We start from the raw sequence: 57,671 nt of genomic DNA, 5'->3' as shown, positions 1-57,671 counted from the left end.
CGGACTATCGCGCTGGCAATCATTATGGCGGATTGAGCTGCCGATGGCTTTGCCTGCCATGATTTCAGGCATTCGCACGGCGGCGGTGCTGATTGTCGGCACGGCAACTCTGGCGGCGTTAATTGGTGCAGGCGGTTTGGGTAACCTGATTCTGCTCGGCATTGACCGCAACAACATGACAATGACGTTTACTGGCGCATTGCTCTCCGCGTTATTGGCTGTCGGTGTAAGCGGCATTATCGGGCTGTTGCAGAAATCGCGACGCAAGTTGCCGATTATTCTTGCATTGGCGGTGGGCTTCGGCGCACTCGGTCTGTCGCAGATTTCATTTATGCCTGCCACAAAAAACGTGGTGATTGCCGGCAAAATGGGGAGTGAGCCGGATATTCTGATTAACATGTATAAATTATTGATTGAACGTGAGAATTCGAACGTGAAAGTCACAGTCAAACCTAATTTTGGCAAAACTACTTTCCTGTTTAGCGCACTGAATAGTGGCGAAATCGATATTTATCCTGAATTCACCGGCACAGTGCTGGAAGCCTTAGTACAAGTACCAACTGAACAGAAGAACCGCCATCTGTCGACAGATGAAACCTATCAACGGGGCAAACAATTATTGGCGGAACAATATCAGCTAGAGTTTCTACCACCGATGTCTTATCAGAACACTTACGCGTTGGCGGTCAAAGAAAGCTACGGTGCATCGCACCAACTGAAGACAATCAGCGACTTGAAGCAGGTAGCGCCCGATATCCGAGCAGGTTTCTCACTGGAATTTATCGACCGAGCGGATGGCTATAAAGGCATGCAGGCAGCCGGTATCACGCTAAAACATATTGTTAGCTTGGAACCTGCCTTACGCTATACGGCATTGTTGAATGACAAAATCGACCTAGTGGAAGCCTTTTCCACCGATGCAGAATTGAAACAATATCAATTGCTCCTGTTGAAAGATGATATTTCCCTGTTTCCTGCTTATCAGGGTGCACCATTGATGAAAGCAGAATTTGCCGAGAAAAATCCGCAAATTGTGACCGCACTTAATCGACTGGAGGGAAAAATTAGCGAAGAGGAAATGAGCGAGATGAACTACCGCGTGAAAGTGCAAGGCGAAAGCGCGGAAAACGTGGCTCGGAATTATTTAGAGAAAAATGGGTTGTTAGGAAAGTAAAATGGGCAGTAGGCTACCTGAAAGCATCAGATTCTTAGGGAGGTATTATGAAAGCCGTAAAAATCTACCAAGCCGGCGGAGCGGAACAACTAATTTATCAAGACGTGCCAACACCTGATATCAAAGAGGGTTGATCACTAGTAAAAATCAAAGGCTTCGGCATCAACCATTCTGAGATTTTCACGCGTGAAGGCAAATCGCCATCCGTGCAGTTTCCACGCATTTTGGGCATTGAATGTGTAGGCGAAGTGACGCAAAGTTCCACACCTGCGCTGGCGGTCGGACAAAAGGTTGTCTTCTATTATGGGAGAAATGGGGCGCGCCTTTGACGGCAGCTACGCCGAATATGTGTTGCTGCCAAACGAGCAAATTTACCCCATTCATACCGATTTAGATTGAACAACCCTTGCCGCAATTCCCGAAACTTACTACACCGCGTTCGGCTCATTACAACAGCTTCGTATCGCACCGCAAGATCGTGTGTGTTGGTGCGTGGTGCCGGCAGCAGTATAGCCTTTGCACAGCTTCTTAAAGTACGGTTTCTGCATATCGTATTTGATTGATAAGGCCGACTAAGCGGTGGGCTTTATCGTAATGGTAGCCGAAGGTATGACCCAGCGCATTGGTGCGTTGGGTCGGCAAACCGTCTTGGCCGTATTCGTAAGCAGTTTTGGCTTAGATTGTTATGGAAGAAATATTTCAGACGGCCTCGAAAAAGGATTGAGATCGTCTGAAAAGCAGAAACCACGTGTGTGCGTATCGCACACGCTCTACGTTGGGATTAAAGGTTTCATGTAGGCTACGGCTTGCTTAATCCTCATACAGAAGTTTTAGGTTTGTAACGATAATCTGCACAGCCTTATTAATTGATATTTATTAGTATTTTTAATTCGTCTGGTAGCTTGGCACCATTTCTATATGCCTTTTTAGCCCAAAATATGGCTTTTTCTTTATTGCCTTGTGTGAAAAATAAATCAGCTAAATTGGATTGGGCAATTGGATGTCCATTTTTTGCCGCTATCTCTAGCCATGTAAATTCCAAATCTTTATCTAAAGATACAAACATATGGTATTGATATAATTTGAATGCTGAGTTTTTATCTCCATTAGTGGCGTTCTCTTCGAGAATATAAATTTCTTCATCTGAAATCCAATAAGTACTACCTGTTGATATAAGGTTAGTCATTTTCTCGTTTCTTTCTAGATGTTGTTTACATGATATTAAAGGGGTTGATAACAAAAATAAAATTAAGAAATTTTTCAGTATTTCCATTGTTAGCACGTTCCTTACTTATTTTTACTTTGAGGAGTAAAGCTCCTCATGCGGATGATGCGTTGGCAGCCCGGTACGCTCCAACCCTCACCGATCCAGCCGGTACCTTCTTGGTCGGAATTATAGCTGCGGCTCCATACCAGCGACAGAATGCATTCAAAGGCAAAGACGGTTTTGTTTGTCAGAAACTTCAAACCATGTATCGGATTGACCGGCTGACCAACGCCCACTGCACCCTTACAGGATAGACAGGTTTTTTACTGAATTTGCCGTTCATATAGAACGTATCGCCAGTGCGCACGATATAGCGTTTGAGAATTTTAACCGAGGAAGAATGACGCATCGGCCAGGCCGGTTTGGTAGTGGTACGGCTTTTACCCCTTTGCGGCCGGGAAGGGCGATTTCGTCGCCATAAGTCTTGTCCGTCTTACTGGCTTTAAAGACAAAAGCAGACTTACGGTTGCGGCGTATATCTTTGGCAACGCTCTTGGCACCTCCGAAATCGGCAAAGAGTGGAAATGGAATGGGCGGAACAGAAGGAGGAGTTGGTGGAGGCGGCCAACAGAAATTAGGGAAGGTGAAGACAACGCGGAACTTGCTGCTTTTACAGGCGATTTTATTGACGGCCATGGGATGCTTTACTCCAGAGCTTGGATGGATTGATATCCGTTGACTGAATCTTACTTTATTGGGATATGAAAAGAAAAGTGTAGTGAGAAAAAAAGAGGATAGCTGAGTTGAAATAATATCAATTGCGCTTACTGAAATGTGAAACACAAAAAGGTCATCTGAGATTTTTCAAATGACCTTTTTGTGTAAGTAATTGTAACAACTAGGAGAAACAGGAATTAATAGACTTAAATACTAACATTATTAATTTGACATAATATAAATTAATTTCCTTTTCCCTATTCTTCTACAAATTCCGCTGTTTTGTTCCTATATGTCAAATGAGAATTAATGATACTCTAGAGAGTGTGCTCATAGTACTCCAATTTTTAGTATCAAATCAATATTAATAGAAATTTGGCTGGTTAATTTTACTGTAACCTTATCATTAATTGTAGCCTGGCGAAATAGAGTAGGGTAAAGATAGTGAATTGTGCCAACTTTGTTTGAACTTATTCAAAACTGTTCAGATGGTCTTATTTCATTAATCCTAGCTTTTTTCTCTCCACAAAATGCAAAAACCATTGTTGATTAGTTATTATCACTTATAACTACTGTCAATCCCTGCATTTTAGTTTCCACCGTTTCTCCTACTTTCTTTCAATCTTTCCTTAATCATGTGTGAACCTTTTCTTTTTCAGTCAATGACGTTATTTATTGGAGAAAAGTTTTCACTATCAGCCTTAACAATCACTATTAAAATATGCTCCGATGTTCTGTTTCCGCCTGTATGCGGCTTGGGCGACGGCGAGGCTGCATTCGAGTAGGTTGCGGTTTTCGTATTCAGACGTGGTGTGCGGCTCGCTTTGGTTTTGCTTCCAAAACCGCAGTTGGGCGATGGCGCAGCATAGGCCGGTATCGTTGCGGAGAATGCCTAGATGGTGTTGGTTGAACGCTTGCAGGGTGGGGCGGCTGAATGTGTTTTGGAGGTCGTCTGGAAAGATGCCTGCTTCGGCGGATGGACGCTCAGACGGCCTTTTGGACAATACGGCTTGGAATGCTTGTTCGTCTGTGATGGTTTGGGCGGCAAGTCTAGCGGTAACTAAGCATTCGAGCAGGGAGTTGCTGGCGAGGCGGTTGGCTCCGTGCAAGCAGTCGGCTACGAGTCCCCCAGCCAGTTCAGCCGTGAATACAAACGCTATTACGGGCATGCGCCGAAGGGGGATATTAAATAGATGAGTTTTAAAGACAGGTGGCAAAAACGCCTGAAAATTTGACCGCACTTTGATGTCTAAAACGAAACTTTGTACTATTATTTCAATTTGCGATACATGTTAGGGAGTGATTTATGAAATCCAAACTATCCGCGCTCGTCGCTACAGCCCTTCTCGCTGCCTGTTCTACCGTTCCGCAACATAATGAGCAGGCGAAAGCCCTGTTGGACAAAGGCATCGCCTTGTATCAAAAACAGGATTACCAACATGCCAAGCCTTACTTTGAGCAGGCACAACAGGCGGGGCATATGAAAGCGCCGCGTTATCTGGGACTGATGTATCTAAACGGCGAAGGTGTCGCCAAAAATGCGAAAACCGCTTTTGCCTACTTCATGCAAGCAGCAGAAGTGGGCGACATCACCGGGCAATACTGGCTCGGCCATTGCTACGAAAACGGCATCGGCACATCAAAAGACATGACCAAAGCCGTTCATTGGTATCAAGAGTCTGCTAAACGTGGTGATCATATTTCCCAACCTGCCATTGATGCCTTAAACCGTTTAGGCATCAAAACACATTGACGATTTCTCACAAAATTTAAGGAGTTTTCATGATGAAGAAAACCGTAACAATTATCGCCGCAAGTTTGTTGCTTGCCGCTTGCAATGCCACTCAAAATGCGACTGAAACAGCAATGACGGCTCAAAACACGCAAAATGCAGCTTGGGACAAACAATACGGCGGCGCAGATAAATCCTACGATAGTCGCTTGCTTGCCTTGCGTGAACAAATTGCACCACGTTTTGAAGTGTTAACGTTTAAAGATCCCAAAACAGGCAAAGAAATGCAGTACAACCTGTACACCCCGAAAAATCTTGAGCCTGGTCGCAAATATCCGTTAGTCATGTTTATCGCAGATGCCAGCACAGCAGGAAAAGGCGTAAAAGCCCCACTAATGCAAGGCTACGGCGGCATCATCTGGGCAACCGATGAAGCGCAGGCGAAATACCCAGCCTTTGTCCTTGTACCGTCTTACACCGAAACGGCAGTCAACGATAAATGGGAAACAACTGAAGAAGTCCCCATGACCTTACGCCTTGTCAAAAATCTGATCGCCGAAAAAGCGATTGATGCCAATCGTGTTTATACCACGGGTCAATCCATGGGCGGTATGATTTCATTCTACCTAAATAGTATCGAGCCTAACTTCTTTGCGGCGTCTATGTTTGTCGGCAGTCAATGGGATATCAATGTTTTAAAACCATTGGAGAAAGCGAAGTTTATTTATACCGTTTCGGCTGCCGATCCAAAAGCCTCTGCAGGCATGGCTCAAGTTGGAAAAATGCTGAAACAAGATAAAGTCAGCTACGCCGAAACTGAGTTCTCTGCCAAACTGCCACAGGCAAAACAAGACGCAAAAGTCCAACAAATGCTTGCCCAAGGCAAACGTATTAACTTCATCCGTTTCACACCAAATACCGTAATTCCGGAAAACTCAACCCACAAAGGTGCAGAGCATATGTACTCATTTGATTACGCCTATTTACTCGAACCTGCCCGTGATTGGTTGATGAATCAGAAGAAAGGAAAATAATCTTAAAAATACAAGCGGTCAGATTTCGAAGATGATTTACAAAATACGGTATTATGTAGCAGTTGCACAAAGACCAAAATTTAAACAAAACTATACAAAAATGCCCTTATTTCGATAAGGGCATTATTTTTTATAAATGTATTTTACAGAATTCTACTTATTTTTCCATTACTCACTTTTCCGTTTTCTTCTAAACAATTTTTCACGTTGCTCCTCTAGCAGTATTTGTTCCATCATTGCAGGATAAGCCTGTTCGCAGAGAGCAACGTATTCAGGTTGGGTTAGGTGTTCTCTAATTTTAGTCGGGCAACGTAGATAGATTTTATCTTCCGCAAAACTACTAATAATAGAAAGCATCTGATAAGGTTTCCCATCTTCGGTTTCAAACACTTCAGCGGTAAATTGCATTTCAAATATCGCCACGACTACCTGATTATTAGCGATTTCATAGGCTCCATAAAATATCAATAGATTACGGGGTAAAGTACTGACTTCTTTCGCAAGGTCTCGCAAATTGTGATAGAACAACAGATAGGCATCATCTTTTACGTTTGAATACATCTGAGCCAGTTCACGCATAAAAGTTTTGAAGGTTTCATAGTCCATCTTTTTTAAATCCACATTAAGTGGCGTGTGTGTCATGGTTTCCATTATTGCTCCTTGTGTTGCTTTAAATTGTTTAGGCTACGGCTAAATATTGGTTATCGTTTGAGGCTTCCAAACATAAACTTTCCAATTCGAATTTTGCTGCAGGTTTCTTATTTCCCTACCAGTAGCCAGTTAAATCTCGTGAAGGTCTAGCTTTCAAACAGCATTTTAGTACGTTGTCGAATTTGTCTTTATCTGACTGGTAACGAAAATCCTCACACCATGCGGTTTCATTCGCATAGTGCATCATGTAATTATTTCCCATCTTATGATACACACCCATAATCATTCTTCTAAATCTTGCAAAGAAGGATTCTGCTAGGTTATTGGTGGTGCCATCAATCGAGCAATATTCTTGCGAATGATTTACACGACATAAGTCATAGTGAAATGCCAAGCCATCATAAGCAGGATTTTCATCAGCACAAATTGTAGATTTTGGTGCGACTAAGCGATGTGTTAAAGCAAACATATCATCAGCATTTTCCTCTTTAACTAACGCAACGAGTGTGCGGTCTACTCCTTTTATTATTTCCTGATTTGCAGCTTGTTGACGGAAAACCATAACGCAGGATTTGTCTTTACGTTGGTGACATCTCTTACGTCTATTAATTCGCTTATGTTTAAAATTTTTTGGTCGAAGGTAGTTATTCACATAACAACCATCAATATGAATAATGCCCGTGAGTGGTGTGTAATCTTGCGTTTTTTCGACTGCTTCACGGAATTTATGTAGTAATGCCCATGACGTTTTATATTGCACGCCAATAGTTTTATATTGCACGCCAATATGACGAGATAAGTTAAGCGCAGAAATACCTTTACTATTGATAGTGAAATAATAAACCGATAACAGTAGCTTTTTTAGGGAAAGTTTAGTGTGCTGAAAATTTTACAGAAAAACGATGTTGGCAATGCTTGCACTGCCATTGCTTACGAGAAGAAATAAAATAGGCTTTATGCTCAATCTGACAACGAGGACATTGAACAGTATGAAAACAATGAGAATTTCCCCAACGAGCATTTTTAAGAAGAATGAGTATTTCGGTATCAGATAAATCGTAAATAGCGAATGCGGAGAGATTGCGAAGTGCAGAAAGTAAAAGTGGTGATGTTTTCTTGTTGTTTTTCATTTTTTTCGTTCAACGTGCATAATCAACTTTCAACTTATTGTTTTGTAGCCAATAAGTCATGTTTCTCTTGCTAAATTGGTTGAACGAATTAAATATAAAAAAAGCAAACGAGAAGATTTGCCTAAAGTGGGCGGTATTTTAGATCAAAATTTGATCGATTTACAATAGATAAAGTAACTATATAGACCTTTCTATTTTAGATATGGCTTTTAAAGCAAATTATTACTAGATAATGAACCAGCACATGAAACCATGAATGTTGAGTAATTAAGAATTTCTTTGTGTGGTACAAGGCATTCAAGATTTGCTAAACGCTAGACACAAAAAATCGTCAACTTGGAAATCTCAAGTCGGCTCAAAGCGTTTATGCCTCGAATACCGTACCGCCACAAGAAACTTGTGGACTTAACGCCTAGATAAACACATAGCGATATCACCCCGTATGTGGCGAGATGCACCATTTTTGCGGTTTATCTATCTTTCCTTAAAAGAAAAGCTAAAGGCAAAATAATTGGTTTGTTGGCTTATGGGGAGGTGAGCAAGATAATTCATAAATTATATAAAATCTTAAATTTCCTTTTGAATAGATGCCTCATCATCTTATATTAAATTCAATTTTAATAGAATTATCGTTTATGATATTTCGATAGTTTGATCTAATATGCTTTGTAATATTTTAGCTGTTTTATCTAATTCATAGATGCCTGCTTGATTATTAAATTCATCATCTAATGTAAGAAAATTATCCAGAGTGGCATTTTTTACATCATAATTAATGGGGTTATGGTATAGCTTAGCTATTTCTTCTTGCTTTTCTGTTGGAAAATTTGGGAAAGGAATCATACTCCAGTATTTTTGGGCCAAACTTCCACCATTACCACCAACGGCATAAAGATCGATTATTCCTTTGATTCTAAAGTAATCTAATATACATTTTATAAATATTGCTTTATTAGCATTATGTTCTTCTTGCTGTATTGTAATGCCATGAATATTTGTAATGACTCTATCCTGTTCTTCAATAACTACTATGGATCGTCCTTTTTCAAACCCTTCAGCCCCAAAAATTAGATCCCCTTTCTTAAGGGTTTTCAAAGAATTTGGATTACCCAAATATTCTATATTATCTACGGTTCCATATTTTGAGATAAATTTAGGTAATATTAAAGTGTAAAAGTTTTTATATTTCTTTTTGCTATAAATACTATTTCCTATATTTGACACTTGTAAATTCTGCCCGCGAGAAAGCGAAAATCCAAATTCGTGAATAGTTTTATAACCATTTATGTAATTTTCTATTGTGAAAACTATATTTTTAAACTCTTTACGATAAATATTAGTATCTAATCTACCTATATTTTCAATTTCTTTTATCGTTGGTAAACTATAAGAAAACACAATATTACCTTGATTATCTAATAACTCTTTTTCAACTAAATCTAAAATAGTTTGATGACGTTCTTTAATCAAGCGTTGTTTATTCACAATTGCCAGAGTCAAAATTTCCACAAATTTAATGACATTATCAGCATTATCATTAGGCATAGGAATTCTGCAATCTAAAAATAATGTTTTAGCATGACGAATTGTTGCTCCTTTGGGTACAATAAAATCCAGTTGCTCACGGAAAATAGGGTGTTTTATCATTGCAAGAAGATAATATTTATGCTTATTAACAGGTAGTTTATATAATGCCCCAGACAACATATAATTTGAATAATCTTTATCCAAAATGATAATTTCACCAATATTGCTATCTTTGGAAATAATCAAGTCTCCAGCCTTTAAATTCATTTCCACAAAACTACTTGGCATAATAGGTAATGCAGTTTCGGAACTGATTTCTGGCAAGTAAGAATGATCTTGCAAGGCTTTGGTGCGTAAAAAATAATGACTAGATTGACTTATATAATTCGCAGAGCCAACTTCTTCCCCTAAATCTCTGCGGGTTAAATCACGAGCTAAAAAATCTCTCACTAATTTACAGTTTTGATTAGTAATTTCAAATCTTTTATGTTGCGATGACGATAAACTAAAGCCATTTTCTACAATATCATTGTAGCTAATTGTTTTAGGAGTATGAATATAATTGCTCATAATTATTTCGCCTTAATAAACATATCTTGCAATACCTGTTCTTGTGATATACACCACTGTTTAAAATCAGAAATTGTTTGGGTAAAATCTTCATCTAACATTGGATTACCGCCATTATCAATTTGTACTTCAAAAGTTTTATAATCAATCTTATAAGTTGGTACAAACTGTTTGACACGTTTATTGGTTTTAACTTCATAACCCACTCTTTGAATATCTTTAGCAAATACTTGATAATTTTGCTCTTTTAATTTTTCTAGCTCATCAGCCGTTGGCTTATACGCAACAATAATAGATGTATTTACCCCAGTTTCAGCAAATACATTAGCGGGCAAATCAAAAATTGCCACAATCCGCATTTTATCCATTAACCATTGACGAGCGATTTTATGACTATCAATACTAGCAATAGAATTAGATAGTACAATTCCCATTCTGCCGCCTTCTTTTAAAATATGATAGGCGTTCTCAAGAAAAATAACACCTAAGTCAATTTTTGTAGCTTGCTTTTTAGATAATTTCTTTTTATCAGCAGTATCACTGTTGTTATCACCTTTATTAGAATACAAATTCCATAATTCATAACATTCAATTACAGCTTTATCTGTATTATTATCCTTTTTGGGTGTAAACGCACGATCTTCTCCAAAAGGCGGATTAGTTAATACTACATCAAATTTTTTTAATTTTTTTTCATCTGGGCGGTTATCCCAATTTCCATTTTTGTTCATAGATGGTATTAACTCTAAGATACCTCCATCATTATCAAACTTGGATAATAATGAACCATACCCTGATTTTGCTTCTATTTTGGCATTTCCATCACCATTTAGTAGCATATTTAAAGTAGCAAGCATCACCATTTGTTCATCAATATCCATACCAAAAATATTGCCGTCATCTAGCTTGCTATTCGAATTGACATAAGACACAGATAAAAAATCTGCGATACCAACTGTTGGGTCAATGACGGTTTCACCATTTCTAGGGTTGATAATCTTAACCAAGAAATCAATTAGTGGTAAAGGGGTAACAAATTGAGCATTATTTTCTTTAGAAAATGGTGTGGCAAACTTATAAAAAACAAGTTGATAAAGGTCTGTTTTATGTGAACGCACAAATGAATAATTTTGAAATTGACTAATAACTTCAATTAAAACTTTAACGTGATTTTCATTTTTACTATTAAAAACATTATTTTTTAAAATTCGAGTATATGCACCAGATGCATCATCTCTTAGCTTATTGATCCGTTTAATAAGTTTTTGTACATTTTCATCGGCTAGTGACTCATATTTCTTTTCACTAGGGGTAATATAAAAATCAAGATAATGGTTATTATTCTTTTCATTTCGTTTTTCATCAAAGATCTTTAATGATAAAATTTGAATTAAAATTTCAAATCCACGCTGATTAGTTAAACCTACTTTATCCATTGTACGCAAGATATTACTCATTACATCATTAATTTGCGTTGAATGAACGCCCGAAATAATATCCAAATCAAAAATAGTACGAGTCGATAAGTCTTTTTCTTTTAAATTTTCGATATCTAACAGATATTGAAAACTAGGAATGTTTAGATAAGGATCAGTCAAATGCAAACAAAGGTCTTTAGTCTTACTATCTTGGCCTTTTGTATTATATTCATCACTAAAACGTAATAATTTATCATTTTGTTTTTTAAATAAGTACAATCTACCTGTGTCATATAAAATACCTAAACAGAATTTTCGAACACTTTCTCGTAAATAGGCTTTTAATTGCTTATCCCATACTTCAGGAATATTTTTCTTATCTTCTTTCTTAAATTCTATGGCAACAATTAAGTGTTCTCTTAACCATTCTAAACTATCTAGATCACCATTCTGGTGATAGTTCTTGTAATGTTCAAACCACTTTTTATCATCAAAAATTGCTCCATCAATTTTTATTGGTGCAGATGATTTATTTCCTTTTGGGAAATGAACTTCTGTTCCAATATAGTCTTTTGGAACAAGCCCAGAATTTACTAATGAATATAAAAATTGCCATTTGTAAAATTCTTCATTACTTGATCCATCTTTCTTCTTAAAAGTAGACTTTTTATTATATGTCAAATGGACAGGAAGAAAACAATCATATTCAATCGTATTAATGTTTTCTTGATCAAATTTAGTTTTAAATTCAGAAAAGTTCATTTTAAACCTCCAAGTTGTCTTGAAGATTTAAAATAAAATACAACATTAGGCTTGTAGGCTTGTAGGCTTGTAGGCTTGTAGGGACATTTTTTGTTCCTTATTGAGTTAATGTCAAATTAATATTTATTGTTTTTTGCTATTTCTTTAAAAGAAATAGCAAAGGCATCCTTTAAATTTTCAGGCATAGCACGATAGTCTGCAATCAGCTTTTCTTCTTGCTCTGAAATAGTATTTTTTTGTATTACAGATTGAAACATCTCACCTTCACCACTCACGAGCCAATTTAAATTTACTCCCGCTTTAGCAATGCCTGACATTCCTTCTGCATTGGGTTCACGTTCACTACCGATATAACCTTGCATCGTGCGATAAGCTATTCCTGCCTGCTCTGCAAAATCTGTAATTTTCCAATTTTTAGCTTCACAAACCTGTCTTAATCTTTCTGATATACACATTTGAGTGTTCCATTTTCAATTTATAATTAATAAATTACGCAAATAAACGTATATTTGTTTTAAATTTAAACGCATTTTATCACGTTTGAGCATATTTAAAATCTCTATTAACATAAATTTAGGGGCTGACGTAGATTAGCCCTAAATTCCACACCAATCCCGCAGAATTTTAAGCTGCCGGGAGGGTGTGCCGAAGTTAAACCGAAATTCGCATTCTTTCAAGAACAGCGGGAAAGATTTGCGATCGATTCCGTTGTATTTGCGCAAGACGCGTTTTGCCTGATTCCAAAAATTCTCAATGCCGTTAATGTGGTTCTGACGGTCTGCAAATTCCTTGGAATGGTTGATACGGTAATGGATAAAACCGCTTACGTCCAGCTTGTCATAGCTGCTCAGGCTATCCGTGTAAACAATGCTGTCCGGCATGATTTTCTGTTTGATAACAGGCATCAAAGTATCAGACTTGGCATTATCTACGACAATGGGATAGACCCGTCCGTTGCGTTTCAGAATACCAAAGACAACCACCTTTTCCTGCTGCGCCGCGACCACGTCTGCCTTTACGCCGTCCGCCGAAATAGCTTTCGTCCAACTCGACAGGGCCCTCAAAAACCTCATCGGCAACCAAGGCCAGATAATGGCTGATAACCATACGAATTTTGCAGTAGAACAGAATAGCGGAGTTGGGCTGAATGCCCAAAATATCGGCAGCGGAACGGGCGGTAACTTGGAGTACAAAAAATTCAAGTAGTTTCTTTTGAACTCTCTTGCTTAATTTACAATTGGTTATCAGCATTTTCGTAGCCTAGCATAACCGCTAATCTACGTCAGCCCCTATGTATATTGTCTTTTTTCCTTCTTAAGCAAAATTTCTATATTGCAGATTATATTGTAAATGGAGATATGTATAAGCTGTCCGAACTTCAGGGTGAGATAGAGGGAAGTGAAATTGTCGTTAAGTTATTTTTTATTTTAAATAATATTTCTATTTTGCTTTTTTTGCTTAATAGAAAAATACTTGGCACAATCGTCTTTGCTTTATTGGTATATTTTGTCTATCACTTAGTAGAATTGGATCTGTTTTTTATCATTGTCTTCAGTACAATAAAAGCAGGTAATTATGGATTAATCATTATATTTGCTCTATATGCGTTACTTCTGTTAATCAATATTATATTCTTATCTTCGCTCACCTAAATTGAGATAAGTGTGTAGATTAGATAAAACCGAATAAAAAAGGCCGTCTGTAAGATATTCAGACGGCCTTTGCTGTTGTCTTATTTTGCGATTAAGTTGCGCTTTCATGGTGTGAATATGATAATGAACACATATTCCAGATTTTAGAAAGGTCGTTTCTCATGAAAGATTTTGCCCGTTTGCTCAATCATCCCGATATTTCCTTTGTTTCGATTCCAGATGCCATGAGAGTTGATAACCCTGCAACAGGTGAGGCTTTGGCGTTTGTCCGTAAGACTGATTCAGACGGCCTGAAGCTTTTGATTCAAAAGGCAGAGGCGGCACAAAAATTATGGGCAGCAAAAACTGCATTGGAACGTGCCGATGTGTTGTGGCGTTGGTATTTTTTGATTAAAGAAAACAAAGAAGACCTGGCACGGATCATGACGATGGAGCAGGGCAAAAGTCTGACTGAGGCGCGTGGTGAAATTGATTATGCGGCTTCGTTTGTGCGCTGGTTTGCGGAAGAGGCGCGGCGGATTGACGGTGATGTGCTGACGAGTGTGAAAGCGTCGCAAAAACTGGTTGTGTTGAAACAGCCTATCGGTGTTACTGCGGCGATTACACCGTGGAACTTCCCATCTGCGATGATTGCGCGCAAGGCCGCGCCTGCTTTGGCGGTGGGCTGCGCGATGATTGTTAAACCTGCATCGCTCACGCCTTTGAGTGCATATGCGTTGGCTGTCTTGGCTTATGAAGCGGGCGTACCGCAGGATTTATTGCCTGTTGTCAGTGGTAGTGCTTCGGAAATCAGCCATGAATTTGCTACAAACCCGACTGTGCGCAAAATCAGCTTTACCGGCTCAACTGAAGTCGGCGCGAAAATTTTTGCCGACAGCGCGGCGGACATTAAAAAACTTAGTTTGGAACTGGGCGGCAACGCGCCGTTTATCGTGTTTGACGATGCTGATTTGGACAAAGCCGTCGAAGGCGCGCTTGCCAGCAAGTTCCGCAACAGCGGCCAGACCTGCGTCTGCACCAACCGCGTTTACGCTCAATCCGGCATTTACGACGCATTTTGCCGCAAATTAAGTGAAAAAGTAGCCGCGCTCAAATTGGGCAACGGCTTAGATGAAGGTGTCAACCAAGGACCGCTGATTGAGGAAAAAGCGGTGGAGAAAGTCGAGCAGCACATCACCGACGCGCTCTCCAAAGGCGCGGTTTGTCTGACTGGCGGCAAACGTAGCGCGTTGGGCGGAACGTTTTTCGAACCGACCGTTTTAAGCGGCGTTACGGCGCAAATGGCGGTGGCGCGCGAAGAAACCTTCGGGCCGTTGTGCCCCGTGTTCCGCTTTGCAACCGAAGCTGAAGTCATCGCGGCAGCCAACGATACGGAATACGGTTTGGCAGCTTACCTTTTCACCTCCGACACCGCCCGTCAGTGGCGCGTCGGAGAAGCCTTGGAATACGGCATGGTCGGCATCAATACGGGTTTAATCAGTAATGAAGTAGCACCATTTGGCGGCGTAAAACGCAGCGGTTTGGGACGTGAAGGTAGCAAATATGGTGCGGACGAGTATTTAGAACTGAAATATTTGTGCATTGATGTAGCGGAATAAGGCTGCACAGAAAAGGCCGTCTGAAATTTGGTTTTCAGACGGCCTTTGTTTTAGAGTAGATCTTGGATGGCTGAACGCTCTTCTTCCAATTCGGCCAGCGTAGCGGCAATACGTTTTTGGCTGAATTCGTCCGACAAATCCAAGCCTTGGACGATGCGGTAGCTGCCTTCGTCGCAAATGACAGGGAAGCCGAAAATCAAACCTTCGGGAATGCCGTAAGAACCATCTGACGGAACGCCCATTGTTATCCATTTACCGCTGCTGCCGAGCAACCAGTCGCGCAGATGGTAGATGGCGGCATTGGCGGCGGAAGCTGCGGATGATGAACCGCGTGCGGCGATAATGGCAGCACCGCGTCCGGCGATTTTCGGCATGAAGACTTCGGTGTTCCAGTCGGGTTCGGTAATCATGTCTTGGACGGACTCGCCGTTGCTGGTGGCGTAGCGGTAGTCGGCGTACATGGTCGGGCTGTGGTTGCCCCAGACGCACATTTGCTCGATGGAAGTAATCGGGCGGTTGATTTTTTCGGCAATTTGGCTGACGGCACGGTGGTGGTCGAGGCGCATCAGGGCGGTGAAGTTTTCTGGCGGGATATCAGGTGCGGACTTCATGGCGATGTAGGCGTTGGTATTGGCCGGATTGCCGACGACGAGGACTTTAACGTTGCGATGGGCAACTTTGTTCAACGCCTCGCCTTGTACTTTGAAAATTTCGCCATTGGCGTGCAACAAGTCGGCACGTTCCATGCCTTGCGTGCGCGGACGTGCACCAATCAAGAGGGCGATGTCGGCATCTTTGAAGGCGACTTCGGGGTCGTCTGTGGCGAAGATGTCAGCAAGGAGCGGGAAGGCGCAATCCTGCATTTCCATAATCACGCCGCGCAATGCCTGTTGTGCCTGCGGCAAGTCGAGCAGCTGCAGGATAACGGGTTGGTCGCGTCCGAGCATGATGCCGCCGGCGATACGGAAGAGGGTGGCGTAGGCGATTTGGCCTGCCGCGCCGGTAACGGCGATTCGGACGGGTGGCTTGAGGGACATATTTTTCCTTTTGAAGTCTTTGTTTTACTTGATTTTCGGATTATAGCAGTATTATAGGGAGAATGATGTAGAAAGGCCGTCTGAAATTTGATTTTTAGACGGCCTTGAGTGTTTAAAAAGATTATTCGCCGCTTTTCTTTTCAGCTTGTTCTTCGGCAGCTTCATAGGCTTCGACGATTTTTTGCACCAAAGGATGGCGGACGACGTCTTCGCTAGTGAAGGTGTGGAAATACAGGCCTTCTACATCGCGCAGTTTTTCGCGTGCATCTTTCAAGCCGGATTTAATGTTGCGCGGCAGGTCGATTTGGCTGATGTCGCCGGTAATGACTGCTTTGGCACCAAAGCCGATACGGGTCAGGAACATTTTCATTTGTTCGGGCGTGGTGTTTTGCGCTTCATCCAAAATGACATACGCGCCATTTAAGGTGCGGCCGCGCATATAGGCCAGCGGCGCAATTTCAATCAAACCTTTTTCCATCAGTTTGGTTACACGGTCGAAACCCATCAAATCATACAGTGCATCGTAAAGCGGTCGCAGGTAGGGATCGACTTTTTGCGCCAAATCGCCCGGCAGGAAGCCTAATTTTTCTCCGGCTTCGACTGCGGGGCGTACCAACACGATGCGTTCGATTTGGTGTTTTTCCATGGCATCGACTGCGGCGGCAACGGCAAGATAGGTTTTGCCCGTACCGGCAGGGCCTAAGCCGAACACGACATCGTGGTTGAGCAAGGCGCGGATATAGCCGTTTTGGCGCGGGGTGCGGCCGCCGATGCTGCCGCGTTTGGTGCGGAAATAGTATTGTTGGTCGTGGTGTTTTTCTTCGTGTTTTTCATCTGCGGTTTTGGCTTCAACGGCCGCTAGGCTGATGGCGTTGTCGTCTAAGTCGCTTTTTTCTGCGGCTTCGGCAAGCGACAGCAAGGCACGACAGCCGGCGTGTGCCAGTTCGCCTATGAAGGTGAAATGTTCGAAGCGGCGGCTGATTTGGATATCAAGGGCTTTGCCTAAGGCTTCGAGATTGCTGTCGAGCGCGCCGCACAGGCGTTGCAACACGGTATTGTCAATTTCTTCAAACTGCAGATGGACGGTGTGGGTCATATCGGTTTCCGTAAATAAATCTAATTTTTCCGTATTATACCCTTGTTCAGACGGCCTGCTTTATAATACGTCGCTTCTTTTTAATAAACCGTTTCAATCAAAATGAATCACACTGCTTCTCCTCAATCGGAATTTCTGCGCGGTATCAAAGAATGTTCCCCCATGCTGATCGGCTTGTTGCCGTGGGCGCTGATTTTGGGCATGCAGGGTGGGCAGAAAGGCATGAGCTGGCTGGAAATGCTGTTGATGACGGGCATGAACTTTGCCGGGGGTTCGGAATTTGCCGCAGTCAATTTGTGGGCAAATCCTTTGCCGATTCTGCTGATTGCAACGGTAACGTTTATGATTAATTCGCGCCATATTCTGATGGGTGCGGCGATTGCACCGTATATGAGGGATATGCCGCTGAAAAAGGCGATGCCCGCGCTGTTTTTTATGTGTGATGAAAGCTGGGCAATGGCGTTTGCTGAAATTCAAAAACGTAAGGCGGCAGGTTTGCCTGCATTCAATATGCCGTTTTATGCCGGCGTGTGTTTTATTTTGTATGTAACTTGGATTGGTTTTGCGGCGTTTGGCGCGGCAGTTGGCCCGATGTTCGGCGATGTCGCGGCTTGGGGCTTCGGCATGGCGTTTCCTGCGGTGTTTTTAGTGTTGCTGCGCGGGATGTGGAAGAGCTTTGCGGCTTCACGCCCTTGGTTTGTCAGTCTGATTGTGGCATGCGCAACCTATTTGACCGTGGATGGCGCATGGTATGTTCCAGCCGGAACGTTGTCGGGCTTGTTGGCGGCGTATTTGTGGGGAGAGCAAAAATGAAGGATTTGTTGTCGCTGCAATCGTTTCTGCTGTTTTTAAGCATGTTGGCTGTTACCTATTCAACCCGATTAATCGGCTTTTTTGCATTGCGCAACCGTACATTGAGCCGTCGTGCGCAAGTAGTTATGGAGGCTGCGCCGGGCTGCGTGTTGATTTCGGTGATTGCGCCTTATTTTGTGTCGGACAAACCGCATGAGCTGATTGCCATTGCTTTGACGGTATTGGCGGCCAGCCGGTTTTCGATGTTGGTGACGGTATTAATCGGCGTTGGTACTTCGGGCATACTCGGTTATTTGATGAAATAAAAAATTTTCAGACGGCCTTACTTGTTATAATGGCCGTCTGAATTTTTCGATAAAGCAAAAACATGGCAAACCAACGACTCATCTATGGCTTTCACGCCGTCAATGCCCGTTTGTGGCAAAACCCGAAATCGATTACCGAACTCTATATCCAAGAGGGCAAATCCGATGCGCGCACCCGCGATGTATTGGATAAAGCAGCCTCTGAAAACGTACGCGTGCATTTCGCCGATGCCGACCGCCTGAATGCCATCAGCAAAGGGGCGCGTCATCAGGGCGTGGTCGGATTTATCGATGCTTCCAAAAACCATGTTCATTTGGAAGATGTGTTGGAAAACCTGAGCGAACCGCCGTTTTTGCTGGTATTGGACGGCATTACCGACCCGCACAACCTCGGCGCGTGCCTGCGTACTGCCGATGCGATGGGTGTACATGCCGTGATTGCGCCCAAAGACAAAAGCGCCGGCCTAAATGCGACCGTCAGCAAAGTTGCCTGTGGCGCGGCGGAAACCGTGCCGTATATTACCGTAACCAATCTTGCCCGTACTTTGCGTGAGCTGAAAGAATACGGCATTTGGATTGTCGGCACGGACATGGGTGGCGACTCCGACCTTTACCACTGCGACTTGCCCGACAGTGTGGCTTGGGTAATGGGCAACGAAGGCGAAGGCATGCGCCGCCTGACGCGCGAACATTGCGATATGCTGGTATCGATTCCGATGTTTGGCACTGTAGAAAGTATGAACGTTTCCGTCAGCGCGGGCATGGTATTGAGCGAAACCCGCCGTCAACGGGTGTTGAAATCGGAAAAATAAAAAGTTTAATTAAAAGGCCGTCTGAATGTTCTTCAGACGGCCTTTTTCAGGTTTTATTCTTTAACCAAAGGACCTGATTTCTTTTCGCTACCGGCGGCAATGCGTACCAATTGGAGAAACTCCGATTTCAGTTCAAATGGATCATTGCCTTGGACTTGCTGCGCCATTTTTTCGATGTCGCTCCAGCCCAGTTTGCCGTTGTATTCGCCGCCGCGCAGGGCTTGCGCGTAAGAGGCTGCGGCAAGAGCGAGCAGGGTGTCTTTATTGGCTTGCTCCAGCGGTTTGCTGCCAACGGGGATTGCTTGTTCCATCAGCTTGCTGTCTTTTTCCCCAGGCAGCTTATAGCGGACTTTGACAAAGGCGTATTCGTTTTTACTGCCTTTAGCGGCAGGGGCTTTTTGATAGCGTGATTTGTTCAGCCAGCCGTTTTTGCCTGCCGGAATGATTTCATAGATGGCGGTCACGCTGTGGCCTGAGCCTATATCGCCCGCATCTACTTTGTCATTGTTGAAGTCTTCATTGCGTAGAGTGCGGTTGGTGTAGCCGACCAAGCGGTATTCTTTGACAGTGGCAGGATTGAATTCGACTTGGATTTTGACATCTTGCGCAACGGTGGCAAGCGTGGAAGTCAGTTGCTGCTGCAGAACTTTTTTCGCTTCTTTTTCGTTGTCGATATAGCTGTAATTGCCGTCGCCTGCATCGGCAATTTGTTCCATCATGTCTTCGTTGTAATTGTCCGTACCGAAGCCTAGCGTGCTGAGTGAAACGCCGGTTTTACGTTTTTCGGCAACCATGGATTTGAGCGTCTCGGTATCAGATACACCAACATTAAAGTCGCCATCGGTCGCCAAAAGGATACGGTTGATGCCGTTGGGTACGAAGGCTTTTTGCGCTTGCTCATAAGCCATTTGCAGTGCGGATTCGCCGTCTGTTGCGCCGCCTGCTCGCAGCTTGTCGATGGCGTTCAGGATGGTTTCTTTATTTGCACCTGATGTGGGCGGGAGTACCAGATCTTCACCTGACGCATAGGTAATCAAGGTCACTTTGTCTTGCGGGCGCAGTTGTCGGGTTAGGATGCGCAGGGTTTCTTGAACCAGCGGAAGTTTGTTTTCTGCATTCATACTGCCGGATACGTCCACAAGGAAAACGAGGTTGGCAGGCAGCAGGTCTTTCTTTGCCGTGTCTTGTGCTTGGATACCGATTTTGATCAGCTTGGCTTCCGGTTGCCATGGAGAATCAATGGTTTCAGTATGAACGGCAAATGGACGGCTGTCAGTAGGCAGCGGATAGTTATAAGGGAAGTAATTGACGATTTCCTCAATCCGTACAGCATCTTTAGGCGGCTGTTTGCCGCTGTTCAGAAATCGGCGGACGTTGGCGTAGCTGCCGGTATCGACATCGATGCTGAATGTGGAAACAGGCTCTTGGGCAACGGATTTAACCGGTTGGTCAGGTTGTTCTTGGTAGCGTTCAGTGTTTTCTGTAAGAGACAGATTTTCTTCAGCAACGGCAGCAGCAGGCAATGCTGAGTCCGGTGCGCCCTGAAGATTTTCGGTTGATGAGTCTGATCGGTCGAGAGGACCGGAACACGCAGTCAAAGCCGCTAAAGTGAGTATGGAAACGGTTTTCAGGAAGAAACGGGGCATGATTTAAGCTCCTGGGAAATATCACATGCTGATTGTTAAAAGTGTTGTTGGCAGTGTATTGGAGATTCAACGCTGACGCTGAGTCACTTTTTTTGAATTTTAATATGTGAATAGTGGGTTAAGTTTAAATCAGGACAAGGCGGAGCAATGCAGTACTGGTCTAAACTTAACCCACTATGTTTATGACTTAGGCAAGATTTTGTCGGGCTGAGACGATTTTGTAAAGGTCTCAGCCCCGATTTATCTTACATTAACTTTTCTTCCGGCGACGTTCGCCCGGCAGCAGCATATCTGCCCATTTGATGATGTTGGCAACTTCTGCCGGATTGAGTTCGTAGAACTGGCCGCGTTTGAGGCGGTTTGGCAGACCGATGGGGCCGAAGCCTACGCGGACGAGGCGGCTGACGGTCAGGCCTTGGCTTTCAAAGATACGGCGTACTTCGCGGTTGCGGCCTTCTTTGATGACGACGTTGTACCATTTGTTTGCGCCTTCGCCGCCTTGTTCGTAGATGCGTTCGACTTTTGCCAAACCGTCTTCGAGCATGACGCCTTCTTCGGTCAGAATGCGCATTTGTTCGGTGGTCAGTTCGCCCAATACGCGTACGGCGTATTCGCGTTCGACTTCAAAGCTGGGGTGGGCAAAGCGTTGAACAAGTTCTCCTGAGGTGGTAAGGATCAAAAGGCCGCTGGTATTGATGTCCAAACGGCCGATAGCCACCCAGCGGCTGCTGGCTGCTTGCGGCAGGCGGTCGAAAATGCTGACGCGGCCTTGCGGGTCGTCGCGGGAAACGATTTCGCCTTCTTGTTTGTAGTAGAGGATGATGCGTGGCAGGCGGTCAGCCCATTTGAGTTTGATGATGCTGCCTTTGACGGTAACATGATCGTCGGGCGTAACTTTTTCGCCTAGTTGCGCTACTCGGCCGTTGACCGTTACCCAGCCGTTGCTGATCCATTCTTCCATTTCGCGACGTGAGCCGACGCCGGAGGCGGCCAGGACTTTTTGCAGGCGCTCGGGTTCAAAGCGGGAAAGGTCGCTGCGGCGTTCTTTCAAATCGCGGGCGTGCTCCATGATTTTTTGGTTGGGGTTGCGGACAACCAGTTTTTTGGCTTTGGCGGCACGTTGTTTTGGGGCGGTATTTTGAGCTTTAGGGCCGTCTGAAACTTTTTGGCCGTAAGGTTTGCCTGATGTTTTGCGTTCGTCGTCTGGACGTTTTTTATTGACAAAGGATTTGGCCGGTTTGGAAGGTTTTTTGGCGGTAGACGATACGCCGTCGCGCCATTGGCGTTTGCTGGAAGGCTGTTTGGACATGATTTTTCCTAACTCGCTTGAAAAGCGGTTCTTCTGCGGCGGTTGCGGCAGGGGTTGGATTGGGGGAAAAGGCCGTCTGAAAATCAGATTCAGACGGCCTGCCGATGAAAGACTGTATTGTAACTCAACCAGTAAATTTTTGTTTGAAAATCCGAAAATTATGGTGAAAGGCGTTCGCGTATCCAGTTGCCGTCAACTAGGCGGTATTGGATGCGGTCGTGCAGGCGGCTGGGGCGGCCTTGCCAGAATTCGATGCGGTCGGGGATGACGAGGTATCCGCCCCAATGCGGCGGACGGGGGACATGTAAGGGATGTTTGACGCCGACAGCTGCGGCTTTGGCCACCAAAACGGCTTTGCTGGAAATCACTTCGCTTTGATCGCTTGCCCATGCGCCGATACGGCTGGTATACGGGCGGCTTTCAAAATATTCGTCCGAAGCGGCGGCGTCGAGTTTTTCAATGCGTCCTTCAACGCGCACTTGGCGTTCGAGTTCCGGCCAGAAAAAAGTCATGGCGGCAAAGGGGTGTGCCGTATAGGAGCGGCCTTTGCGGCTGTGGTAATTGGTAAAGAAAACAAAGCCTTTGGGGTTGACTTCTTTCAGCAGCACCATGCGGCTGTTTGGCCTGCCGTCTTCGCCCACGGCGGCAACGTTGACCGCAGTCGGTTCGTTGACTTCGGCGTGAATGGCTTCGTTCAGCCATTGCTCGAATTGGACAATCGGGTCGGCGTGGCATTCGGCTTCCGATAGCTCGCGTTTGCTGTAATCTTCGCGGATATTGTGCAGATCCATGATTTTTCTCCTTAGGTTTGACTGAATCATACCCCGTTTTTTCAGACGGCCTCAAGGGCATTTGTGTATAATCATAGCCCTTTCCAATATAGAACAATACGGAGTCCTGTCATGCAAACCGAAGTCGAACTGAAAATCTTAAATCCGAAAATGGCCGATTCCCTGCCTGCTTATGCAACGCCCGGTTCTGCCGGTTTGGACTTGCGTGCCTGCCTGGATGAAGCTGTTGTATTGCAGCCGGGCGATGTGTATCTTGTGCCGACCGGTTTGGCGGTGCATTTGGCCAACCCTGCGTATGCAGCCGTTTTGTTACCGCGTTCCGGTTTGGGCCATAAGCACGGTATTGTTTTGGGCAATTTGGTCGGTTTGATTGACTCGGATTATCAAGGCGAATTGAAGGTTTCTCTGTGGAACCGTGGTAAAGAAGCGTTTACCATCGAGCCGATGGAGCGCATCGCGCAAATGGTGATTGTGCCGGTTGTCCAAGCCGCGTTTAAAGTCGTGGACGAGTTTGCCGCCAGCGAGCGCGGTGAAGGCGGATTCGGCAGCACCGGCAAAGCCTGATTCTTTAAAAGGCCGTCTGTAACAGGAAAAATTGAAATATTTGATTTCGGTTTGCCACGGTTCAGACGGCCTTTTTGTTGTGCCAACCTTTGCATAATTACACACAAGATTGCATTTTTATATCTTGCCTGCATGGCCGACGCACCCAATAATACAGGCCGTCTGAAACCTTTACGGAGCGTTGTTATGTCCCGTCCTTCACTTTTTCTGCCTTTGTTTTTGATTATCTTTGGCGCGATTTGGTTTTTACGTGCTACGGATATTTTGCCTGCGACATCGACCATGATTGCCGGCGCATTAATTATTTTGGGCTTTGCCGTGTTGATTATGGACGGCATCAACAAACAGTCCATTGTTTCCGGCCCGATGCTGGTTTATATCGGTACAGCCATTTATCTGCACATGAGCTACTGGATTTACCTCTCGCCTCTGCTGGCCATCGGCATGGTCGTGTTGGGTTGCCTGCTGTTGCTCTCACGCAGCGATATGATTCCTGAGAAACATACAAAATAGAAAGATGAGAGATTTGGGTTTTGCCCTATAAAGGCCGTCTGAACAATGGTATAATCCGCCGTTTCAGACGGCCTTTTTTATTGTGGTTTAAATTTGAAATTTACCCTCTCGGCCGCACCGTTTTCTTACATTTTGCAAAGTTTCCGCCATGACCCAAGACAAAATCCTTATTCTCGACTTCGGCTCGCAAGTTACCCAGCTGATCGCCCGCCGCGTGCGCGAATCCCACGTTTACTGCGAACTGCATTCTTTCGATATGCCTTTGGAAGAAATCAAAGCCTTCAATCCGAAAGGCATCATCCTCTCCGGCGGCCCTAATTCCGTTTACGAATCCGATTATCAAGCCGATACCGGCATTTTTGATTTGGGCATTCCGGTTTTGGGCATTTGCTACGGAATGCAATTTATGGCGCACCACTTGGGCGGCGAAGTTAGCCCGGGCAACCAACGTGAATTCGGTTATGCGCAAGTTAAAACCATCGACAGCGAGCTGACACGCGGCATTCAAGATGATGCACCAAACACGCTCGACGTATGGATGAGCCATGGCGATAAAGTTTCCAAACTGCCTACCGGCTTCTCTGTCATCGGCGACACCCCGTCTTGCCCAATTGCCATGATGGAAAACGCTGAGAAACAATTCTACGGCATCCAATTCCACCCTGAAGTGACCCACACCAAACAAGGCCGCGCGTTGTTAAACCGCTTTGTCTTGGATATTTGCGGCGCACAACCAAGCTGGACCATGCCGAACTACATCGAAGAAGCCGTTGCCAAAATCCGTGAACAAGTCGGCAGCGACGAAGTGATTTTAGGTTTGTCCGGCGGCGTGGACTCTTCCGTAGCGGCCGCGTTGATTCATCGTGCCATCGGCGACCAACTGACCTGCGTGTTTGTTGACCACGGTCTGTTGCGTTTGAACGAAGGCAAAATGGTAATGGACATGTTTGCCCGCAACTTGGGCGTACGCGTGATTCACGTTGATGCCGAAGAGCAGTTTTTAGCGAAACTTGCCGGCGTGACCGACCCAGAGAAAAAACGTAAAATCATCGGTGCGGAATTTATCGAAGTATTTGATGCAGAAGAGAAAAAACTTACCAACGCCAAATGGTTGGCGCAAGGTACGATTTACCCTGACGTAATTGAATCCGCAGGCGCGAAAACCAAAAAAGCCCACGCCATCAAATCCCACCACAACGTCGGCGGCCTGCCTGAAAACATGAAGCTCAAATTGCTTGAACCATTGCGCGACTTGTTCAAGGACGAAGTGCGCGAATTGGGTGTGGCTTTGGGCCTGCCTCGTGAAATGGTGTACCGTCATCCGTTCCCCGGTCCCGGTTTGGGCGTGCGTATCTTGGGCGAAGTGAAAAAAGAATACGCCGACTTGCTCCGTCAGGCAGACGACATTTTCATCCAAGAATTGCGCAACACCACCGACGAAAACGGCACATCTTGGTACGACCTGACCAGCCAAGCCTTTGCCGTATTCCTGCCTGTGAAATCCGTCGGCGTAATGGGCGACGGACGTACTTACGATTACGTCGTAGCCTTGCGTGCTGTGATTACCAGCGACTTTATGACTGCGCACTGGGCAGAGCTGCCATACTCGCTGCTTGGCCGCGTTTCCAACCGCATCATTAACGAAGTCAAAGGCATCAACCGCGTGGTTTATGATGTCAGCGGTAAACCGCCTGCCACAATTGAGTGGGAATAATCCCTAAATAATAAAGGCCGTCTGAACAGATATTGTTCAGACGGCCTTTATTATTTAGGGACTAAGCCCAATTAAAATTGATTTTTCAATTCACGCAAAGCGGCGAAGACTTCGAGTTCGCTGTTTAATTTTCGTCCGCTCAATTCTTCGGCGCGCGCTTGAACTTGGGGCAGGTGTACGCGGAAAAACGGATTGACTTTGCGTTCGTGCGCCAGGCTGACAGGCAGTGTCGGCGTGTGTTCGGCTGCGGCCAAGGCCGTCTGAATGTCGGCGTTGTCCGGCTCGATATGCAGGGCAAAGCGCAGATTGGAGGCGGTGTATTCGTGCGCCGGATAAAACAGCGTTTCTTCGGGCAGCTGGTTGAATCGGTGGAAGCTGTCGTAAAGCTGCTCGATTGTGCCGGTAAATACGCGGCCGCAACCGGCTGAGAATAAGGTATCGCCGCAGAAAACGTGCAGGCCGTCTGAATTTTCCAGCAAATAGCTGATGTGGCGGTCGGTATGACCGGGGGTTGCCCAAACGGTAACCAAGCCTTCGCCAAACGGGAACTGCGTACCTGCGGTGACGGTATGCGTCGCCACGTCGATGTCGCTTTCGCCATAGATTGGGGATTCTAAAAAGCCGTGGAACAGGCTTTTTGCGCCGCCGGTATGGTCGGGGTGCGGATGGGTAATCCATGTTTGCGCCAGCATTAGGCGGTTGTGGACGAGGAATTTCAAAACGGGCGTGGCATCGGACGGATCGACGCAGGCGGCATGGTTGCCTTCTTGAATCATCCAGATGTAGTTGTCGTTTAGGGCTTGGATTGGCGTGATTTTCATATGCTTTCTTCTGGTTAGGGGTTTCAGACGGCCTCTAAATAATCTTTGATATTCGGGCTTTGGCCGAACACGGCTTCATGGGCTTGATGGATGCACAGTCGGTTGAACAGCAATCTTTGGGTTTGGTCGCCGTCGATAATCCGCACTTGACCTTGCAGTTTGGGCGCGTCGTGATGAAAGGTATTCTTAAACGCGTGCCAACGGTCGGTTTGCAGATGGACGATGGCAAACATATCGTGCGAAATATTAACGCCGACGCTGAATAGCTTGGCCGAGGCTTGCAGGCAGAAACTGCTGTCGCCAAACAGGCACAGCCCTGTGTTTTCCGGATAGCGGAACAATTCGATTTTCACGGCTTCGGGTTCGGCAAAGATGTTGCAAAAAAGCCGTTCAAACAACGACGGCTGCGCCACGCCTTCGCTCAACATACCGTAAAGCCCGCCCAGCCAATCGACATAGCCGAGAAAGGTGAAACGGTAGTCCTGCATAATGGCTTCGATGCGCTTGGGGTCGCGTTTGCTGATCAAGCGGACAAATTCAAAACCGACTTCCGGCAGCCGCGCCCGAAGTGTTTGATGCAGGCGGTGGGCAAACAGGTTTTTATGGTTGTGCGGATTGCGCAGAATGCCGAGGAATTTCAGCCTCAATATCCGCCACAAGGCATCCGGTACTTTGACGGTATCGGCATTTGCCGTAGGTGTTTTCAGACAGCCTGCAGGTAAGGTACGCAGATGACTGCAGGCTTCTTCGTAGCCGCTTTCATGACGGTTGAACCAGCTTTCCAGATTGTATTGGTTGGCGGAGTCTTCGACAAAGGTCAGTGTATAGAGGTTTTTCGCCGCCAAGTTGCCGATGATGTTGACGCTTATCGCTTCGGTGCGGTTTTGTTCTTTGCGGCGGGCTTTTTCGCCAGTATGGAACATAGACAAGGGCAAGCGATAAACGTTTTGGTTTTGCGGGCTGACCTGTGGATTATGCGAATGCTGCCGCTGCTCGGTTTGGGCGATGAAGTGGTGTTCCTTCGTCGGATTTGCGGTCAACAGGGCGTAAGGCTTTTCTCCGCATTCGGAAAATTCGCAATCGCTGAGGATAAAGGCTTGTCGAGTCATAATGTCGGGAAAGGCCGTCTGAATATGTCGATTATAGCTGATGGGGAGCTAAGGGGGATTATGATTATACGGAATGATGCTTCTGCTTGCAGAACACGCTAATGGAATGCCGATAATGGGAATCCAAAAAAACACTTCGCCACCGTCATTCCCGCCTACGCGGGAATGACGGTGGTCGGTTTGGTCTTTATATGCAAAAGGACGCAAAAAGGTCGTCTGAAAACAGGTATAGAGTGGTTCGCTAAATCGTTTTCAGACGACCTTAAATCAACAGACTGTTCAACCCATCTATTCTTCTTTTTGGAAGACATGGTTGCGGTGATACTCGAAATATTTTTCGCTTTCCGGTCGAATTTTTAATTTCATATCGCGAGAAATTCCAAGCCGCTTTTGATTTTCTGAATCGATTGTCGGGCTGATTTTTATCGTACCGTCGGTATCAAACGTAATCAGTCCATTATCGAATAATCTGTCGATATTGGGTGCGAGCATCAGACCATTGAAGCGACATAAACGCTCGTTATCATCGCACACGCTCCAAGGTTTAATATGGCTGGCAATGAGTAAAGGCTCGATATCTAGACCGGTCAGCGGGCAGCTTGGATACAGTTTGAGTAGTTTTTGTCGGAAACTGCCTTGCCCTTGACGGGCTTTTATCAAAGTCTCAATTTCGGTTCGTTTTGCTGAATTGGTCTCAGATACTAAACATTCTTCGAGTTCGTCTATATCAGATTTTAAGGACAGGGCAGAAGCCGCCTGAAGATTTTTTATTTCTGCGTACCATGCCACTAATAATCCTCTTTTCTTACAGGTTCTGCATGGAGTTAGTTCTTTGTTGTATGTGTTCAAGCTCCATCGTTCAAGTTCTTCGATTGAGTTTGAGCAAACTTTGAAATATTTTTTAGTTGTGCGCCCCGGCCTTTTATTTAGTTGGCCACAATTAGCAAAATGTATTTTGGGATAATCTTTATAAATCTTAGAAGGGTCTTTAGTTTGATCTATATTTAATACAAATCCATTTGAGTTTTCTTCAATCCATTTAATATATTCATCATCATTCGGCTTGTTTTTAAAAATTACTTTGTCAGACATAAGCTTCTCCAAATCTTTCTATAAATTCAATTAAGTTTTTTTGTATATAGGTTCGGGATAAAAAATCTAGGCCGTCTGAAACAGGTTGGAGCGAAGTCCGATGTGCCTATTTCAGACGACCTTTTCTTTAAAGCCGAATCAAATCAGCCTGCCGGTTAACCCAAAGCTTTTCTTGCGCCGGCAAAGAGGCGGTACCAGCCGGACAATTCCGTCCAGTCTTCCGGTTTCCAGCTCATTTGTGCGGCGCGGTACACGCGTTCCGGATGCGGCATCATGATGGTAACGCGGCCGTCGGCGTTGGTCACACCAGCAATACCTTGAGGCGAGCCGTTAGGGTTGAGCGGATAAGTTTGGGTCACTTGGTTTTGACCGTCTACATATTGCAGCGCAATGCCCAAATCGGCAGAAATATTGCCGCCGTGAAGCGCGAAGTCGGCGCGGCCTTCGCCGTGGCTGACGACGACGGGCAGGCTGGAGCCTTGCATTTCGTTCAGAATCAGCGACGCGGATTTCGGTACATGAACCATGCTCAGGCGCGCTTCAAACTGTTCGCTCAAATTGCGTTTGAATTTCGGCCAGCCTGCCGTGCCGGGGATGATTTCGGCGAGGTTGCTGACCATTTGACAGCCGTTGCACACGCCCAATGTCAGCGTGTTCGGATCGGCAAAGAAGGCGGCAAATTGGTCGCGCAGAGCAGGGTGGAACAGAATCGATTTCGCCCAGCCTTCGCCTGCACCGAGTACGTCGCCGTAGCTGAAGCCGCCACACGCCGCCAGCATTTTGAAGTCGGCAAGGTGGACGCGGCCTGCCATCAGGTCGGACATATGCACGTCGTAGGCATCAAATCCGGCGCGGGTAAAGGCGGCGGCCATTTCGATTTGTCCGTTTACGCCCTGTTCGCGCAAGATGGCGATTTTGGGTTTTGCACCGCTGTTGATAAACGGCGCGGCGATGTCTTCGTTTACATCAAACTTCACGTCGGCAAACAATGCGCTGCGTTCGTTGTCGTCAATCAGGGCAAACTCGTTGTCTGCGCAGGCAGGGTTGTCGCGCAGGCGTTGGATGGCGTGGCTGGTTTCCTGCCATGCGCGTTGCAGGTCGGCGCGGTTTTGTCCCAATACGATGCCTGTCTGATTGCGGATAACGATTCTTTCGTCAGAACCAATGGTGGCAACGGTATGCAGTGCCAAATCAGCTTCTTTAAACAAGGCTTCTACGGCTGCTACATCTTGTTTGGCAATTTGAATCACTGCGCCCAGCTCTTCATTGAACAATGCGCGGATGCTGGCTTCGTTGACATCGGCTTGGTTGGCAACCAGCGAGGTCAAATCCACATTCAAGCCACACCGTGCAGCAAACGCCATTTCTACCAATGTGGCAAACAAGCCGCCGTCGCTGCGGTCATGGTATGCCAAGAGTTTGTCTTCGGCGACAAGCTGTTGAATCACGTTGTAGAAGCCTTTCAGACGACCTGTATCGTCCAAATCGGGTGCTTCGCCGCTCATATTGTTATAGACCTGACCGAACGCCGAGCCGCCCATACGCGCTTTGCCGAAGCCCAAATCGATAAACAGCAATACGCTGTCTTCAACGTTTTTCAATTCGGGCGTAACGGTTTTGCGCACATCTTTCACAGGCGCGAACGCGGAGATAATCAGGCTCAACGGCGAAACGACGGATTTTTTCTCTTCGCCGTCCTGCCAAACGGTTTTCATCGACAGGCTGTCTTTGCCCACGGGAATGCTCAAATCCAATGCCTGACAGGCTTTAGAAACGGCTTCGACGGTGCGGTAGAGTTTTTCGTCTTCGCCTTCGTTGCCGCACGCCGCCATCCAGTTGGCGGAAAGTTTGATGTTGCCGATGTCGCCGATGTTGACCGCCGCGATGTTGGTGATGGCTTCGCCGACGCACATTCTGCCCGAAGCAGGCGCGTCAAACAGGGCGACAGTCGGTTTTTCTCCCATAGACATCGCTTCGCCACGATAGGTATTGAAGCCCATCATGGTAACGGCGCAGTCGGCTACGGGGGTTTGGTATTTGCCGACCATTTGGTCGCGGTGGGTCATGCCGCCGACACTGCGGTCGCCGATGGTAATCAGGAAGTTTTTAGCCGCTACGGTAGGCAGGCGCAGAACGCGGTAGGCGGCTTCGGTAATGTCGATATCGCCAGCGTTAAACGGTTTTTCAGACGGCGTAACCGTTTTGTCGGTGCGCGTGGTTTTGGGCGGTTTGCCGAGCAAGACGTTCAGCGGCAAATCGACGGGATTGTTGGAGAACAAGTCGTCGCGTACTTTCAAATGACCATCGTCAGTCGCCGTACCAACCACGGCAAACGGGCAGCGTTCGCGTTCGCAGATGGCGCGGAAGGTCTCCAAATCTTTTTCCAAAATGGACAACACATAACGTTCTTGCGATTCGTTACACCAAATTTGCAGGGGGTTGAGGCCGTGTTCTTCCAGCGGTACTTCGCGCAGCTTGAATACCGCGCCACGTCCGGCATCATTGACGAGTTCGGGGAAGGCGTTGGACAGGCCGCCCGCGCCGACGTCGTGGATGGAGATAATCGGGTTTTTGTCGCCAAGCTGCCAGCAACGGTCGATGACTTCTTGCGCGCGGCGCTCGATTTCGGGGTTGCCGCGTTGTACGGAGTTGAAGTCCAAAGATGCGTCGTTTGTGCCGGTGTTCATGGAAGAAGCCGCGCCACCGCCCAAGCCGATGAGCATGCCCGGGCCGCCCAGTTGGATCAGCAATGCGCCTTCGGGGATTTCGTCTTTGTGTGTTTGTTGTGCCTGAATGCTGCCTAAGCCGCCGGCAATCATAATCGGTTTGTGGTAGCCTCGGACCTGACCATCAAATTTTTCTTCAAAGGTACGGAAGTAGCCCAAGAGGTTCGGACGGCCGAATTCGTTGTTGAACGCTGCGCCGCCGATCGGGCCTTCAATCATGATGTCTAGAGGAGAAGCAATATGGCCGGGTTTGCCGTAGGCTTGTTCCCAAGGCTGCTCCAAGCCCGGAATATTCAGGTTGGAGACGGTAAAGCCGGTCAAGCCTGCTTTCGGACGTGAGCCTTTACCTGTCGCGCCTTCATCGCGGATTTCACCGCCCGCACCCGTTGCCGCACCCGCAAACGGCGCGATGGCGGTCGGGTGGTTGTGCGTTTCCACTTTCATGATGATATGGGTGTCTTCTTCGTGGAAACGGTAGCCTTGGTTTTCCGCCGCATTCGGATAGAAACGCTCGATTTTCGCGCCTTCAATCACGGACGAGTTGTCTTTATAGGCAACGACTGTGCCTTCGGGATGCGCGTTGTGCGTATCGCGTATCATGCCGAAAAGGGATTTCGGTTGTTTTTCGCCGTTGAGGATGAAATCGGCGTTGAAGATTTTGTGGCGGCAGTGTTCGCTGTTTGCCTGTGCGAACATCATCAATTCAACATCGGACGGATTGCGGTTTAAAGCCTGATAGTTTTCAACCAGATAATCGATTTCGTCGGCTGAAAGCGCCAAGCCCATTTCGGTATTGGCTTTGACCAATGCCTCTTTACCGCCGCCCAATACATCTACGCTGGAGAAGGTTTCCGATTGGATATGGTGGAACAGTTGCGCCGCAGCATCAATGTCGGTCAATACGCTTTCGGTCATGCGGTCGTGCAACAGGGCTGCCCATTGTTGTTTTTGCCCGTCGGTAAGCGCACCTTCCAACCACACGGCCATGCCGCGTTCAATACGCTCAATGCCTTCCAAACCGCAGTTTTCGGCGATATTGGTTGCTTTGGAAGCCCAAGGCGAAATGGTACCCAAACGGGGCGTTACCAAAAATAAATGCAAGCCCTCGCGCGCTTTGGGCGTTTGTTCAACGCTTTGCGCTGCCAGTAAGGCTTGCAGTTTTTCGACTGTCGCGGCATCAAGTGTTTTTTCGCTACCGACAAAATACCAAAATTCGCTGCTTAATTTGACTTCGGGCAGGCCGAGGGCGGCTGCTTTTTGGAAGAGTTTTTCAACACGGAAATCGGAAAGGGCGGTTACACCGCGCAAGGGCAGAACAACAGACATGGATTCAGCTCACAAAATGCAGTTGGGGAATCCATTATTATACCTGAAAAATGCAATTTTGCTTGTGAATTTATACTTCAAGTGTTGACAATTTTTGCTTGTAAATTGAATGGGGATGAGGCGATCGTGTCATCTGCTTTTTTTATTTTGTACCTGATTATTCAATTATTTTTGTTTATTTTTGAAGAATCGGGAGGAATGGGAATAGATGGGCATAAAGGTATAAAGTAAAAATTATTTAATTGTTGTCTTTGACATTTTGCTGACAATAAGGCCGTCTGAAACCTTACTTTCAGACGACCTTGCTTTATCCTTTTCTTTTGTTTCCCAACATGTCCAGCAATCCTGCTAGATTGCTTTTTCCTTCTTCCTTACTCACAATCGGCTCGCCGCCTTTGCGGCCTAGGATTTTGATGTCTTCCTGCGGCATTTCATCTATGAAACGGCTCGGCTCGGGGAATTGCCATGTGCCTTGCTTTTTACGTTTGAGGCAGTGGGTCAGTATAAGCTGGCGTTTGGCGCGGGTGATGCCGACGTACATCAGGCGGCGTTCTTCTTCGACATTGTCTTCTTCGATGCTGTCGTTGTGTGGCAAGATGCCTTCTTCGCAACCGACAATGAAAACGTAGGGGTATTCCAAACCTTTGGAAGCGTGCAGGGTGGAAAGTTTGACGGCATCGATTTCTTCTTCGCTTTTACCCTCCAAAAGCGTCATCAGGGCGATGGTTTGGGCAAGCTCGATGATGTTTTTGCCGTCCTGCTCGCCTTTGCGTTCCAGCCAGCCGGTCAGGTCGGTAACGTTGCGCCATTTGATTTCGCCTGCTTTGCCTTCTTCGTTGGCCAACAGGTGGTTTTCGTAGTCGATTTCTTTCAGCAGGTTATGAATAAGCTCGCCTGCTTCGCTGGTTTCGGCTTTGGCGCGGTAGCTTTCAATCATATCCATGAAGGCTTGCAGGTGTTGGTGGTTGGTATGGTTCAATAGGGCAAGCGCTTCTTCGGTTTGCGCGGCTTCATATAGGCTGCATTCGTGTTCGTGCGCGTAGGTGTTGAGCTTGCCCAGTGTGACGTCGCCGATGCCGCGTTTGGGCGTGGTGACGGCGCGCAGGAAGGCGGGATCGTCGTTGGGATTGGCAAGCAGGCGCAAATAGGACAACACGTCTTTGATTTCGGCTTTGTCGAAAAAGCTTTGTCCGCCGGAGAGTTGGTAGGGAACGCGTGCGCTGCGCAAGGCTTCTTCAAAAATCCGTGCCTGATGGTTGCCGCGGTATAACACGGCGAAATCGGCGTATTGGGTTTTGTCGCCGCCGACCAGCTTTTGCTTGACGATTTGGCTGACAACCCAGTCGGCTTCGTGCTGCTCGCTTTGGCAGGCAACGACTTTGACGATTTCGCCTTCGCCGAACTGCGACCAAAGTTTTTTGGTAAAGAGTTTGGGGTTGTTTTCAATAACTTTGTTGGCGATTTTGAGAATGCGTGCGGTGGAGCGGTAGTTTTGCTCCAGTTTGATGACTTTCATCTGCGGATAGTCTTCCTGCATTTTGCGCAGGTTTTCCATGTTTGCGCCGCGCCATGCGTAGATGGACTGGTCGTCGTCGCCGACGGCGGTAAACATGCCTTCCGTGCCGGTCAGAAGCTTCATCAGCGTAAATTGGCAGGTGTTGGTGTCTTGACATTCGTCAACCAGCAGATAACGCAGCCGCCGCTGCCATTTGTTGCGCACTTCGCTGTTTTGCTGCAACAGCACGGCGGGCAGGCGGATTAAGTCGTCGAAGTCCACCGCCTGATAGCTTTGCAGGGTTTCCTGATAGCTGGCATAGACACGCGCTGTTTGCTGTTCCCACACATTGGAGGCCGTCTGAACGGCAACTTCAGGCGTTTTTAAATCGTTTTTCCACAGGGAAATCTGGTGCTGCGCTTTGAATATGGCTTCTTTGCCCGTGCCGCCCAAAAGTTCGCCGATGATTTTCGCGCTGTCGGTGGAATCGAGGATGGAGAAGTTTTTTTTGTAACCGATATGGTTCGCCTCTTCGCGCAGAATCTTCATGCCCAAAGAGTGGAAGGTACAAATTGTCAGCCCGCGCATTTGCGATTTGGGCAGCATTTTGGCAACGCGTTCCTGCATTTCCGTAGCGGCTTTGTTGGTAAAGGTAATCGCGGCGACGGTATGCGGCAGATAGCCGACGTTGACAATCAAATGCTTTATTTTTTGCGTAATCACGCCGGTTTTACCGCTGCCTGCACCGGCAAGGACGAGCAGGGGGCCGCCAAGATATTGGACTGCGGCTTGCTGTTGGGGGTTGAGTTTCATTGAAGAGGGAAGACGGGTAATGTGGGGAACAATTATACAACAAGGCCGTCTGAAATTTTCAGACGGCCTTGGGCGTTTTTAGCGTAAACCTTATGCCAGATATTTCAATTTGCCTTTGAAGTCTTCCAGTTTTTCGTAGCCTTTTTGCGCCATGATGGCTTTTAATTCAAGGGAAACCCGTTCAAAAATACCTACGCCTTGCTGGTGTAGCGCCGTGCCGATCTGCACCATGCTTGCGCCGCACAAGATATGTTCAAACGCATCCCGGCCGCTGTAAACGCCGCCCGTTCCAATGATTTGGATAGACGGATCCAGTCTTTGATAGAACGCGTGGACATTGGCAAGCGCAGTTGGTTTGATGTATTGGCCGCCTATGCCGCCGAAGCCGTTTTTCGGGCGGATAACAACGGATTCGTCTTCGATATACATGCCGTTGCCGATAGAGTTGACACAGTTGACGAATTTTAAGGGATGGCGGTTGAACACTTCTGCCGCTTGATCGAAATGGACGATATCGAAATATGGCGGTAATTTGATGCCTAAAGGTTTATCGAAGTAGCTGAAGGCTTCGCTCAAAATCCGCTCGGTGGTTTCAAAATCATAGGCGATTTGCGGCTTGCCGGGGACGTTTGGGCAGGAAAGATTGAGTTCGGTAATGCCGTTGAATCCACTGTTTTGCACCTTTTCCAGCAGGATATGTGTTTCGCCGGGCGACAGACCGACCAGTGATAGGAAAAATGTCCGTTCCGGCTGAGACTCTTGAAGGGTAAGCAGGTAATCCAGATAGTAATCAATGCCTTGATTCGGCAAACCCATCGAATTGATGCTGCCGAGAGGCACGTCCCGATAACGCGGTTCGGGGTTGCCTTGACGAGGGGTAAGCGTAGCAGTTTTGGTAATGAAAGTGCCTGCCGAAGACTGTCTGACCGCTTCCAATTCCTCAACAGTCATGCACGACACACCAGCCGCATTCATCAGGCAGTTGTCAAAAGAAAAACCGGCGATTTGTGTTTTCAACGATACCATCTCCTGCTCCTTTTCTTCGTAAAATCAAATTGTTTGCCAAGCGTAGCACGAAGAGGCGGCACGATTTTTAACAAACATCAAATGACAGGGAATGTAGGCGGATGTTGTTTTCAATATTGAAAAAAGGCCGTCTGAAAAACTCAAACGGTCTTTCAGACGGCCTTCGCTAAGCTGTCGGCGGATTTGGCTATTGGGTTTTAAAAATCAGGCTAACCAATCGCTCAAAGCCGCTTCAAAACGTTTCAAGCCTTCGGCCATATCTTCATCGTTCAGCAGCAGGCTGGGGGCGAAGCGCACCACATTGGCGCCGGCAACCAGTACCATCAGGCCGTGTTTCAAAGCAGCGGCGGTAATTTCCGATGCCTTGCCTGCGTATTTGTCTGCCAACACGCAGCCGAGCAGCAGGCCCATGCCGCGGACTTCTTTAAATACGCCGGTTTTTACGCCTATTTCACGCAAGGCCGTCTGAAGTTTTTGGCCTTGTTGCTCAACGTGTGCCAATGTTTCGGGCGCATTGATGATGTCAAACGCACGGCTGCCGACCGCACACGCCATCGGATTGCCGCCAAAGGTCGAGCCATGCGTTCCGGGGCCGAAGGTTGGGGCGATTTTATCGGTGGTCAGTATCGCGCCAATCGGGAAACCGCAACCCAAGGCTTTGGCAGAGCTGAGAATATCGGGTGTCACGCCGTAATGCTCGTAGGCAAACAGTTTGCCTGTATGGCCCATGCCGGTTTGCACTTCGTCCAAAATCAGCAAGGCGCCGTGTTTGTCGCACAAACGGCGCGCGGCTTGCAGATATTCTTGAGTGGCAGGCAGGATGCCGCTTTCGCCTTGAATCGGCTCGATAATCACGGCGCAGGTTTTGTCGCCGACGGCGGCTTCCAATGCGGCAATATCATTAAATGGAACATGGGTAATATCTGACGGCAGCGGCGCGTAGTCTTTGCTGTATTTGGGCTGGCCGCCGACGGATACGGTAAACAGGGTGCGGCCGTGGAAGCTGTTGAGGCAGGAGATGATTTCGGTTTTGTGTTCGCCAAAATGATCGCGGCCGTATTTGCGCGCCAGTTTCAGCGCGGCTTCATTGGCTTCCGCGCCGGAATTGCAGAAAAACACTTTATCGGCAAAGGTGTTTTCGACCAGTTTTTTGGCTAATTCTTGTGCCGGTTGGGTGGTGTAGATATTAGAAATGTGCCAGAGTTTTTGCGACTGCTCGGCCAAGGCTGCGACTAAATCGGGATGGCAATGGCCTAGCGCGTTCACAGCAATACCGCCTGACAAGTCAATGTATTCTCGTCCTTCGGTATCCCAAACCCGGCTGCCGAGCGCGCGTTCCGGAATCATGGGGGCGAATGAGAAATTGGGCGTCAGGTAGTTTTGCATGTTCTTTTCCTTTTGATATTGTCAACAATCTCTTGAATTATGCGCCTATTGGTTGAGAGATTCAATATGGCAATCAGGCCGTCTGAAAACTGGTTTTCAGACGGCCTGATGCTTATTTATGCTTGATTTCCCAGCATTGATGGATTTTTTTGTTGCGGAAATCGTCGGGAACGGACTGTTTGGAAATGTCTTTGACCGCATATTGTTCCGATACCGAATCGTCCAACACAAAGCTGCGCAGGTTGTTGGAGAAATACAGAATGCCGTCTGAAGCGAGCAGGCTCATTGCGCCGTCAATTAGTTTTTTATGGTCGCGCTGGATGTCGAGGATGTCGAGCATCTTTTTGCTGTTGGAAAAGCTGGGCGGATCCATGACGATCAGGTCGAATTTTTTGCCTTCGTCTGCGGCATTTTGCAGGTATTGGAACACATCGGCGCGGACGATTTTGTGTTGTTCAGGGTCGATGCCGTTGAGTTCGAAATTGCGTTTTGCCCACTCGAGATAAGTGTTGGATAAATCGACGGTTTCGCTGGATACCGCGCCGCCGGTTGCGGCATAGACGGTGAAGCTGCCTGTGTAGGAAAACAGGTTGAGGAAGCGTTTGCCCGCTGCGGTTTCGCCGACTTTTTTGCGCGTGTTGCGGTGGTCGAGGAAAAGGCCGGTATCGAGGTATTTGTCGAGGTTGACCCAAAACTTGCGGCCGTTTTCAGTGATGACGAAATCGTCGCCGGTTTTGCCGGTTTTCTCGTATTGCTGCAAACCTTTTTGACGTTCGCGGCGTTTGAGGTGGATTTGTTCGGGCGCAAAACCGGTAACGAAAGCGACGGCTTCCAATACTTCGGCAAGCCATGCTTCGTATTCTTCGGGCTGCATCAGCCAGCCAGTATCGTATTCCTGAAGGTGGATTTGGTCGCAGTAAACATCGACGGCAAAGGGAAATTGGGGAATATCGCGGTCGTAAATGCGCCAGGCTTCGATATTGCTGCGTTTGGCCCATTTCATAAGATGTTTGATGTTTTTGCCCAAGCGGTTGGCAAAGGGGGTAATGTCGGTCATGGTTTCAGACGGCCTGAATAAGTATTGGGAAGGGGTTGGATTTTAACGCACTTGATGCCTTTTTGCTTGACTGTTATCCATAAAATCTATATTATCCGCCGTTCGCCTTTTGATACGAAGCCATCGTCATCCAACCTAAACCGCCGTTTCGGGTGCGTTTCTTTTATTGCTTGCATATTTGCAAAGCCTTTTCTGTGCAGGTTGTCGTCGATGTTAACCACAAGCAAGATGCTTGCGACAACCCTGTAACTTCACATTTTCCGTATCGTTACTTTCCTTTGCTTCAGGTCGTCTGAAATTGTTCAGGCGTGCGCGTTGTTGTCTCTTAGGATAGATATGTCTATTAAATTTGCCGATTTGAACCTTGATAAAAACATTTTGTCTGCCGTACGCAGCGAGGGTTATGAAAGCCCAACCCCGATTCAGGCGCAAGCGATTCCGTTTGCTTTGGACGGCCGCGACATTATGGCTTCGGCACAAACCGGTTCAGGCAAAACCGCAGCCTTCCTGCTGCCGACTTTGCAAAAACTGACCAAGCGCAGCGAAAAACCGGGCAAAGGCCCGCGCGCTTTGGTCTTGACCCCGACCCGCGAATTGGCGGCTCAAGTGGAAAAAAATGCACTGGCGTATGCTAAAAATATGCGTTGGTTCCGTACTGTCAGCATTGTCGGCGGCGCATCTTTCGGCTACCAAACCCGTGCTTTGAGCAAACCGGTTGACCTGATTGTCGCCACTCCGGGCCGTCTGATGGACTTGATGCAAAGTGGTAAAGTTGATTTTGAACGTTTGGAAGTTCTGATTCTGGACGAAGCCGACCGTATGCTGGACATGGGCTTTATCGACGACATCGAAACCATCGTGGAAGCAACGCCGAGCGACCGTCAGACTTTGTTGTTCTCCGCCACTTGGGACGGCGCGGTGGGCAAACTGGCGCGCAAACTGACCAAAGACCCTGAAGTCGTCGAAGTCGAGCGCGTGGACGATCAAGGCAAAATCGAAGAGCAGCTGTTGTACTGCGACGATATGCGCCATAAAAACCGCCTGCTCGACCACATCTTGCGCGATGCCAACATCGACCAATGCGTGATTTTCACGTCCACCAAAGCCATGACCGAAGTCATCGCGGATGAATTGTACGAAAAAGGTTTTGCCGCCAACTGCCTGCACGGCGATATGCCGCAAGGCTGGCGTAACCGCACGCTGATGGACTTGCGTAAAGGCCGCTGCAAAATTTTGGTTGCCACCGATGTTGCAGCACGCGGTATCGATGTACCAACCATTACCCACGTTATCAACTACGACTTGCCGAAACAGGCTGAAGACTACGTTCACCGCATCGGCCGTACCGGTCGCGCTGGTCGTACCGGTATTGCGATTACTTTTGCTGAAGTGAACGAATACGTCAAAGTACACAAAATCGAAAAATACATCGGCCGTAAATTGCCTGAGCTGACCATCGAAGGCATGGAGCCGACACGTAAACGCAAATCTGCCGGTGGCAAACCGAAAGGCAAAGGCGGTTGGGGCGATCGTAAATCCGGCGGCTGGCGCGGCGATAAGAAACCGGCTAAAGAAGGTTTCGGCGGTAAAGCTCGTGGCGAAGGCCATAAAAAAGACGGTTTCAAGAAAGATGGCTTTAAGAAAGATGGTTTCAAAAAAGCTGACGGTTTCAAAAAAGGCGGCGAAGGCTTTAAAGGCAAGCGCAAGTCTAACGACAGCTTTGGCGGCAAACACAAAAGAGGTTGATTACTTCAATCTGAAGGCCGTCTGAAAAAGACATAAGGGCGTGTGAAAACACGCCCTTTTTTATGGTTTCGAGTTTTTGTATAGAAAAAAGCGCGGGATTGATCCCACGCTTTTTTTCAGACGGCCTCTTACAAAGAGGCCAATACGGCATCGCCCATTTCGGAGCAGGAAACCAGTTTGGTACCTTCTTCATAAATGTCGCCGGTACGCAAGCCTTGTTGCAGTACTTTTTGTACGGCGTTTTCAACTTGTTGCGCGCGTGCTTCGTCATTCAGGCTATAACGCAGCAGCATGGCAAGAGACAATACGGTTGCCAGCGGATTGGCTTTGTTTTGACCGGCAATGTCGGGAGCGGAGCCGTGAGACGGTTCGTACAGGCCTTTGCCGTTTTCGTCCAAAGAAGCAGAAGGCAGCATACCGATGGAACCGGTCAGCATAGAGGCTTCGTCAGAGAGAATATCGCCGAAGATGTTGCCGGTGGCAATCACGTCAAATTGTTTGGGCGCGCGTACCAACTGCATGGCGGCATTGTCCACGTACATATGGGAAAGCTCGACGTCAGGATATTCTTTGCCGATTTCTTCAAAGATTTCGCGCCATAGTTCGGTGGTTTCCAAAACGTTGGCTTTGCCTACGGAGCAGACTTTTTTGCTGCGTTTTTGGGCGGATTGGAAGGCAACGTGGGCAATACGGCGGATTTCGCTTTCACTGTATTTCATGGTGTTGTAGCCTTCGCGTTCGCCGTTTTCTAACACACGGATGCCGCGCGGTTCGCCGAAGTAAATATCGCCGGTCAGTTCGCGTACGATAAGGATGTCGAGGCCGGCTACGATTTCCGGTTTCAGAGTGGAAGCATTGGCCAGCTCTTTATACAAAATGGCAGGGCGCAGGTTGGCAAACAGATTCAAGTCTTTACGGATGGCCAACAAGCCGCGTTCAGGGCGCAGCGGACGGTCGAGATTGTCGTATTGAGGAGAACCGACTGCACCAAGCAGAACCGCATCGGCTTTACGGCAAAGGTTTTGCGTGAATTCTGGATAAGGATGGCCGTATTCGTCATAGGCTTCGCCGCCCAAAGGTGCGTATTCGTAGCTGACATCCAAACCTTGTTCGATAAGTTTGTCGAGTACACGGACGGTTTCTGCAACGATTTCAGGGCCGATGCCGTCGCCGCGCAAGATAGCGATATGTTTGGTCATTTCGGGTTTCCTTATGGGAAGGTTTTAGGTAAAGGGCAGGTCGTCTGTTTTTCAGACGGCCTTAAATCAATTTGCTCTGAAAACGCTGATTGTACCATTATGGTACTGGTAAAGCTGGGTAGAAATCGCGTAGGCAGAGTCTTCAAATGCCTGCAGGGCGATATTTGCCATTGCCTGCAAAGCCTCTTCATCGGACGGGCTGCAAACGAGCAGAGCGTTGCGTGCCGGGACTGCAAAAACAGGATTGGCCGGCAGCATAAGATCGTCTTTAAGTACTTCGTCCAAAAGCAAAATCAGGGAAGTATCATAGTCGTTGTCCAAATGGATTTGGGTCAATGACCAACCTTCGGCATGATGAATTTGGACATGTCCATTCATCCGTTGGCGCAAATTATCCATGGCGGTACGATACAAGGCGTCCTCATCTTCAATACCGGCCTCTTTCATATGCTCACGATTGAGCGTATGCATGGATTCTTCCGTATCCACCATATAAAGCAACATGATATCGCCGGCAATCGGTTTGTATACCAGGTAATCAGCAGGTTCGGCTTCGTCCGTATTTGTAATCAGTTTGGCGTTTTCCAGATAAATCGTATTTTTAATTGTCGGAAGAATTTGTTGTGCTGAAACACTGGCATCAGCGTCCTGAATCTTATCGATAACCGCTAAATTGGTAGCAACAATAGCCTCCAAAGCCTCGGGATTTTGCAGATAACTTGTGTAATGGTTGCTCAAATATGTGCTGAACGATGCTTCATCGTCTTCGGGAAACTGGACGATGATAGGCGAAGAAGCAATATTTTCGCCCCAGTCGATTTTCGCCTCAAGATCCAATTCTTCTTGGATGCGATGGGCAAAGTATTCGACAAATTCCTGCCAAGTCATTAATTTAGGTTTAGAGCGGAACAACCTGCTGAAAAAAGACATATTGTGTCCTGAATGAGGGGATAAGGCCGTCTGAAATATTATAGACGTTCGGTTTCAACACGGATTTTAAAAACGACTTTGCGTATGTTCGCCCTGTCGCCGACCAATGGGGCATGCGCATCATTCGGGAAAAATAGCGCAAATTCGCCGGGCTCCAAGGTTAACCAGGTTTCCGGCTCGCAGTCGAAAAACTCGATATCGCGCTTTTCGTCGTAGCCTAAACCGTTTTTCAGACGGCCTCTGTCTATCCAGCCATACGTTTCGCTGCCATCAATCGGCGTTTGAATATCAATATGTTTTAAGTGTGCTTCAGGCTGAGCTTCGCCTTTAGTCCTCATCGGCTCACTGCCGATAAAAATACGGATATTGGGATTCTCGCATGGCACTTGGCCGTCCGGCAGCTTGGCAAAATCTATGGTCTGCAACAGATGGAAGGCTTCGGCAAAGTCGGGATGTAAGGCAGCGTAGCGGGTGGCATTGCTTATAGTGTCGGTAATCATAATATATTTGTGTAGATTAAAGGCCGTCTGAAACACTTAAATTTTTCAGACGGCCTTTTGTATGTCAACCGTTAAACAGCCAAGGCTGGCTTTGGCGGCGTTTTTCTTCAAAGGCGTGAATTTCGTCGGCGTGTTGCAGGGTCAGGCCGATTTCGTCTAAGCCGTTTAAGAGGCAGTGTTTGCGGTGTTCGGTAATGTCGAATGTGAATGTTTCGCCGCTTGGTGTGGTCAGGGTTTGTTCGGCAAGGTCGATGGAGAGCTGATAGCCTTCATTGGCTTCAACTTCTTTGAAAAGCTGGTCAACCTGTTCTTCTGTCAAAACGATAGGCAAAAGGCCGTTTTTGTAGCAGTTGTTGAAGAAGATGTCGGCGAAGCTGGGGGAGATGACGGCGCGGAAGCCGTAGTCGTCCAATGCCCAAGGGGCGTGTTCGCGTGAAGAGCCGCAACCGAAGTTTTTACGCGTCAACAGGATTTGTGCACCTTGATAGCGTGGCTGGTTCAGGGAGAAATCCGGATTCAACGGGCGTTTGCTGTTGTCCATGCCCGGTTCGCCGTGGTCGAGGTAACGCCATTCATCAAAGGCATTAGGGCCGAAGCCGCTGCGTTTGATGGATTTCAGAAATTGTTTGGGGATGATGGCGTCGGTATCGACGTTGCTGCGGTCGAGCGGGGCGACGATGGCGGTAATTTTGGTAAAGGCTTTCATGTCAGATTCTTATAGTAATAATGGGAAATTATTTTATGGCTATTCGGGTTAGCGTGTGCTGTGCAAACCGATTCGGTTGCCTTCTGTGTCTTCGATAAATGCTGCAAAGCCGTTGGCAATGCGGAATTTCTCTTGTAACAGTTTGCCGCCTGCTGCAACGGCTTTTTCTGCTGTTTCGGCACAATCCGGGCAATTGAAGAAAATGGTTGTACCACCGTAGCCGGGCTGGGCGTTGCTGTCATGCCAAATCATGCCGGCCGTACCGTGTTGGGTGTAATCGGCTGGGAAAATGATGAAACAGAATCCGTTGCCGCCAACGTCTTGCAGGGGCTTACCGAATACGGATTCGTAAAAGGCTTTGGCGCGATCCAAATCATGAGCATGAATACCAAACCAGCTTGACGGATTACTCATTGTTTCTTCCTTTGCTTGGACTCGTGAAAATGTCTGAACAATTAATAAGATATCAGGCCGTCTGAAACGGAGTCAGGAGCTTCAGACGGCCTGATTTACCGAATTATTCGGTAGCAGCTTCGATTTTTTCTCCAACATGGCTCATGCCGCGGCCTACTGCATTGCCGCCTTTTTTAACGGCTTCGCCGGTTTTGTCGGCAACGTGTTCTGCGGTTTCTTTGGTTTTATCGGCTACGCGCTCGGCAGTTTCTTTGGTTTTGTCCCAATTGCGGTTGGTATCGTCTTTTGCGCCGGACCAAGTGCTGGAACAAGCTGACAGAATGAGGGCTGCGGCAGCCAATGCAAACAGTTTTTTCATACTAGATTCCTTTCAAGTTATCAATGATTAAGAAGGTTTTCGGACGTTTTGCGCAATAGGAAAATTTACTTGGGCAAGGTATTGTTTCAGACGGCTTGATCAATAAAGGCCGTCTGAAAATACTTTAAGCCATAGTGCGGATATCGGTAAAGTGGCCGGTAACCGCGGCTGCAGCTGCCATGGCAGGGCTGACGAGGTGGGTGCGTCCGCCGTTGCCTTGACGGCCTTCAAAGTTACGGTTGGAAGTAGAGGCACAACGTTGTCCCGGGGTTAGGCGGTCGGCATTCATTGCGAGGCACATAGAGCAGCCCGGCTCGCGCCATTCAAAACCGGCTTCGATAAATACTTCGTGCAAGCCTTCTTTTTCTGCCTGCTCTTTAACCAAACCGGAGCCTGGAACAATCAACACGCGTTGTACATTGTCCGCTTTTTTGCGGCCTTTGGCGATAGCGGCGGCTTCGCGCAAGTCTTCAATACGGCTGTTGGTGCAAGAACCGATAAAGACGATATCGACAGGGATTTCGTTTAATGGCGTACCGGCTTCCAAGCCCATGTATTCAAGGGCGCGTTCCATGCCGCTGCGTTTGACCGGATCGGTTTCTTCAGCAGGATTAGGCACTTTGCCGCTGATGTCTAAAACCATTTCAGGCGAGGTGCCCCAAGTTACTTGAGGTTCGATGTCTTCGGCTTTGAAGTGGTATTCTTTATCAAATACGGCACCTTCGTCAGACACCAGCGTGCGCCAGTATTCGACGGCTTTGTCCCATGCTTCACCTTTAGGTGCGAAAGGTTTGCCTTTTACATAGTCGATGGTGGTTTGGTCGACGGCAACCATGCCTGAGCGCGCACCGGCTTCGATCGCCATATTACACAGAGTCATGCGGCCTTCCATAGAAAGGCTGCGGATGGCTTCGCCACCAAACTCGATAGCATAGCCCGTACCGCCTGCCGTGCCGATTTGGCCGATGATATAAAGCGCTACGTCTTTAGCGGTAACACCGGGTTTCAGACGGCCTTCAACGGCAATCAGCATGGATTTGGATTTTTTCGCGGTAATACATTGGGTCGCCATGGTGTGTTCGACTTCGGAAGTGCCGATACCGTGCGCCAATGCGCCGAATGCGCCGTGGGTAGAAGTGTGCGAGTCGCCGCAGACAACGGTCATGCCGGGCAGGGTAGCGCCTTGTTCCGGACCCATAACGTGTACAATGCCTTGACCTTTATCCATAAACGGAAAGTAGGCGAGTGCGCCAAACTCTTTAATGTTTTTGTCCAAAGTATCGACTTGCAGTTTGGAAATCGGGTCTTGGATGCCTTTGTCCCAGTCGCCGGTCGGGGTGTTGTGGTCGGCTGTGGAGACCACGCTGTCGATACGCCAGAGTTTGCGGCCGGCTATTTTCAAGCCTTCAAATGCTTGCGGGCTGGTTACTTCATGAACCAGGTGGCGGTCGATGTAAAGCAGGACAGTGCCGTCTTCTTCTTCGCGGACGACGTGGCTGTTCCAAAGTTTATCGTAAAGGGTTTGTGCGCTCATGATGAGTATTCTTTGCTATTGGTAGGTATGAATGATGGTTTGCGTTTATGGGCGGATTTTAGGCTTTTTATAGGGGCTACGCAATAGGAATTTGTCCAATTTTTAAAATTTGTTGCAAAGTTTCAAAAATACTTGTCAAAAATTAGACAAATTGTAGAATTGTTGACAAAAAGATTCATCTTATCTGAAAGAATGCTTGTCGAAATGCACTAAAAAGTTCTATCATTCTCACTCAACATCCACACTTACCAAGAGGTATAGAGAATGAAATTACCGGTAATGGCTCCTGAGCATCTGACTCAATTACGGGAATTTGAGAAAAAAGTCCTTGCCAATCATGCCAAAATCGAAGCATGGTTCCGTTCGCATTGGAACGAACACCGTCCGCCATTTTATGGTTCGGTTGACATCCGTAATGCCGGTTACAAAATTTCATCTATCGATATGAACCTGTTTCCAGGCGGCTTCAACAATTTGAATCCCAACTTTATCCCGCTGGCGGCGGTTGCCGCGCAGGATGCGGTACAGCGCGCCTGTGAAACGGCCAAATCCGTATTGATTATTCCTGAAAACCACACACGCAACACATTCTATCTGCAAAACGTTTACGCACTCAGCGAGATTTTGCGTTCGGCAGGGTATGAAGTCCGTTTGGGCAGCCTGAATCCGGAAGTTGCCGAGCCGACCGAGTTTGAAACCGCGTTGGGCGATAAAATCTTGCTGGAACCTTTATTGCGTACCCGCGAGCGAGTCCACCTTGCCAACGGGTTTTCGCCTTGCGTTGTTTTGTTGAATAACGACTTGTCCGCCGGCGTTCCCGATATTCTCAAAGGCATCAGCCAAACCGTATTGCCTCCGTTGCACGGCGGTTGGACGACGCGCCGCAAAACAGAACATTTCAGTGCATACAACCAAGTTGCCGCCGAATTTGCCAAGCTGATTGACATCGACGAATGGCAAATCAATCCTTATTTTGAAAAAATCAGCGGTTTGGATTTCCAAGAGCGCGAAGGCGAGGACGCATTGGCAGGCGCGGTAGAGCGCGTATTGGCGAAAATTCAAGCCAAATACGATGAATTGGGTATTACCGACCAACCTTTCGTGATTGTCAAAGCCGACGCAGGCACTTACGGCATGGGCGTGATGAGTATTAAATCCGCCGATGAAGTGCGCGGCTTGAACCGTAAAAACCGCAATAAAATGGCGAAAGTCAAAGAAGGTTTGGAAGTCAGCGAAGTCATTGTCCAAGAAGGTATTTATACCTACGAAACCATGGACGGCGCCGTGTGCGAACCCGTTGTGTATATGATGGACCGTTTCGTCATCGGCGGTTTCTTCCGTGTACACGAAGGCCGTGGCGCGGACGAAAACCTCAATGCCGGCGGCATGGGATTCGTCCCGCTGTCCAACAGCATCCCCACCGGCAGCGGCGACAATTCCCAAGAAGCCCCCGAAGCCTGCAAACGCGTATTTGAACAATGGGATTCGCTCGGTATGCCGCGCTCCGAAAAAGATTGCGATGTCGACAACGAACACAACCGCCTCTACGTTTACGGCGTAATGGCGCGCCTGTCCTTGCTTGCCGCTGCATTGGAGTTGGAGAAAACCGCACCTCAAGCCTAATAAAACGTGGATCAATATTGTCAGGCCGTCTGAAAATTAGTTTTCAGACGGCCTTTTCTGTCTGTACAATTCATTCTAACTAAAAAAACATGATTTATTTTTATGAGCAAACCAGCCAATCCTGTTGAGACAATCGACACTCTGCAAGATCAAACCATGCAGCGCAGCAATACCGATAATGCGCCGCGTTCTGCTATCCATCAAACCTTGTATTCCGCCGATACCTTTGCTCAGCATGATTATCTTGCCGGAAAAAACTTGCCCGATATTGCCCGCCCGCAAGAAGGTCAAATCAACTGGCTGCATTTTGTCGGTATCAATGATGCTGCTTTGCTCAAACACGCGCTTGAGCCTTACGGCATCCATGAGCTGGTGATTGAAGATATTCTCAGCCGCAAACAGCGTCCGAAAATCGAAGACTACGGCAGCTATGTTTTTACTGCCGCACAGGTTTACCACTATACCTCCACGGGCAAGCTCCATTCCGACCAAGTGTATGTGATTATCGGCAAAGATTTTGTGTTGTCTTTCCAACAAAAACCGTTGGGCTTGTTCAGCCATCTCCGCCGGCAGATGCACGAAAATCCGCACAATATTTTGAACAAAAATACGGCGTTTCTTGCTTATTGCCTGCTTGACCGCATCGTGGATGACTATTTTATCGTCCTAGAAGAGTACAACAACCGCGTCGAAGTCATAGACAAATCCTTGTTTAAAAACGAAAACAGCGATATTCTCGGCAAAATCCACCGACTCAAGCGCGATGCCGTTCGTCTACGGCGCACGCTTTTGCCATTGCGCGACGTGTTCTACCAACTGGCCGTACGCGGCGATTTTGCTATTTTCAAAGGCGAATCAACCGTTTATCTGCGCGACGTGTACGACCACAATATGCAGCTTATCGAATCGCTTGATGCCTCGCGTGATATGGTGTTGAGCATGATGGACATTTATCTTTCCTTCCAATCCAACCGCATGAACCAGCAAATGCGCGTGTTGACGGTTATTACCATCATCTTCATGCCACTGACCGTCATCACCGGCATCTACGGCATGAACTTCGACAATATGCCTGAGCTGCATTGGCATTACGGCTATTTCATGGTTTTGGGTGTGATGCTGTGCATCATTATCGGACTACTGATTTTCTTTTCGCGTAGAAAATGGCTGTAAACAGGTAGGCAAGGGGTTGAAATTCAAAGATTAAAAACGGTAGAATAATTTTGCACACGTGCAGTCTGAAGTTTTCAGACGATTTTAAAATAAATATCAAAAGGAGAATAAACTATGAAACCGGAACGCCAACTACCTTCCCATGAACTGATTATGTCCGAACTGATGATGCCTTATACGGCAAACTTCAGCGGAAATGTTCACGGCGGCGATCTTCTGCGCCTGCTCGACCAAGTAGCATATTCCTGCGCCTGCCGTTACAGCGGTACCTATTGCGTTACTCTGTCTGTTGATAAAGTATTGTTTAAAGAGCCTATTCATGTCGGCGAACTGGTAACCTTTTACGCCAGTATCAACTATACCGGCCGTACTTCTATGGAAGTCGGTATCCGCGTGGAGGCGCAAAACATCCACACAGGCGAAGTGCGTCATACCAACAGCTGCTACTTCACCATGGTTGCCGTTGAAGACGGTAAGCCGGTTCCTGTACCACCTTTGGAAATCAATACACAGCGCCAACGCTGCCGTTATGAAAGGGCTAAAAAGCGTAAAGAGTTGAGTTTGCAGGCTGCGAACGAAGATTCTGGCTGCAACTAAATTAAATTTATTAAATAACGAAGGCCGTCTGAAATCCTGTTTCAGACGGCCTTCACGCAAAAGCCATAAACCGCTTGTTTTGTGGTAGAATCAACAAGATTTTTGCCATACGAAATTACAGATAATCATGACCGACGCAACCATCCGCAACGACCATAAATTTGCACTTGAAACCCTGCCTGTCAGCCTTGAAGACGAAATGCGCAAGAGCTACCTCGATTACGCCATGAGCGTGATTGTGGGACGAGCCCTGCCGGATGTCCGCGACGGTCTCAAGCCGGTACACCGCCGCGTGTTGTACGCGATGCACGAGTTGAAAAACAACTGGAATTCCGCCTATAAAAAATCGGCGCGTATCGTCGGCGACGTTATCGGTAAATATCACCCCCACGGTGATATAGCCGTTTACGACACCATCGTCCGCATGGCGCAAGACTTCTCCATGCGTTATGTACTGATTGACGGTCAGGGCAACTTCGGTTCTGTCGACGGATTGGCCGCAGCAGCCATGCGTTATACCGAAATCCGCATGGAAAAAATTTCCCATGAAATGCTGGCGGATATCGAAGAAGAAACCGTCAATTTCGGTCCCAACTATGACGGCAGCGAACATGAGCCGCTGGTATTGCCGACCCGTTTCCCGGCGTTGTTAGTCAATGGTTCGTCCGGTATTGCCGTCGGTATGGCAACCAATATCCCGCCGCACAATTTGGGCGATACCATCAATGCTTGCCTGCGTTTGTTGGATGAGCCTGAAACTGAAATCGGCGAGCTGATCAACATTATCCAAGCACCCGATTTCCCAACCGGCGCAACTATTTACGGCTTGAGCGGCGTGCGCGAAGGCTATAAAACCGGCCGTGGCCGCGTGGTGATGCGCGGTAAAACCCATATTGAGCCTATCGGTAAAAACGGCGAGCGTGAAGCCATTGTTATCGATGAAATCCCATATCAAGTAAACAAAGCCAAGCTGGTTGAGAAAATCGGCGAGTTGGTACGCGAAAAAACGCTGGAAGGCGTATCCGACCTGCGCGACGAGTCCGATAAATCCGGTATGCGTGTCGTGATCGAATTGAAACGCAATGAAAATGCCGAAGTCGTTTTGAACCAACTCTACAAACTGACCCAGCTGCAAGACAGCTTCGGTATCAACATGGTGGCCTTGGTTGACGGCCAGCCGCGCTTGCTGAACTTGAAACAAATCCTGTCCGAGTTTCTGCGCCACCGTCGCGAAGTCGTTACTCGTCGTACCTTATTTCGCCTGAAAAAAGCGCGTCATGAAGGCCATATTGCCGAAGGTAAAGCAGTTGCCTTGTCCAATATCGACGAAATCATCCGTCTGATTAAAGAATCTGCCAATGCGCCGGAAGCCAAAGAAAAATTGCTGTCCCGCCCATGGCGCAGCAGCTTGGTTGAAGACATGCTCAGCCGTACCGATTTGGACCTGCAAATGATGCGCCCTGAAGGCTTGCCAGAGAATTTGGGGTTGCACAGCCAAGGCTATTATCTGAGCGAATTGCAAGCTGATGCCATTTTGCGCATGAGCCTGCGTAACCTGACCGGCCTCGATCAGGAAGAAATTGTCGGCGAATATAAAAACCTGATGAGTAAAATCATTGATTTCGTGGATATTCTTTCCAAACCTGAGCGCGTTACCCAAATCATCCGCGAAGAATTGGCAGACATCAAAGCCAACTTCGGCGATGAGCGTCGCAGCGAAATCAATCCGTTTGGCGGTGATATTGCCGATGAAGACCTAATTCCGCAACGCGAAATGGTCGTTACCCTGACTCATGGCGGCTACATCAAAACCCAGCCGACAACCGATTATCAGGCGCAGCGTCGCGGCGGCCGCGGCAAACAGGCAGCGGCAACCAAAGACGAAGACTTTATCGAAAGCCTGTTTGTTGCCAATACGCATGATTATTTGATGTGCTTTACCAATTTGGGCAAGTGCCATTGGATTAAAGTGTACAAACTGCCGGAAGGCGGCCGCAACAGCCGTGGTCGTCCGATTAACAACGTTATCCAATTGGAAGAAGGCGAAAAAGTCAGCGCCATCTTGGCCGTCCGCGAGTTCCCGGAAGACCAATACGTTTTCTTCGCCACTGCACAAGGCATGGTGAAAAAAGTCCAGTTGTCTGCGTTTAAAAACGTCCGCAGCCAAGGCATCAAAGCCATCGCGCTTAAAGAAGGCGATTACTTGGTCGGTGCAGCGCAAACCGGCGGTGCGGACGACATTATGTTGTTCTCCAACTTGGGCAAAGCCATCCGCTTTAACGAATATTGGGAAAAATCCGGTAACGATGAAGCAGAAGATGCCGATATTGAAACCGAAAACGAAGATTCAGACGGCCTGGATGATGAAAATGCCGAAAACGCATTGCCAAGCGGCAAACACGGTGTCCGTCCGTCCGGTCGTGGCAGCGGCGGTTTACGCGGTATGCGCCTGCCGGCCGATGGCAAGATTGTCAGCCTGATTACCTTCGCCCCTGAGGCCGAGCAAAGCGATTTGCAAGTATTGACTGCTACCGCCAACGGCTATGGCAAACGCACCCCGATTGCCGATTACAGCCGTAAAAACAAAGGCGGCCAAGGCAATATCGCCATCAATACCGGCGAGCGCAACGGCGATTTGGTTGCCGCGACTTTGGTCAGCGAAACCGACGACCTGATGCTGATTACCAGCGGCGGCGTCCTGATTCGTACCAAAGTTGAGCAAATCCGCGAGACCGGCCGAGCAGCCGCAGGTGTCCGCCTGATTAATCTGGATGAAGGCGAAACCTTGGTCAGCTTGGAGCGCGTGGCCGAAGAGGCTGAAGATGAAGCCCCTTTAGAAACCGATGCAGCTGAAAACCAAGTGGTAGAAACTGAAGATACTCCGTCTCAAGAATCTTAAACGTCAATGAACAAGGCCGTCTGAAAAGTTTTCAGACGGCCTGCTTATTCCAAAAGAAAATCCCGTGAGCGCAACCGAACCGTTCGATTTACCTCTTTTTCTGAAAAATCTGCCTAACCTGCCTGGCGTGTACCGTTTTTTTGACGAAGACAACAATGTTTTGTATGTTGGCAAAGCGGTCAATCTCAAGCGGCGCGTTTCCAGCTATTTCCAAAAAAACGACCATTCGCCGCGCATCGCATTGATGGTAAAACAGGTTCACCATATCGAAACCACCATCACGCGTTCTGAAGCCGAAGCGCTGATTCTCGAAAACAACTTCATCAAAGCCTTGTCGCCGAAATACAATATTCTTTTCCGCGATGACAAAAGCTATCCTTATTTGATGCTCAGCGGCCATCAATATCCGCAAATGGCGTATTACCGCGGCATGCTGAAAAAGCCAAATCAATATTTCGGCCCGTATCCGAACAGCAATGCCGTGCGCGACAGTATTCAAGTGTTGCAAAAAGTCTTTATGCTGCGTACCTGCGAAGACAGTGTATTCGAGCATCGCGACCGTCCTTGTCTGCTTTACCAAATCAAACGCTGCACCGCGCCTTGTGTCGGTTATATCAGCGAAGAAGATTACCGCGACAGCGTACGTGAAGCCGCGACTTTCCTCAATGGCAAAACCGACGAATTGACGCGTACCCTGCAACACAAAATGCAAACCGCCGCCGCCAATCTGCAATTTGAAGAAGCCGCGCGTTACCGCGATCAAATCCAAGCGCTCGGCATCATGCAGAGTAATCAGTTTATCGACAGTAAAAATCCGAACAATCCCAATGATATCGATTTGCTCGCGCTGGCGGTTTCAGACGGTCTGGTTTGCGTACACTGGGTCAGCATACGCGGCGGACGACATGTAGGCGATAAAAGCTTTTTCCCTGACACCAAAAACGATCCCGAGCCAAACGGACAAGATTACGCTGAAGCCTTTGTCGCACAACATTATCTGGGCAAAAGTAAACCCGACATCATCATCAGCAACTTTCCCGTTCCCGATGCGCTGAAAGAGGCCTTGGAAGGCGAACACGGTAAGCAGATGCAATTTGTCACCAAAACCATAGGCGAACGCAAAGTCTGGTTGAAAATGGCGGAGCAAAACGCACAAATGGCGATTGCCCAACGCCGCCTGCAACAAAGCAGCCAGCAACACCGTATTGATGAACTGGCAAAAATCCTCGGCATGGATTCAGATGGCCTCAATCGCCTTGAATGTTTCGATATCAGCCACACGCAAGGCGAGGCCACTATTGCGTCCTGCGTTGTGTACGATGAGCAAAACATCCAGCCTTCGCAATATCGCCGCTACAACATCACGACCGCCAAACCCGGCGACGACTACGCCGCCATGCGCGAAGTGTTGACGCGCCGTTACGGTAAAATGCAGGAAGCCGAAGCCAACGGCGAAAGCGTCAAATGGCCGGATGTCGTGTTGATAGACGGCGGCAAAGGGCAAATCGGCGTAGCCGTATCAGTATGGGAAGAACTCGGGCTGCACATTCCTTTGGTCGGTATCGCCAAAGGCCCTGAGCGCAAAGCCGGTATGGAAGAACTCATACTGCCTTTTACCGGCGAAGTCTTCCGCCTGCCACCCAACAGCCCGGCCTTGCATTTATTGCAAACCGTACGCGATGAATCGCACCGCTTTGCGATTACAGGCCACCGAAAAAAACGCGACAAAGCACGCGTTACTTCATCACTCAGCGAAATCCCCGGTATCGGTAGCAAACGCCGCCAAGCATTGCTTACCCGATTCGGCGGTCTGCGCGGCGTGATTGCTGCCAGTCGCGAGGACTTGGAAAAAGTTGAAGGCATCAGCAAAGCCTTGGCGGAAACCATTTACGAGCATCTGCACTGATTGGCTTGAACAGCAAAAGGAACAATATGAAATCTGTCATCATCAAAAATATCGAGATCGGCAAGGGCCTGCCTAAAATTGCCGTGCCGCTGGTGGCCGCCAATACGCAGGAATTGGAGCAGGCTTTGCGAGTATTGAAAGAGACGGCTTTTGACATTATTGAATTTCGTGCGGATTTTTTTCAAGCTGCGCTTGATGCCGATTTTATTGCCGAGCAATTAGGCATCGCTCGACAGGCTTTTCCTGACAAGCCTTTACTGTTTACGTTTAGAAGGGCGCAAGAGGGCGGCAATACGCCTTGTTCGGACGACTATTATTTTGAATTATTGGAAAAAATTATCCTTTCCAAACAAGCCGATATTATCGACATCGAGCTTTTTGCCGAGGAAAGCGGCATAAAACAAGCCATAGCTTTGGCGCATGAGTATCAAACTGTCGCCTTACTTTGTAATCACGATTTCCAAGCCACGCCGTCTTTGGCAGACATTACAGGCCGTCTGAAAATAATGGCCGAGTGGGGCGCGGATATCTGCAAAATTGCCGTAATGCCGCAATCGCCGCAAGATGTATTGACTTTATTACAGGCAACATATGATGTTTCACAAATTATCGACCGCCCGATTATTACTATGTCTATGGGTAAAACTGGAGCCGTCAGTCGCTTGGCCGGCTCGACTTTCGGCTCGGCCGTTACCTTTGGCGCAGCACAAAAAACGTCGGCCCCCGGCCAAATTGATGCCAACGAATTAAGGAAAATCTTGGCAATTTTGGGATAGTTTAATTATTAATATTAAAGGCCGTCTGAAAAATATTTTTCAGACGGCCTGATTTTTTTAAATTTATTTCTTTTAATTTTAAATAAAATAGGTAACAATGGGTTTCCTATTTTAATAACCAGAGGAGAAATAAAATGACTACTACTAAAGAAAACCTGGCGAACCCAGGTCCAGTAGGCCTGTGTGGCTTTGCATTGACAACTTGGTTGCTCAGTCTGATTAACGGCGGCTTTTTTACTGCTCAAGAGGGTGTCGGCTTAGTTTTGGGTATGGCTCTCGCCTTTGGTGGTATCGCCCAAGTTATTGCCGGTATGTTTGAATTCAAGAAAGGCAATACGTTTGGCTTTACCGCTTTTATCAGCTATGGCGCATTCTGGTGGATATGGGCTTTGTTTACCATCTTTTTCAAAGGTGAAACCGCTCCGGCATTTATCGGCTGGTATCTCTGCGCATGGGGTATGTTTTCTCTGATGATGTTTGTGGCCACCTTGACCAAGCCTAAGGTATTAAGCGGTATTTTCTTTTTCTTGACACTGACTTTCTTTACCCTGGGTATTGGCGATGGCATGGAAAATCATAGCATCGTCCATATCGGCGGTTGCTTAGGCTTGGTAACTGCACTTGGTGCGTTCTACTTGGCAGCGGCAGAGGTCATCAACGAATCTTTCGGCCGTACGGTTTTGCCGGTTGGCGAGCGTAAATAAGGTTGCTTAAACAAAATACCGTCTGAACAGTGGAAATGAAATCAAAGATTTCAGCCACAATGTTCAGACGGCATTTTTTATTTGTCTTCAAATAAATCGACATCAAATAAATCCGGCTCTTTGATGCGCTCCCGACAATCAAGCTTGATGTCTTCAGTAACCCGGCAGCAGCACGGCAAAATTTCTCCGGGCGCGACAAAAGCGAGCGGGAAATTATCATAGGAGACTTTCCCATCCAAGATTTTAACCCGGCATGAACCGCAATAGCCGCTGCGACATTGGTATTCAACCTCGTGTCCGGTGCGCTCCAAGCCCTCCAATAAGGTTTCGCCTTGTTGGAGTTGGAAGGTTTTGTCGTGTGTGCTGATGAGTGCCATATGATTTATTTGGATTGGAAAGGCCGTCTGAAACGGTGTAAAGACGAAATCAAAGATTTCTGCCACACCGTTCAGACGGCCTTGATCATAAAACCGAATGTTCGATTACAGCTCGAAATCGCCTAAATCGTCGGCATTGACTTCCGAATCAATCTGACCAATCAGGTAAGAGGAAATTTCCACTTCCTGCGGCGCAACCTGTACATTGTCAGAAGACAGCCATGCGTTGATCCAAGGAATCGGATTTTGGGTCGCACCTTCAAATCCGGCAGGCAGGCCAACCGCCTGCATACGCAGATTGGTAATGTATTCAACGTATTGAGCCAGAATTTCTTTGTTCAGACCGATCATTGAGCCGTCTTTAAACAAATAGGCCGCCCATTCTTTTTCCTGCTCGGCTGCTTTTTTGAAGAGGTTGAAACACTCGTCCTGCAATTCATTCGCGATTTCAGCCATTTCAGGATCATCGGCACCGGCGCGCATCAGGTTGAGCATATGCTGGGTGCTAGTTAAATGCAGGGCTTCATCACGGGCAATCAGCTTGATGATTTTAGCGTTGCCTTCCATCAATTCGCGCTCGGCAAAGGCGAAAGAGCAGGCGAATGAAACGTAGAAGCGGATGGCTTCCAATACGTTGACGCACATCAGGCAAAGATAGAGTTTTTTCTTCAACTCACGCAAAGACACGGTAACGAGCTTGCCGCCGATATTGTGCGTGCCTTCGCCCAACAGATTGTAATATTGAGTGTATTCAATCAAATCATCGTAATAGCAGGCAATGTCTTCAGCACGGGCGATGATGTATTTGTTTTGCACAATATCATCGAACACGACTGACGGTTCATTCACGATATTGCGGATGATATGAGTGTAGCTGCGCGAGTGGATGGTTTCGCTGAAGCTCCACGTTTCAATCCAAGTTTCCAGCTCGGGAATCGACACCAAAGGCAAGAAAGCAACGTTCGGGCTGCGGCCTTGGATCGAATCGAGCAGGGTTTGGTATTTCAGATTGCTGATGAAAATATGTTTTTCGTGTTCGGGCAGATTGGCGTAGTCGATACGGTCGCGCGACACGTCGATTTCTTCGGGACGCCAGAAGAAAGACAATTGTTTTTCAATCAGTTTTTCAAATACTTCGTATTTCTGCTGGTCATAACGGGCGACATTTACCGGCTGACCAAAAAACATCGGCTCTTTCAGCGCATCGTTTTTGGTTTTGGAAAAGGTGCTGTATGACATGACTAGGTGTTCGCAGGACATGGGTTTTTCTCAGGTTTATTTAAATTTAGGAATTTGGATTTCAGACGACCTTTTAGATTAATCAAGGATCGTCTAAAAAACTAGCATAGATCTAGGGCTATTATTTCAAAGTTTATTCATATCAATATCGAATCCTGCCGCTTTTAACTCTTTGGCAATTTTGTATTTCCATTGGTCAATATCATTTGCTGGTATATAACCTACACCTTGAATATCTGATGGAAATTCAACATCATCACTGACTAAGCAACAAACTCTTTCTCTCCCTAACTTAGCCATCAAATAGCCATGTTCAAGCACTACATTTTGTCTGGCGCGGGGTTTAAGCTTTCCCTCTTCTGACTTC

Annotated in this window: 52 protein-coding genes and 2 pseudogenes (2 of these 54 cut by a window edge); 21 read left to right on the top strand and 33 right to left on the bottom strand. The window is 47.3% G+C overall.

Features of this window, described 5'->3' with window-relative positions:
• The 3 genes from DBY97_RS08250 to DBY97_RS11495 all read left to right on the top strand — a co-directional run.
• A protein-coding gene (locus DBY97_RS08250; protein WP_107858036.1) for an ABC transporter permease/substrate-binding protein crosses the window boundary here: on the top strand, nucleotides 1-1,174 show its 3' portion. It extends 344 nt beyond the left edge of the window; the window shows 1,174 of its 1,518 coding nt (coding positions 345-1,518); its start codon lies off the left edge, out of view; its stop codon occupies nucleotides 1,172-1,174.
• A gap of 146 nt (nucleotides 1,175-1,320) precedes the next feature.
• Entirely contained in the window at nucleotides 1,321-1,503 is a 183-nt protein-coding gene (locus DBY97_RS11625; protein ID WP_199900758.1) for an alcohol dehydrogenase catalytic domain-containing protein, read from the top strand.
• A gap of 250 nt (nucleotides 1,504-1,753) precedes the next feature.
• A complete protein-coding gene (locus DBY97_RS11495) occupies nucleotides 1,754-1,972 on the top strand; it encodes a glutaredoxin (protein WP_234394541.1) in 219 nt (72 codons plus the stop codon).
• 64 nt (nucleotides 1,973-2,036) lie between these two features.
• Here the strand turns inward: DBY97_RS11495 and DBY97_RS08235 are convergent, their stop codons facing one another.
• The 3 genes and pseudogenes from DBY97_RS08235 to DBY97_RS08225 form a co-directional block, all read right to left on the bottom strand.
• Nucleotides 2,037-2,447: a tetratricopeptide repeat protein gene (locus DBY97_RS08235; RefSeq protein WP_234394540.1), complete on the bottom strand. Its 411-nt coding sequence runs from the start codon at nucleotides 2,445-2,447 to the stop codon at nucleotides 2,037-2,039.
• A gap of 14 nt (nucleotides 2,448-2,461) precedes the next feature.
• Nucleotides 2,462-2,641: a DUF6531 domain-containing protein gene (locus DBY97_RS11490; protein WP_234394539.1), complete on the bottom strand. Its 180-nt coding sequence runs from the start codon at nucleotides 2,639-2,641 to the stop codon at nucleotides 2,462-2,464.
• Between the two features lie 1,158 nt (nucleotides 2,642-3,799).
• Nucleotides 3,800-4,207 (bottom strand): annotated as a pseudogene (locus DBY97_RS08225) (L-aspartate oxidase); the annotation flags it as partial.
• 197 nt (nucleotides 4,208-4,404) lie between these two features.
• On the opposite strand from DBY97_RS08225, the gene DBY97_RS08215 reads away from it, so the two are divergent.
• Nucleotides 4,405-4,851 carry a tetratricopeptide repeat protein gene (locus DBY97_RS08215; RefSeq protein ID WP_107858034.1) on the top strand — a complete coding sequence of 149 codons (447 nt, stop codon included), beginning with the start codon at nucleotides 4,405-4,407 and terminating at the stop codon, nucleotides 4,849-4,851.
• Nucleotides 4,852-4,880: 29 nt separating this feature from the next.
• Entirely contained in the window at nucleotides 4,881-5,864 is a 984-nt protein-coding gene (locus DBY97_RS08210) for an alpha/beta hydrolase-fold protein (RefSeq protein ID WP_234394538.1), read from the top strand.
• A gap of 168 nt (nucleotides 5,865-6,032) precedes the next feature.
• On the opposite strand, the gene DBY97_RS08205 is transcribed toward DBY97_RS08210, so the two are convergent.
• The 7 genes and pseudogenes from DBY97_RS08205 to DBY97_RS08180 form a co-directional block, all read right to left on the bottom strand.
• On the bottom strand, nucleotides 6,033-6,515 hold the full coding sequence (locus tag DBY97_RS08205; protein ID WP_107858033.1) for a hypothetical protein: 483 nt from the start codon (nucleotides 6,513-6,515) through the stop codon (nucleotides 6,033-6,035).
• A gap of 115 nt (nucleotides 6,516-6,630) precedes the next feature.
• Nucleotides 6,631-7,344 (bottom strand): IS1595 family transposase, encoded by a 714-nt coding sequence (locus DBY97_RS08200; protein WP_234394545.1) that lies wholly within the window; start codon nucleotides 7,342-7,344, stop codon nucleotides 6,631-6,633.
• A gap of 43 nt (nucleotides 7,345-7,387) precedes the next feature.
• Entirely contained in the window at nucleotides 7,388-7,645 is a 258-nt protein-coding gene (locus tag DBY97_RS11440; RefSeq protein WP_199900751.1) for a transposase, read from the bottom strand.
• Nucleotides 7,646-8,278: 633 nt separating this feature from the next.
• A complete protein-coding gene (locus DBY97_RS08195) occupies nucleotides 8,279-9,742 on the bottom strand; it encodes a hypothetical protein (RefSeq protein ID WP_107858032.1) in 1,464 nt (487 codons plus the stop codon).
• A gap of 2 nt (nucleotides 9,743-9,744) precedes the next feature.
• Nucleotides 9,745-11,922 carry an HsdM family class I SAM-dependent methyltransferase gene (locus DBY97_RS08190; protein ID WP_107858031.1) on the bottom strand — a complete coding sequence of 726 codons (2,178 nt, stop codon included), beginning with the start codon at nucleotides 11,920-11,922 and terminating at the stop codon, nucleotides 9,745-9,747.
• Between the two features lie 116 nt (nucleotides 11,923-12,038).
• Nucleotides 12,039-12,377, bottom strand: coding sequence for a helix-turn-helix domain-containing protein (locus DBY97_RS08185; protein WP_107858030.1), 339 nt, complete (start codon nucleotides 12,375-12,377; stop codon nucleotides 12,039-12,041).
• A 141-nt stretch (nucleotides 12,378-12,518) separates the two neighbouring features.
• Nucleotides 12,519-13,173: pseudogene (locus DBY97_RS08180) on the bottom strand (IS1595 family transposase).
• A 562-nt stretch (nucleotides 13,174-13,735) separates the two neighbouring features.
• Between DBY97_RS08180 and DBY97_RS08170 the strand changes: the two are divergent.
• The gene (locus DBY97_RS08170) at nucleotides 13,736-15,172 is read left to right on the top strand and encodes an NAD-dependent succinate-semialdehyde dehydrogenase (RefSeq protein WP_107858028.1); all 1,437 of its coding nucleotides are present in this window, start codon (nucleotides 13,736-13,738) and stop codon (nucleotides 15,170-15,172) included.
• A gap of 50 nt (nucleotides 15,173-15,222) precedes the next feature.
• Here DBY97_RS08170 and DBY97_RS08165 read toward each other — a convergent pair whose 3' ends face one another.
• Together DBY97_RS08165 and DBY97_RS08160 are read right to left on the bottom strand one after the other, a co-directional pair.
• Nucleotides 15,223-16,209: a malate dehydrogenase gene (locus DBY97_RS08165; protein ID WP_107858027.1), complete on the bottom strand. Its 987-nt coding sequence runs from the start codon at nucleotides 16,207-16,209 to the stop codon at nucleotides 15,223-15,225.
• A 121-nt stretch (nucleotides 16,210-16,330) separates the two neighbouring features.
• Nucleotides 16,331-17,305 (bottom strand): PhoH family protein, encoded by a 975-nt coding sequence (locus tag DBY97_RS08160; protein ID WP_107858026.1) that lies wholly within the window; start codon nucleotides 17,303-17,305, stop codon nucleotides 16,331-16,333.
• A 102-nt stretch (nucleotides 17,306-17,407) separates the two neighbouring features.
• On the opposite strand from DBY97_RS08160, the gene DBY97_RS08155 reads away from it, so the two are divergent.
• The 3 genes from DBY97_RS08155 (at nucleotide 17,408) to rlmB (ending at nucleotide 19,235) form a co-directional block, all read left to right on the top strand.
• Nucleotides 17,408-18,118 (top strand): AzlC family ABC transporter permease, encoded by a 711-nt coding sequence (locus tag DBY97_RS08155; RefSeq protein WP_107858025.1) that lies wholly within the window; start codon nucleotides 17,408-17,410, stop codon nucleotides 18,116-18,118.
• Nucleotides 18,115-18,423, top strand: coding sequence for an AzlD family protein (locus tag DBY97_RS08150; protein ID WP_003680717.1), 309 nt, complete (start codon nucleotides 18,115-18,117; stop codon nucleotides 18,421-18,423). Before DBY97_RS08155 ends, DBY97_RS08150 begins: the two co-directional genes overlap by 4 nt.
• 62 nt (nucleotides 18,424-18,485) lie before the next feature.
• Nucleotides 18,486-19,235 (top strand): 23S rRNA (guanosine(2251)-2'-O)-methyltransferase RlmB, encoded by a 750-nt coding sequence (gene rlmB, locus DBY97_RS08145; protein WP_004520319.1) that lies wholly within the window; start codon nucleotides 18,486-18,488, stop codon nucleotides 19,233-19,235.
• 53 nt (nucleotides 19,236-19,288) lie between these two features.
• Here the strand turns inward: rlmB and DBY97_RS08140 are convergent, their stop codons facing one another.
• The 3 genes from DBY97_RS08140 to pdxH form a co-directional block, all read right to left on the bottom strand.
• On the bottom strand, nucleotides 19,289-20,881 hold the full coding sequence (locus DBY97_RS08140; RefSeq protein WP_107858024.1) for a vWA domain-containing protein: 1,593 nt from the start codon (nucleotides 20,879-20,881) through the stop codon (nucleotides 19,289-19,291).
• Nucleotides 20,882-21,131: 250 nt separating this feature from the next.
• Nucleotides 21,132-22,190 carry a pseudouridine synthase gene (locus tag DBY97_RS08135; RefSeq protein WP_199900750.1) on the bottom strand — a complete coding sequence of 353 codons (1,059 nt, stop codon included), beginning with the start codon at nucleotides 22,188-22,190 and terminating at the stop codon, nucleotides 21,132-21,134.
• Nucleotides 22,191-22,348: 158 nt separating this feature from the next.
• Nucleotides 22,349-22,981: a pyridoxamine 5'-phosphate oxidase gene (gene pdxH, locus DBY97_RS08130; RefSeq protein WP_070695626.1), complete on the bottom strand. Its 633-nt coding sequence runs from the start codon at nucleotides 22,979-22,981 to the stop codon at nucleotides 22,349-22,351.
• 111 nt (nucleotides 22,982-23,092) lie between these two features.
• On the opposite strand from pdxH, the gene dut reads away from it, so the two are divergent.
• From dut to guaA, 3 genes are all read left to right on the top strand, one after another.
• Nucleotides 23,093-23,545, top strand: a complete 453-nt coding sequence (gene dut / locus DBY97_RS08125) for a dUTP diphosphatase (RefSeq protein ID WP_003680707.1) — start codon at nucleotides 23,093-23,095, stop codon at nucleotides 23,543-23,545.
• A gap of 186 nt (nucleotides 23,546-23,731) precedes the next feature.
• Nucleotides 23,732-24,058: a hypothetical protein gene (locus tag DBY97_RS08120; protein WP_039862324.1), complete on the top strand. Its 327-nt coding sequence runs from the start codon at nucleotides 23,732-23,734 to the stop codon at nucleotides 24,056-24,058.
• A gap of 148 nt (nucleotides 24,059-24,206) precedes the next feature.
• Nucleotides 24,207-25,772 carry a glutamine-hydrolyzing GMP synthase gene (guaA, locus tag DBY97_RS08115; RefSeq protein WP_107858022.1) on the top strand — a complete coding sequence of 522 codons (1,566 nt, stop codon included), beginning with the start codon at nucleotides 24,207-24,209 and terminating at the stop codon, nucleotides 25,770-25,772.
• 71 nt (nucleotides 25,773-25,843) lie between these two features.
• Here the strand turns inward: guaA and gloB are convergent, their stop codons facing one another.
• The 8 genes from gloB to DBY97_RS08070 form a co-directional block, all read right to left on the bottom strand.
• Nucleotides 25,844-26,593, bottom strand: a complete 750-nt coding sequence (gloB, locus tag DBY97_RS08110) for a hydroxyacylglutathione hydrolase (protein ID WP_107858021.1) — start codon at nucleotides 26,591-26,593, stop codon at nucleotides 25,844-25,846.
• Nucleotides 26,594-26,616: 23 nt separating this feature from the next.
• Complete coding sequence (locus DBY97_RS08105; RefSeq protein ID WP_107858020.1) at nucleotides 26,617-27,702, bottom strand: hypothetical protein; 1,086 nt, start codon at nucleotides 27,700-27,702, stop codon at nucleotides 26,617-26,619.
• 288 nt (nucleotides 27,703-27,990) lie between these two features.
• The gene (locus DBY97_RS08095; RefSeq protein WP_107858018.1) at nucleotides 27,991-28,794 is read right to left on the bottom strand and encodes an HNH endonuclease; all 804 of its coding nucleotides are present in this window, start codon (nucleotides 28,792-28,794) and stop codon (nucleotides 27,991-27,993) included.
• 155 nt (nucleotides 28,795-28,949) lie between these two features.
• Nucleotides 28,950-32,846 (bottom strand): phosphoribosylformylglycinamidine synthase, encoded by a 3,897-nt coding sequence (gene purL, locus DBY97_RS08090; protein WP_107858017.1) that lies wholly within the window; start codon nucleotides 32,844-32,846, stop codon nucleotides 28,950-28,952.
• A 307-nt stretch (nucleotides 32,847-33,153) separates the two neighbouring features.
• Nucleotides 33,154-35,154, bottom strand: a complete 2,001-nt coding sequence (rep, locus tag DBY97_RS08085; RefSeq protein ID WP_107858016.1) for a DNA helicase Rep — start codon at nucleotides 35,152-35,154, stop codon at nucleotides 33,154-33,156.
• A 90-nt stretch (nucleotides 35,155-35,244) separates the two neighbouring features.
• A complete protein-coding gene (locus DBY97_RS08080) occupies nucleotides 35,245-36,180 on the bottom strand; it encodes a dihydroorotate oxidase (protein WP_107858015.1) in 936 nt (311 codons plus the stop codon).
• Between the two features lie 204 nt (nucleotides 36,181-36,384).
• Nucleotides 36,385-37,566 carry an aspartate aminotransferase family protein gene (locus DBY97_RS08075; protein WP_107858014.1) on the bottom strand — a complete coding sequence of 394 codons (1,182 nt, stop codon included), beginning with the start codon at nucleotides 37,564-37,566 and terminating at the stop codon, nucleotides 36,385-36,387.
• 112 nt (nucleotides 37,567-37,678) lie between these two features.
• Nucleotides 37,679-38,623, bottom strand: coding sequence for a class I SAM-dependent methyltransferase (locus DBY97_RS08070; RefSeq protein WP_107858013.1), 945 nt, complete (start codon nucleotides 38,621-38,623; stop codon nucleotides 37,679-37,681).
• A gap of 336 nt (nucleotides 38,624-38,959) precedes the next feature.
• Here DBY97_RS08070 and DBY97_RS08065 point away from each other — a divergent pair, with 336 nt between their 5' ends.
• The gene (locus DBY97_RS08065; protein WP_107858012.1) at nucleotides 38,960-40,369 is read left to right on the top strand and encodes a DEAD/DEAH box helicase; all 1,410 of its coding nucleotides are present in this window, start codon (nucleotides 38,960-38,962) and stop codon (nucleotides 40,367-40,369) included.
• A gap of 128 nt (nucleotides 40,370-40,497) precedes the next feature.
• Here DBY97_RS08065 and leuB read toward each other — a convergent pair whose 3' ends face one another.
• The 7 genes from leuB to leuC form a co-directional block, all read right to left on the bottom strand.
• Nucleotides 40,498-41,568 carry a 3-isopropylmalate dehydrogenase gene (gene leuB / locus DBY97_RS08060; RefSeq protein WP_107858011.1) on the bottom strand — a complete coding sequence of 357 codons (1,071 nt, stop codon included), beginning with the start codon at nucleotides 41,566-41,568 and terminating at the stop codon, nucleotides 40,498-40,500.
• 66 nt (nucleotides 41,569-41,634) lie between these two features.
• A complete protein-coding gene (locus DBY97_RS08055; protein WP_107858010.1) occupies nucleotides 41,635-42,498 on the bottom strand; it encodes a DUF1444 family protein in 864 nt (287 codons plus the stop codon).
• Nucleotides 42,499-42,536: 38 nt separating this feature from the next.
• Nucleotides 42,537-42,998, bottom strand: coding sequence for a YhcH/YjgK/YiaL family protein (locus DBY97_RS08050; RefSeq protein ID WP_107858009.1), 462 nt, complete (start codon nucleotides 42,996-42,998; stop codon nucleotides 42,537-42,539).
• A gap of 64 nt (nucleotides 42,999-43,062) precedes the next feature.
• The gene (leuD, locus tag DBY97_RS08045; RefSeq protein ID WP_107858008.1) at nucleotides 43,063-43,704 is read right to left on the bottom strand and encodes a 3-isopropylmalate dehydratase small subunit; all 642 of its coding nucleotides are present in this window, start codon (nucleotides 43,702-43,704) and stop codon (nucleotides 43,063-43,065) included.
• Between the two features lie 48 nt (nucleotides 43,705-43,752).
• Entirely contained in the window at nucleotides 43,753-44,118 is a 366-nt protein-coding gene (locus DBY97_RS08040; RefSeq protein ID WP_107858007.1) for a VOC family protein, read from the bottom strand.
• 103 nt (nucleotides 44,119-44,221) lie between these two features.
• Complete coding sequence (locus tag DBY97_RS08035) at nucleotides 44,222-44,476, bottom strand: hypothetical protein (RefSeq protein ID WP_049335219.1); 255 nt, start codon at nucleotides 44,474-44,476, stop codon at nucleotides 44,222-44,224.
• 124 nt (nucleotides 44,477-44,600) lie between these two features.
• A complete protein-coding gene (gene leuC / locus DBY97_RS08030) occupies nucleotides 44,601-46,010 on the bottom strand; it encodes a 3-isopropylmalate dehydratase large subunit (protein WP_107858006.1) in 1,410 nt (469 codons plus the stop codon).
• 264 nt (nucleotides 46,011-46,274) lie between these two features.
• On the opposite strand from leuC, the gene gshA reads away from it, so the two are divergent.
• From gshA to DBY97_RS07995, 7 genes are all read left to right on the top strand, one after another.
• Nucleotides 46,275-47,633, top strand: a complete 1,359-nt coding sequence (gshA, locus tag DBY97_RS08025) for a glutamate--cysteine ligase (protein ID WP_107858005.1) — start codon at nucleotides 46,275-46,277, stop codon at nucleotides 47,631-47,633.
• A gap of 102 nt (nucleotides 47,634-47,735) precedes the next feature.
• Nucleotides 47,736-48,806 (top strand): magnesium/cobalt transporter CorA, encoded by a 1,071-nt coding sequence (gene corA / locus DBY97_RS08020; RefSeq protein ID WP_107858004.1) that lies wholly within the window; start codon nucleotides 47,736-47,738, stop codon nucleotides 48,804-48,806.
• Nucleotides 48,807-48,920: 114 nt separating this feature from the next.
• On the top strand, nucleotides 48,921-49,403 hold the full coding sequence (locus tag DBY97_RS08015) for an acyl-CoA thioesterase (protein WP_003686444.1): 483 nt from the start codon (nucleotides 48,921-48,923) through the stop codon (nucleotides 49,401-49,403).
• Nucleotides 49,404-49,530: 127 nt separating this feature from the next.
• The gene (gene gyrA, locus DBY97_RS08010; protein ID WP_107858003.1) at nucleotides 49,531-52,302 is read left to right on the top strand and encodes a DNA gyrase subunit A; all 2,772 of its coding nucleotides are present in this window, start codon (nucleotides 49,531-49,533) and stop codon (nucleotides 52,300-52,302) included.
• 64 nt (nucleotides 52,303-52,366) lie between these two features.
• The gene (uvrC, locus tag DBY97_RS08005) at nucleotides 52,367-54,208 is read left to right on the top strand and encodes an excinuclease ABC subunit UvrC (protein ID WP_107858002.1); all 1,842 of its coding nucleotides are present in this window, start codon (nucleotides 52,367-52,369) and stop codon (nucleotides 54,206-54,208) included.
• Nucleotides 54,209-54,234: 26 nt separating this feature from the next.
• Entirely contained in the window at nucleotides 54,235-54,984 is a 750-nt protein-coding gene (gene aroD / locus DBY97_RS08000; protein ID WP_107858001.1) for a type I 3-dehydroquinate dehydratase, read from the top strand.
• A 134-nt stretch (nucleotides 54,985-55,118) separates the two neighbouring features.
• Nucleotides 55,119-55,688, top strand: a complete 570-nt coding sequence (locus DBY97_RS07995; protein ID WP_107858000.1) for an acetate uptake transporter — start codon at nucleotides 55,119-55,121, stop codon at nucleotides 55,686-55,688.
• A 77-nt stretch (nucleotides 55,689-55,765) separates the two neighbouring features.
• Here DBY97_RS07995 and yfaE read toward each other — a convergent pair whose 3' ends face one another.
• Nucleotides 55,766-56,065 carry a class I ribonucleotide reductase maintenance protein YfaE gene (gene yfaE / locus DBY97_RS07990; RefSeq protein ID WP_003686421.1) on the bottom strand — a complete coding sequence of 100 codons (300 nt, stop codon included), beginning with the start codon at nucleotides 56,063-56,065 and terminating at the stop codon, nucleotides 55,766-55,768.
• On the opposite strand from yfaE, the gene DBY97_RS11580 reads away from it, so the two are divergent.
• Nucleotides 56,066-56,191: a hypothetical protein gene (locus tag DBY97_RS11580; protein ID WP_283120755.1), complete on the top strand. Its 126-nt coding sequence runs from the start codon at nucleotides 56,066-56,068 to the stop codon at nucleotides 56,189-56,191. It abuts the gene before it with no gap.
• Here DBY97_RS11580 and nrdB read toward each other — a convergent pair.
• Both nrdB and DBY97_RS07980 read right to left on the bottom strand, forming a co-directional pair.
• Nucleotides 56,171-57,304, bottom strand: a complete 1,134-nt coding sequence (nrdB, locus tag DBY97_RS07985; protein WP_107857999.1) for a class Ia ribonucleoside-diphosphate reductase subunit beta — start codon at nucleotides 57,302-57,304, stop codon at nucleotides 56,171-56,173. The two genes, DBY97_RS11580 and nrdB, sit on opposite strands and share 21 nt — an antisense overlap.
• A 126-nt stretch (nucleotides 57,305-57,430) precedes the next feature.
• Nucleotides 57,431-57,671: the end of a TIR domain-containing protein gene (locus tag DBY97_RS07980; protein WP_234394537.1), read on the bottom strand. 611 nt of this gene lie beyond the right edge of the window; only the last 241 of its 852 coding nucleotides appear in the window; its start codon lies beyond the right edge, outside the window; the stop codon is at nucleotides 57,431-57,433.

The sequence above is a fragment of the Neisseria subflava genome (genome assembly GCF_003044645.1).
Classification (GTDB): domain Bacteria; phylum Pseudomonadota; class Gammaproteobacteria; order Burkholderiales; family Neisseriaceae; genus Neisseria; species Neisseria subflava_B.
The sequence above is the reverse complement of the archived record's forward strand: the minus strand, read 5'-3'. Positions and strand labels throughout refer to the sequence as shown.

What these genes read in the sequence shown, in the direction of transcription:
- DBY97_RS08235 (WP_234394540.1), bottom strand. Translation starts at nt 2,447, where the DNA reads ATGGAAATACTGAAAAATTTCTTAATTTTATTTTTGTTATCAACCCCT.
- DBY97_RS08215 (WP_107858034.1), top strand. Translation starts at nt 4,405, where the DNA reads ATGAAATCCAAACTATCCGCGCTCGTCGCTACAGCCCTTCTCGCTGCC.
- DBY97_RS08210 (WP_234394538.1), top strand. Translation starts at nt 4,881, where the DNA reads ATGATGAAGAAAACCGTAACAATTATCGCCGCAAGTTTGTTGCTTGCC.
- DBY97_RS08205 (WP_107858033.1), bottom strand. Translation starts at nt 6,515, where the DNA reads ATGGAAACCATGACACACACGCCACTTAATGTGGATTTAAAAAAGATG.
- DBY97_RS11440 (WP_199900751.1), bottom strand. Translation starts at nt 7,645, where the DNA reads ATGAAAAACAACAAGAAAACATCACCACTTTTACTTTCTGCACTTCGC.
- DBY97_RS08195 (WP_107858032.1), bottom strand. Translation starts at nt 9,742, where the DNA reads ATGAGCAATTATATTCATACTCCTAAAACAATTAGCTACAATGATATT.
- DBY97_RS08190 (WP_107858031.1), bottom strand. Translation starts at nt 11,922, where the DNA reads ATGAACTTTTCTGAATTTAAAACTAAATTTGATCAAGAAAACATTAAT.
- DBY97_RS08185 (WP_107858030.1), bottom strand. Translation starts at nt 12,377, where the DNA reads ATGTGTATATCAGAAAGATTAAGACAGGTTTGTGAAGCTAAAAATTGG.
- DBY97_RS08170 (WP_107858028.1), top strand. Translation starts at nt 13,736, where the DNA reads ATGAAAGATTTTGCCCGTTTGCTCAATCATCCCGATATTTCCTTTGTT.
- DBY97_RS08165 (WP_107858027.1), bottom strand. Translation starts at nt 16,209, where the DNA reads ATGTCCCTCAAGCCACCCGTCCGAATCGCCGTTACCGGCGCGGCAGGC.
- DBY97_RS08160 (WP_107858026.1), bottom strand. Translation starts at nt 17,305, where the DNA reads ATGACCCACACCGTCCATCTGCAGTTTGAAGAAATTGACAATACCGTG.
- DBY97_RS08155 (WP_107858025.1), top strand. Translation starts at nt 17,408, where the DNA reads ATGAATCACACTGCTTCTCCTCAATCGGAATTTCTGCGCGGTATCAAA.
- DBY97_RS08150 (WP_003680717.1), top strand. Translation starts at nt 18,115, where the DNA reads ATGAAGGATTTGTTGTCGCTGCAATCGTTTCTGCTGTTTTTAAGCATG.
- rlmB (WP_004520319.1), top strand. Translation starts at nt 18,486, where the DNA reads ATGGCAAACCAACGACTCATCTATGGCTTTCACGCCGTCAATGCCCGT.
- DBY97_RS08140 (WP_107858024.1), bottom strand. Translation starts at nt 20,881, where the DNA reads ATGCCCCGTTTCTTCCTGAAAACCGTTTCCATACTCACTTTAGCGGCT.
- DBY97_RS08135 (WP_199900750.1), bottom strand. Translation starts at nt 22,190, where the DNA reads ATGTCCAAACAGCCTTCCAGCAAACGCCAATGGCGCGACGGCGTATCG.
- pdxH (WP_070695626.1), bottom strand. Translation starts at nt 22,981, where the DNA reads ATGGATCTGCACAATATCCGCGAAGATTACAGCAAACGCGAGCTATCG.
- dut (WP_003680707.1), top strand. Translation starts at nt 23,093, where the DNA reads ATGCAAACCGAAGTCGAACTGAAAATCTTAAATCCGAAAATGGCCGAT.
- DBY97_RS08120 (WP_039862324.1), top strand. Translation starts at nt 23,732, where the DNA reads ATGTCCCGTCCTTCACTTTTTCTGCCTTTGTTTTTGATTATCTTTGGC.
- guaA (WP_107858022.1), top strand. Translation starts at nt 24,207, where the DNA reads ATGACCCAAGACAAAATCCTTATTCTCGACTTCGGCTCGCAAGTTACC.
- gloB (WP_107858021.1), bottom strand. Translation starts at nt 26,593, where the DNA reads ATGAAAATCACGCCAATCCAAGCCCTAAACGACAACTACATCTGGATG.
- DBY97_RS08105 (WP_107858020.1), bottom strand. Translation starts at nt 27,702, where the DNA reads ATGACTCGACAAGCCTTTATCCTCAGCGATTGCGAATTTTCCGAATGC.
- DBY97_RS08095 (WP_107858018.1), bottom strand. Translation starts at nt 28,794, where the DNA reads ATGTCTGACAAAGTAATTTTTAAAAACAAGCCGAATGATGATGAATAT.
- purL (WP_107858017.1), bottom strand. Translation starts at nt 32,846, where the DNA reads ATGTCTGTTGTTCTGCCCTTGCGCGGTGTAACCGCCCTTTCCGATTTC.
- rep (WP_107858016.1), bottom strand. Translation starts at nt 35,154, where the DNA reads ATGAAACTCAACCCCCAACAGCAAGCCGCAGTCCAATATCTTGGCGGC.
- DBY97_RS08080 (WP_107858015.1), bottom strand. Translation starts at nt 36,180, where the DNA reads ATGGTATCGTTGAAAACACAAATCGCCGGTTTTTCTTTTGACAACTGC.
- DBY97_RS08075 (WP_107858014.1), bottom strand. Translation starts at nt 37,566, where the DNA reads ATGCAAAACTACCTGACGCCCAATTTCTCATTCGCCCCCATGATTCCG.
- DBY97_RS08070 (WP_107858013.1), bottom strand. Translation starts at nt 38,623, where the DNA reads ATGACCGACATTACCCCCTTTGCCAACCGCTTGGGCAAAAACATCAAA.
- DBY97_RS08065 (WP_107858012.1), top strand. Translation starts at nt 38,960, where the DNA reads ATGTCTATTAAATTTGCCGATTTGAACCTTGATAAAAACATTTTGTCT.
- leuB (WP_107858011.1), bottom strand. Translation starts at nt 41,568, where the DNA reads ATGACCAAACATATCGCTATCTTGCGCGGCGACGGCATCGGCCCTGAA.
- DBY97_RS08055 (WP_107858010.1), bottom strand. Translation starts at nt 42,498, where the DNA reads ATGTCTTTTTTCAGCAGGTTGTTCCGCTCTAAACCTAAATTAATGACT.
- DBY97_RS08050 (WP_107858009.1), bottom strand. Translation starts at nt 42,998, where the DNA reads ATGATTACCGACACTATAAGCAATGCCACCCGCTACGCTGCCTTACAT.
- leuD (WP_107858008.1), bottom strand. Translation starts at nt 43,704, where the DNA reads ATGAAAGCCTTTACCAAAATTACCGCCATCGTCGCCCCGCTCGACCGC.
- DBY97_RS08040 (WP_107858007.1), bottom strand. Translation starts at nt 44,118, where the DNA reads ATGAGTAATCCGTCAAGCTGGTTTGGTATTCATGCTCATGATTTGGAT.
- DBY97_RS08035 (WP_049335219.1), bottom strand. Translation starts at nt 44,476, where the DNA reads ATGAAAAAACTGTTTGCATTGGCTGCCGCAGCCCTCATTCTGTCAGCT.
- leuC (WP_107858006.1), bottom strand. Translation starts at nt 46,010, where the DNA reads ATGAGCGCACAAACCCTTTACGATAAACTTTGGAACAGCCACGTCGTC.
- gshA (WP_107858005.1), top strand. Translation starts at nt 46,275, where the DNA reads ATGAAATTACCGGTAATGGCTCCTGAGCATCTGACTCAATTACGGGAA.
- corA (WP_107858004.1), top strand. Translation starts at nt 47,736, where the DNA reads ATGAGCAAACCAGCCAATCCTGTTGAGACAATCGACACTCTGCAAGAT.
- DBY97_RS08015 (WP_003686444.1), top strand. Translation starts at nt 48,921, where the DNA reads ATGAAACCGGAACGCCAACTACCTTCCCATGAACTGATTATGTCCGAA.
- gyrA (WP_107858003.1), top strand. Translation starts at nt 49,531, where the DNA reads ATGACCGACGCAACCATCCGCAACGACCATAAATTTGCACTTGAAACC.
- aroD (WP_107858001.1), top strand. Translation starts at nt 54,235, where the DNA reads ATGAAATCTGTCATCATCAAAAATATCGAGATCGGCAAGGGCCTGCCT.
- DBY97_RS07995 (WP_107858000.1), top strand. Translation starts at nt 55,119, where the DNA reads ATGACTACTACTAAAGAAAACCTGGCGAACCCAGGTCCAGTAGGCCTG.
- yfaE (WP_003686421.1), bottom strand. Translation starts at nt 56,065, where the DNA reads ATGGCACTCATCAGCACACACGACAAAACCTTCCAACTCCAACAAGGC.
- DBY97_RS11580 (WP_283120755.1), top strand. Translation starts at nt 56,066, where the DNA reads ATGATTTATTTGGATTGGAAAGGCCGTCTGAAACGGTGTAAAGACGAA.
- nrdB (WP_107857999.1), bottom strand. Translation starts at nt 57,304, where the DNA reads ATGTCATACAGCACCTTTTCCAAAACCAAAAACGATGCGCTGAAAGAG.